Below are 53,398 nucleotides of genomic sequence, written 5' to 3' on the forward strand. Positions count from 1 at the left end.
ATCGAGGCCGGCCGGGACACGATGATCCTGGGCCTGTGCGAATCGCCGATCACCTTCAATGCGATCATCGACTGGTCGACCGCACTCAACGAAGGCACGATGCAGCTGCGCGAGATCCTCGATCTCGACGCGATGCTGTCCAAGGGTCCCTCCGCCGAGCAGGTCGAGGGTGCCGAGGACGACAATGGCGAGATCAGCGAAAGCGCCGCCGGCCCGTCGTTCAAGGACGAGGAAGAGCCCGAGGAGCCGTCGGCCGACGAGGACGAGGACGGTGGCGAAGGCCGTCCGCGCGCCACCGAGGAGGATGACGAGGACAACACGCTCAGCCTCGCCCAGATGGAGGAGACGCTCAAGCCGCAGGCGCTCGAGAAGTTCGCCAACATCACCGCGATCTACAAGAAGTTCGCCAAGGTGCAGCAGAACCGGCTGGAGGCGATGGCCGCCGGCGGCGAACTATCCGCGGCGGACGAGCGCAAGTACCAGAAGCTGCGCGAGGACCTGACCGCCGAGGTGGAAAGCGTCCAGTTCCACCAGGCGAAGATCGAATATCTCGTCGACCAGCTCTATGCCTACAACCGTCGCCTGACCGCGCTCGGCGGCCAGATGCTGCGTCTTGCCGAGCGGCACAAGGTCAGCCGCAAGGACTTCCTTGACCGCTACATGGGTCACGAGCTCGACGAGCAGTGGCTGGCGGGCGTCCGCGGCCTCGACAAGAAATGGGGCAATTTCGCTGCCAACGAGGCCGATGCGGTCGACCGCATCCGCACCGAGATCAGCGACATCGCCCAGCAGACGGGCATGGCGCTCAGCGAATTCCGCCGCATCGTCAACATGGTGCAGAAGGCGGAGCGCGAGGCACGCATTGCCAAGAAGGAAATGGTCGAGGCCAATCTGCGTCTCGTCATCTCCATCGCCAAAAAGTACACGAACCGCGGCCTGCAGTTCCTGGACCTGATCCAGGAGGGCAACATCGGCCTGATGAAGGCGGTCGACAAGTTCGAGTATCGCCGCGGCTACAAGTTCTCGACCTACGCCACCTGGTGGATCCGGCAGGCGATCACCCGCTCGATCGCCGACCAGGCGCGGACCATCCGCATCCCGGTCCATATGATCGAGACGATCAACAAGCTGGTTCGCACCAGCCGCCAGTTCCTCCACGAGCAGGGCCGCGAGCCGACGCCCGAGGAGATGGCGGAGCGCCTGAGCATGCCGCTCGAGAAGGTGCGCAAGGTGATGAAGATCGCCAAGGAGCCGATCTCGCTCGAAACGCCGATCGGCGACGAGGAGGATTCGCATCTCGGCGACTTCATCGAGGACAAGAATGCGGTGATCCCGGTCGATGCCGCGATCCAAGCGAACCTCAAGGAAACGGTCACCCGTGTCCTCGCCTCGCTGACCCCGCGCGAGGAGCGCGTGCTGCGCATGCGCTTCGGCATCGGCATGAATACCGATCACACGCTGGAAGAGGTCGGTCAGCAGTTCAGCGTGACGCGCGAACGCATCCGCCAGATCGAGGCGAAGGCGCTGCGCAAGCTCAAGCACCCGAGCCGCAGCCGCAAGATGCGCTCCTTCCTCGACCAATAAGCCAGAAGGGCCGCCGGCAACGATCCGGCGGCCCTTTTGCTTACCAGCTGAAACGCAACGTACCGACGATCGTGCGGGACGCGCCGAAATAGCAGCTGTTGTTGAAGAAGCAGCTCGCGATGTGCCGCGTGTCGAACAGATTGGCGACGTTGAGGCTGAGGTTCAGCCCGGTCAGCGTCGGATCGGCCCGGCCGAGGTCGTAGCCGACGAGCAGATCGGCGAGCACATAGCCCGGCGACGCGAACCGCCTGGTGACCGTGACGCCGTTCACCACCGTCTGCGCCGTCCCGTCCGACTGCCCGACATACCGGACGCCGCCACCCAGATTGAACCCGCCGAGCGGCCCGGCCGCCGCCTTGGCCAGATCATAGGCGACGAAGCTCGACGCGCTCCACGTCGGAATGCCGAGCGGCTTGGTACCGGTCACGCCGGCCAATTGGTCGCCGGAGCCGACGACCGGGGTGCCGCGGGTGGTCAGCGCGTGGGTATAAGTGCCGGCGACCGTCGCCGTGAGACCCGGCGCTATCTCGCCGCGGCCATCCAGTTCGACACCGCGGATCGCCACCTCGCCCGCCTGGATCGAAAAGCCAGTATTGACCGGATCGCCGACCGGCACGTTGCGCCGCCGCAGGTCGAAGGCGGACAGGGTGAACAGCGCGTCCAGAACCCGTGGCTGGAACTTCAGTCCCGCTTCATATTGCCGGCCGGTCACCGGCACGAACGGCCGGCCGTCGAAGCCGCTGCCGCTCTGCGGCTCGAAGCTTTCCGAATAACTGGCGAAGGGCGACAGGCCGAGCTTGGTCTCGTACAGCGCTCCCAGTCGCGTGGTGAACGCGATCTGCGCCAGCCGCGTCACCGCCGCCGCACTGCCTTCGGGCAGATTGCGGTTGCGGGTCAGCTGATCGTACCAGTCCCACCGCCCGCTCGCGATCAGATTGAGCCCGCCGATCGCGATCTGATCCTGCGCATAGACACCGACTTGGTCGATCTTGCGCCGATTGCGGGTCTGGGTGAGCGGGAAGCTCGGCACCGGCCCGTAATAGACGGGATCGTAGAGGTTGAGGTTGGCGATGCTCGTCACGGGATTGGTGGTGACGCCGGTGTTAAACTGCTGGCTGTTGGTGCCGCGATTGTTCTGCCAGTCGACCCCCGCGAGCAAGGTATGCGTCAAAGGACCGGTCGCGAAGCGGGCGGCGATGCGGTTGTCGAGGGTGAGCGTACGGAACGCCTCATCCGCGCCACCGCCGCCGCGGATGATCGTCGAGAAATCGGTCTGGCGGTTTGCCCCTGTGCCGGTGGTAGCGAAGGCGGACAGGTAGATCTGGCGATAATGCAGGTCGACATCGAGGTAGCGGGCGTTGGTAGTCCAGGTCAGTCCGGGCGCGAGCGTCCGGCGGAACAGCAGGGTCGCCGACCGTTGCTGACGGTCGAACGCCTCATAGCCCGGCTCCGAGACGTTGAGATCGGTGGCGAACTGCCCGCGTGGGTTGGGGAGCGCCGAGCCGTAGGCGGGTACGCCGCTATAGGAAGCGGCCTCCGGATCGCGCTGATAGTTCAGGATCAGCGTCACGCTGGTCGCGTCGTCCGGCGCGAAGGTCAGCATCGGCCGAGCATAATAGCGCCGGTTGTGGGTCAGGGCGATGAATCCGTCCGAGCGTTCTGCGCCTGCGATGACGCGGAACTGCCACCGGCCATCCCGATCGATTGGCTGGTTCACGTCGATCGCGCTTCGCAACAGGTCGTAATTGCCCGCCGCCAGCTCGATCCGCCCGCCGGATGCCGCATAGGGCAGCTTGCTGGTCAGGTTGACGAGTCCGCCCGGCGTCGCATTGCCATACAGCACCGACGCCGGCCCCTTGATGACCTCGACGCTCTCGACCAGATGGAAGTCGACCTGCGGACTGGCATAGACGCCGCCGAGCAGTCGCATCCCGTCCATGAAGATGCCGGGGGTGAAACCGCGCAGATAGAGCTGATCGTAGCGCGTCGCGACATTGCCACGCTGATTGGGCGAGACGCCAGCGACATAGCCGAGCGCCTGGTTGATCGACAGCGCATTGCGCCGCGTCAGGTCTTCATTGTCGATCGCGACGACATTCTGCGGCAGCGCGATCAGCGGCGTGTCGGTCTTCGCTCCCGTTTCGCCGTGACGCTTGTCGCGCTGTCCATTGACGACGATATCCTCACCGCGGTGCTGCCCCTCACCCCCTTCGTCGCGGGGGATCGCACGGGTGGCGCTATCTTCTGGCGCATGTAGCGGCACCGCCCACGCCGCCGGTGCCAGGCCGATGAGCGACGCTCCGATCAATCCGACAATCTTCGTCCGCGCCCGCATTTTTATCCATTCCGCTATTGCTAGTGACTCGCAGAAACCGCTAGGGAGGTACGGCCGACGCGGCAAGTGGAAAAATGACAGAATGTTCATGAATGGTGATATCGCCCGATCGACGTCTCGCCGCTCCGGCGGCCGAGCCCGGTTGGCGATGGCCATGCGCTGCGTTACCGCGTTGATCGGCGGCTATGCCGCAGCGTCCGCGGCGGCGACGCTGCTCGCGCGCTTGCTCCCCGGCGATCGTGCCGAAGCCACCGCCTGGGGCATGATCGTCTCGTTCCTGCTGTATGCGATCATCGGCCTATGGAGTTTCCACGAACCCCGCCTGGGTCGCGTTCTTCTATGCCTATGGGGTGGCGCGCTGGCGGGCGTGGCGGCGCTATGGTTGCTGGGCACCCGGCCGTGACCCTCAGCCTGCGGCAGAATATGGCGTGGATTCACGGCTGGCTGGGGCTCATCGCGGGCTGGATCCTGTTCGCCATGTTCCTGACCGGCACCGCGAGCTATTTCCGGCCGGAGATCACCCGCTGGATGCAGCCGGAGCTGAGCGGCCGGCCGGTGCCTGCCGCCGACGCCGCCTCTTCTGCCATACGCTATCTGCAGCAGACCGGGGCGGACGACCAGCAATGGTATATCTACCTTCCCGGCCCGCGCGAGGTGGCGACGCGCGTCTTCGCCCTGCCAAAGCCCGGCCTTGCCGGCGGACGGAAAGGCGCCGACGAACTGACGCTCGATCCCGCCACCGGCCAGCCGGTCCATGCGCGCGCGACGCGCGGCGGCGAACATTTCTACCGCTTCCACTTCCAGCTCCAGCTGCCCCATCCCTGGGGCCGCTGGCTGGCGGGGCTGTGCGCGATGTTCATGCTCGGCGCAATCATCTCCGGAGTGATCACCCATAAGCGCATCTTCGCCGACTTCTTTACGTTGCGGTGGAACAAGGGGCAGCGCAGCTGGCTCGACGCGCACAATGTGTCTGCGGTCCTCGCCCTGCCCTATCACGCGGTGGTCACCTACACCGGGCTGATCACGCTGGTGGCGATGTACATGCCGTGGCCGATCCTGGCCAATTACAAGAAGCCCGCGGACTTTGCCGCGGTAGCTTATGGCACCCCACCCGAGGTCGCAGCCAGCGGGCGAGCGGCGCCGCTGATCGCCATCGCTCCGCTGGTTGCCGAGGCGGAGCGACGCTGGGGTGCGGCCGCCGACGTTGTCATCATCCGCAACCCCAATGATGCCGCCGCCACCGTCACGCTCAGCCGTTCGCGGGAGGCGTCGATCAACGCTCGCGGCGCGTCGCTGACCTTTTCCGGCACGACCGGCCGATTGATCGCACAATCCGGTGCTGCCGGCCCGGCGATCGCCACGGCGGGCGTGATGATGGGGCTGCACATGGCGCAATTCGCTGGCACGGCGTTGCGCTGGACCCTGTTTCTGCTCGGACTGACCGGGGCGGCGATGGTCGGCACCGGGCTGTTGCTGTGGACGGCTGCACGGCGGAGGCCAGGCGCGGCACCCTTCTTCGGTCTGCGCTTGGTCGAGCGGCTCAATATCGCGACGATCGCAGGGCTGCCGACGGCGATGGCGGCCTATCTGCTCGCCAACCGGCTGCTGCCGCCAGAGTTGCCCGGTCGCGCCGATCTCGAGGTGAAGGCGATGTTCTGGACCTGGGGATTGCTCGCGCTGGTCCAGCTTGCCAGGCCGGCGCGCCGCGCCTGGACCGAAGGACTGGCACTGGCGGCGGTCGCCTTTGCCGCCATCCCCGTCGCCAATATGCTGACCACGCGGCGCGGCTTGCCGGGCTCCTTGCTAGACGGCGACATGCTGTTTGCCGCCTTCGATCTGGCGATGCTGGTCATCGCGACTCTGCTCGCCTTCGGCAGTTGGCGGGCCGCGCAGCCGCCACGGGTGAAGACCCGCCGTACCGCCTCACCGGAGATGATCCATGCTTGAGACCGCCACGCTTTCCGCGTTCGCCTGGCTGCTGATGGCAGGCGCCGCCTTCCGCCATCGGCGCGACGCCGACGTGCGCAATGCCCGCGAAGCGCGATTGTTGCGCATCGTTGCCGGGGCGATTCTAAGCGTAGCATTATTGCGCTGCGGCACCGGCCTGACGGGCGAACGGTTCGTAAGGATGTTGGCGGGCGCCTCGCTCGGCGGGGTTGCCGTCGTGCTGACGCTGTCCGTCGCCGCAGCCCCAGCCCTGGCCCCCGCGCGCCTGCTGCTGCGGATCGTCCGCCTCCCGGCGCGGCGGCGTTTGGATGCCAGCGCGCCGTTCGTCGCGGCAGCGCGCTGATCAGGCTGCCCCATCCCGCCGGATCGTGGACGGCGGCAGGACATGACAAAAGGGCGCGGCGGGAAGTCCCGCCGCGCCCTTGTCGTTTCGCCCGATTGGACGGCCGGCGGATTATTCCGCGGCGGCGGTGCCCTTGGCCGGACGCGTGTCGCGACGCTCGGCGATACGCGCCGACTTGCCGGTGCGGCCACGCAGATAATAGAGCTTCGCACGACGCACCGCGCCCTTGCGCACGACGTCGATCGAATCGATGTTCGGCGAGTAGAGCGGGAAGACGCGCTCGACGCCCTCGCCGAAGCTCATCTTGCGAACGGTGAACGAGGAGCCCATGCCCTTGTTCGAACGGGCGATGCACACGCCCTCGTAGTTCTGGACACGGGTGCGGTCGCCTTCGACGACCTTCACGCCGACCTTGAGCGTGTCGCCGGGACGGAAATCGGGGATCGCGCGCTTTTCGGTCAGCTTGGCGATCTGCTCGGCTTCGAGCTGCTGAATCAGGTTCATGTCACGTCATCCTTCATGCGCCGCGCGCCAGAGGGAGGTCGGACCCGAGCGCCCTCATGGCGCTCCCATAAGTCCGGCCTCCGTAGCCGTGTGTCGGTCTCGGCCATCGACTTGCGCCAGGCCGCGATCCTCGCATGATCCCCCGATCGCAGCACTTCGGGGATCGTGCGCCCTTCCCATTCATAGGGGCGGGTATATTGCGGATATTCGAGCAGCCCCGTTTCGAAGCTCTCGTCGTCCCCGCTGGAAGCCGCGCCCATTACGCCGGGAAGCAGTCGGATGCAAGCGTCGAGCAGCACCAGCGCGCCCATCTCGCCGCCCGACAGCACATAGTCGCCGATCGACACTTGCTCGATCGGCCGGGCATCGAACAGACGCTCGTCAAAACCCTCGAACCGGCCGCACAGCAGGACGACACCGGGGCCGGCGGCAAGATCCCGCACCCGGGCCTGGGTCAGCGGCCGGCCGCGCGGCGTCATCGCCAGGATCGGGCGATCGTCCGCCACGCTGTCGACCGCCGCCGACAGGACGTCAGCGCGCAGCACCATGCCCGCGCCGCCACCGGACGGCGTGTCGTCGACCGAGCGGTGCTTGTCGGTGGCAAAGTCGCGGATCTGCACCGCCTCGCACGACCAGCCGCCCTCGCGCAGCGCGCGCCCGGCGAGCGACACGCCGAGCGGACCGGGAAACATCTCCGGATAGAGCGTAAGGATGGTGGCGGTGAAGGACGTCGTCATGGGGATTGCGTCCAATCCTCGACCCGCAGGTCCGGTATATCCGCGAAATGCCGCGCATTGTTCGTCACCACCGTCAGACGATGCGACAGCGCATGCGCGGCGATCAACCGATCGAAGCCCCCCCGTCGAAACGGCAGGGTGGCATAGGCGAGTGCCGCTCTATAGTCGAAGTCGAGGACTGGGACCTCCGACACGAACGACCGCAATCGATCGACCGACAACGGCTTACCCTTCCGCGACCCCAGCACCACCTCTGCCAACGCGATCGCCGAGGTCACGACCTCGCCTTCGTCACAGGCTGCGAGGCGGTGCAACAGCGGCTCGCTCGTACCCGACATTGCGGCGATGATGATATTGGAATCGAGGAGATAGCGCATCAGCGATCGTCATCATTGCCAGTAAAGAGACGGTCCTCCTCCGGGATCAGTTGGAGCTCGGGAATCAATCCCCAGAATTTCGCCACGTCGAGCTTGCGCTTCGGCGTATCCGGCAGATCGAACGACACATGAGCGTCATCCTCGATCTCAAGCTCGATCTCGCTGCCGGGCAGCAAGCCGAGGCTAGCCGGCAGACGCATCGCCATCGAGTTGCCCGATTTGAAGATCTTGACCGTCATGCGCTTGCGCTCTCGCGGCTTCAGCCACGGGAGCGGACCGGTTGTACGATCCAAAGTGGCACCGCGCTCCTCGTCCGACCACTCCGGTGAAGCCATTTCACGCCTCCGTAGATACAGTCGCGTATATACTTCCCAAGCCCAAATCGCAAGGAACTTGCGCCGGCGCAGCGCGTCCGGGAAGCCAATGGACGATTGCATCATCATCGGCGCCGGGCCAGCTGGTCTCACCGCGGCCATCTATCTCGCCCGCTTCCACCTCTCCATTCGGCTCTTCGACAGCGGGTCGAGCCGGGCGGCGATGATCCCGTGTACGCACAATCACGCCGGGTATCCGGAGGGGATCGCGGGCAAGGAATTGCTGCGCCTGATGCTGGCGCAGGCCGAACATTACGGCGCGGTGCGCGAGCCGGTGAAGGTGACCGCGATCGAGCCGGACGGCGACGATTTCATCGTCCGCACCGATCATGGCAGCCACCGGGCCCACACCGTGCTGCTCGCCACCGGCGTGGTCAATCACCGGCCGGCCGGGCTGCTGCCCGAGGTGCACGATCCGGCGCTGGAGCGCGGCCTGTTGCGCTATTGCCCGATCTGCGACGGCTTTGAGGTGACCGACAAACGCGTTGGCGTGATCGGCACGGGCGATCACGGCATGCGCGAGGCGCTGTTCCTGCGTGGCTATACGCGCGACGTGACGCTGGTCGCGCCCGAAGCTGGCCATCAACTCGACGACAGCTGCCAGCGGGCGCTCGACGAGGCAGGCATCGCCCGGATCGACGGACCCTGCGGCGGCTGGGCGATCGAGGGCGATCGCCTGGCGCTGGATACCGCGGAGGGCCGGATGGAGTTCGACAGCGTCTATCCGGCGCTGGGCTCCCGCATCCGCTCGCACCTCGCGGTTGCCGCCGGCGCACGGGCGAGTGACGAGGGGTGCCTGGAGGTCGACGACCACCAGCGGACCAGCGTGCCGGGGCTGTTCGCGGCGGGCGATGTGGTGAAGGGGCTCGACCAGATCAGCCATGCGATGGGCGAAGCGGGCGTGGCGGCGACGACGATCCGCAACGCCTTGAACGCGCGCCATCCCATCCGCCGCTAGCCGCCGGAACGTCTCAAAAGTCTCACCCGTTCGGAGTTCCGCGGGCGATGTGGCGGATATGGTCCGCGACACGAGAACGCCCCCCGTCGCATACGGTCGGAAAGTCTCGAAGGTCTCACTGACGCGTACGCATCGCACGCCCCATCACAGCGCCACTGGGTCGTGCAGCACTACAATGAGAAAGACGGGGTGCACACCGATGGCAGCCCCCTCACCCGCATGATGACGAATCGACGAGTTGTAGGACAGCGTTATTCGACGAAGGCGGGATCGACGATCAGCCGCTGGCCATCCCAGGACGGCACCGCTTCGGCGCGCATCGGCACCATGAAGCGCTTGCCGGTCGGCCGCTCGATCTCGATCACGTCGCCGGCGCCGAAATTCTCCACCAGCGCGACGCGGCCCAAGGCGGTGCCGTCCGGCAATTCGGCGGGCAGCCCGATCAAATCGGCATGATAATATTCGCCCTCCGCCAATGCGGGTAAGGCGCTGCGCGGCACGGTCAGTTCCGTCCCGCGCAGTGCCTCCGCCGCATTGCGGTCGCCGACCTCGGCAAAGCGGGCGATCGTGCCGTTCGGGCCGGCCTGCGCCGACTTGAGCGTCAGTGCACCGCCATTGAACTGGCGATAGCCGGACAGATCCTCGGCGAAGACCTTGAGACGCACCTGGCCATGAATGCCATGCGCGCCGATCACGACCGCCAGCGTCACCACCGGCTCGCCGCCGGCCACGTCAGCCGTTGGGGCTGCCGTCGTCGCCGGCGGGGGCGGCGTCGTCGCCTTCGGCCGGTTCGGTTGCCGAGACTCCTTCGTTGGTGGCGTCGTCGTCGTCATCGGCTGCCGTGCGGGGATCGGGGAAGGGATCGTTGGCCATGATGCGTCTCTCCTGTGAGGGGATTGCAACGCATCATGGCCGAACGGGATGCTTACTGCTCAGCCGTCGCCTCGGCGACCTGCTCGCCCTCGGCGGTCGGTTCGGCCGTAGCGCTCTCGACGGCGGACGCCATCGCTGCTTCGGCCTCAGCCTCCTGCTGCGCCTTCAGCTTCTCGGCACGCTCCTCGGCGCGCTCGGTCGCCTTCTCGCCCGGCTTGCCCTTGGTCGGGTTGTTGCGCGCGGTACGCTCGCGGACGCCGGCGGCGTCGAGGAAGCGGGCGACGCGATCGGTCGGCTGCGCGCCGTTCGACAGCCAGTGCTTGGCGCGCTCGGCGTCGAGGACGATGCGCTTCTCGTCGTCCTTCTTGAGCAGCGGGTTGTAGTTGCCGATCTTCTCGATGAACTTGCCGTCACGGGGCGAGCGCGCGTCGGCCACGACGATGCGGTAATAGGGACGCTTCTTCGAGCCACCACGCGACAGACGGATGCTGAGTGCCATTGTAATCTTCTTCCTTGCTAAATCAGTTAGTTATTTCTTGTTCTTAAGAAAATTCTCGAAGCCGGGCGGCAGCTTGGGCATGCCGTCGCCCCCCGGGCCGCCGAGGCCGGGAAGCCCCCCGCCCGCCTTGTTCATCATCTCGCCGAGGTCGGCGCCGCCGATCGCATTGCCGAGACCGCCGAGGCCGCCCGCCGGGCCGCCCTTGCCGAGCATCGCCATCATGCCCTTCAGCCCGCCCATCTTCTTGATCTTCTTCATGGCGGTCGACATTTCGAGGTGCATCTTCAGGAGCTTGTTGACCTCCTGCACCGTGGTGCCGGAACCCTTGGCGATGCGGATCTTGCGCTTGGCGTTGATCAGCGCCGGATTGGCGCGCTCCTTGAGCGTCATCGAGCCGATCATCGCGTCCATGTGAATCAGCACCTTGTCGCCGCCGGCCTGCGCCACGGCGTTCTGCGCCTTCTTCATGCCGGGCATCATGCCGGCGAGCGCGCCGAGGCCGCCCATGCGGCGCATCTGCTGCAGCTGACCACGCAGGTCGTTCATGTCGAACTGGCCCTTCAGGAGCCGCTTCGACATCCGCTCGGCGTCTTCCTGCTGGATCGACTCCGCGGCGCGCTCGACCAGGCTGACGACGTCGCCCATGCCGAGAATGCGGCCGGCGACACGCGACGCGTGGAACGCCTCCAGCGCATCCATCTTCTCGCCGGTGCCGGCGAATTTGATCGGCTTGCCGGTGACCGCGCGCATCGACAGCGCCGCGCCGCCGCGGGCGTCGCCGTCCATGCGGGTGAGCACGACGCCGGTCAGCGGCACCTGTTCGGAGAAGTTCGTCGCGACGTTGACCGCGTCCTGGCCGGTCAGCGAGTCGACGACGAGCAGGATCTCGTCCGGCGTGGCGATCTCCGCCACCGCCTTCATCTCGTCCATCAGCGCCTGGTCGACGTGCAGGCGACCGGCGGTGTCGAGCATCAGGACGTCATAGCCCTGCAGCTTGGCCGCCTGCATCGCGCGGCGGGCGATGTCGACCGGCTGCTGGCCGGCGACGATCGGCAGCGTCGCCACCTCGATCTGGGTGCCGAGCGTCGCCAGCTGCTCCTGCGCGGCCGGGCGATTGACGTCGAGCGACGCCATCAGCACCTTCTTGCGATCGCGCCCCATCGCGCCCGCACTCAAGCGCTTGGCGATCTTGGCGGTCGTCGTCGTCTTGCCCGAACCCTGCAGGCCGACCATCATCACCACCGCCGGCGGCGTCACCGCCAGCTGCAGTTCGGCGCCCTGCGGATCGTCGCCGCCGAGCATCTCGACCAGCGCGTCATTGACGATCTTGACGACCTGCTGCCCCGGCGTGATCGAGCGCAGCACGTTCTGGCCGACCGCTTCCTCGGTGACCTTGTCGACGAAGCTGCGCGCCACCGGCAGCGCGACGTCCGCCTCGAGCAGCGCGACGCGCACCTCGCGCATCGCGGCCCGCACGTCGGCCTCGGTCAGCGCGCCACGGCCACGCAGACGGTCAAAGACGCCGCCAAGCCGGTCGCTGAGACTGTCGAACATCGCCGCGAAACCTTCTACTGTATCACGCAACGCAAAAGACGCCGGCGGACGAAACCTCGTCGGCCGGCGTGCGCTCATGGCGCTTGCCTTTCACGCTCCGCAACCGGAACGAAGGGGCCGCTTAGGGGAAAACGGCGAGGAAGGCAAGTCTCCGGGTGGGCTGCCGGTGCGTGCTGCCGTGCCAGCTCCGCTCTCGCAACTCCTCGTCATCCCCGCGGAGGCGGGGATCCAGAAACGCGACGTTGTGGATAGAGCCGCACGGCCAACCAGTCTGGATTCCCGCCTGCGCGGGAATGACGGTCGGGGTCGGGGGGCGCCGCCCATACCTTCCTTCGTCATCCCGGCGGAAGCAGGGACCCATGGTCGCGTCCGGCCCGAGGGACTCGAAAGCTTGCCACCGTCCCGTCTCCATAAGTCCCGGCTTCCGCCGGGATGACGCATGGGGAGATGGCGCAGCGCAGGCGATCACCGGCACCGCATGGACTTACCTCCCCCGCCCCACTAGATCGCGGCGCATGAACGCTCCCGCGCCAGAGGTCATCTCCCTCGGCTGCCGCCTCAATATCGCCGAAAGCGAAACGATCCGCGCGCTCGTCGCCGGGCGCGACACGGTCGTGATCAACAGCTGCGCGGTGACCGGCGCGGCGGTCAAGGCGACGCGGGCGGCGATCCGACGCGCCCGGCGCGCGCGGCCGGCGGCCGAGCTGGTCGTCACCGGCTGCGCAGCGCAGATCGATCCCGCCGGCTTCGCCGCCATGACGGAGGTCGACCGGGTGATCGGCAATGCCGACAAACTGTCGCCGGCTGCCTGGATGAGCGCGACGCCGGTCGTGGTCGGCGACATCATGCAGGTGCGCGAAACCGCGCCACACCTCGCCGCCAGCTTACCCGCCCATGCCCGTGCCTTCGTCGAGGTACAGAATGGCTGCGACCATCGCTGCACCTTCTGCGCCATCCCCTTCGGCCGCGGGCCGAGCCGCTCCGTCCCCGCCGGTGCGGTGGTGGCGCGGATCGCCGATCTAGTGGCGAACGGCCATCGCGAGATGGTGCTGACCGGCGTCGACCTGACCAGTTACGGCCACGATCTGCCCGGCAGTCCGACCCTTGGCATGCTGGTCGAGCGGATCCTGGTGCATGTGCCGGGGCTGGCGCGGCTGCGGCTGTCGTCGCTCGATTCGATCGAGATCGACGACCGTCTGGCCGAGATCGTCACCGGCGACGCCCGCGTCATGCCGCACCTCCACCTCTCCTTCCAAGCGGGCAACGACCTGATCCTCAAGCGGATGAAGCGCCGCCACAGCCGCGCCCAAGCGATCGACACGGTCGTCCGGCTGAAGACGCGGCGGCCGGAGCTGGCGATCGGTGCGGACCTGATCGCCGGCTTCCCCACGGAGGACGAGGCGATGGCCGCCGACACGCTGGCGCTGATCGCCGACGCGGACATCGTCCACGCCCATATCTTCCCCTTTTCACCACGCGCCGGCACGCCCGCCGCCCGGATGCCGCAGGTCGATGCCGCAGCGATCAAGGCTCGCGCGGAACGGCTGCGCGCGGCGGCGGCGCAGCGCAAGGCGGCGTGGCTGCGCACGCTGGTCGGCACGACTCAGGACGTGCTCGCCGAACACCCCGGCAATCGCGGCCATGCCGGGAATTTCGCCGACGTCACCTTCATCGGGCACGCAGAGGCCGGCACCATCGTTAAGGCCCGCATCGCTGCCGCCACCGACATCCACCTCACCGGACATATCGCATGAGCACCACCCCATCCTGGCACGAGCGTCTGCTCGGCGGCTTTCGCAAGACGTCGGACCGGCTGGTCGGCAACCTCGCCGGCTTGGGCGGCGCGCGGCTCGACGAGGCGACGCTGGACGATATCGAGGAGGCGCTGATCGCCTCCGACCTCGGCCCGGAGACCGCCGGTCGCATCCGCACCCGGCTGGCCGAGGGGACGTTCGAGCGCAACATGGAGGAATTGGGCATCCGCCTGGTGGTCGCCGAGGAAGTGGAGAAAGCGCTCGCCAGGGTCGCGACGCCGCTGGAGATCGAGGCATTCCCGCGCCCGCAGGTGATCCTGGTGATCGGCGTCAACGGATCGGGCAAGACGACGACGATCGCCAAGCTCGCCCATCTGCTGATGGAGCAGGACTATGGCGTGATGCTGGCGGCGGGCGACACGTTCCGCGCGGCGGCGATCGGCCAGCTCGCCACCTGGGCGGAGCGGGTCGGCGTGCCGATCGTCACCGGGCCGGAAGGCGGCGATGCGGCGGGCGTGGTGTGGGATGCGGTCAAGAAGGCGACGGAGACCGGTATCGACGTGCTGATCGTCGACACCGCCGGCCGGCTACAGAACAAGCGCGAGCTGATGGACGAGCTGGCCAAGATCCGCCGCGTGCTGGGCCGGATCAACCCGGCCAGCCCGCATGACGTGGTGCTCGTGCTCGACGCGACCACCGGCCAGAATGCACTCAGCCAGATCGAGGTGTTCAAGGAGGTGGCGGGGGTGACCGGCCTCGTCATGACCAAGCTCGACGGCACGGCGCGCGGCGGCGTGCTGGTGGCCGCGGCGGAGAAATACGGCCTGCCGATCCATGCGATCGGCGTCGGTGAGGGGATGACGGACCTCAGACCCTTCGATCCCCATGAGGTCAGCCGGATCATCGCCGGCGTCGATGCGGGAGTGCGCAAGTGATGACCTTGGGTTGCGTGACCAGGACGGGATTCCGGGCGACGGCGAAGGACGCTATTGCATGACGCAAAAGGGCTCCCCCGGCGTTCGCCTAGGCGTGGAGTACGGGCCTTTGCTCGTCTTCTTCGCCGCCAATTTCCTGTTTCCCTCCGCCCTGGCGATGCGGCTGGTCGGCGCGTCGACCGGCTTCCTGTCGGACCTGGACCGCGCCGGCGCGCTGGTGATCGCGCGGGTCGTCGTCGCCACGGTCGCCTTCGTGCTCGCGACGGTGGTGGCGATGGTCGTGTCGCGGGTGAAGCTCGGCAGGGTGTCGCCGATGCTGTGGATCTCCGGCGCCTTCGTGGTGATCTTCGGCGGGCTGACCGTCTGGTTCCACGACCCCAAGTTCATCCAGATGAAGCCGACCTTCGTCTATGCGATGTTCGCCGCGGTGCTCGGCTATGGCCTGCTCAGCGGGCGACCGTTGCTCGAGGGGCTGCTCGGCGCTGCCTATCCCGGCCTGACGGCGGAAGGGTGGCGCAAGCTGACCCGCAACTGGGCGCTGTTCTTCCTGTTCATGGCGGCGCTGAACGAGACGGTATGGCGTTCGACCAGCTGGGATTTCTGGGTCGGCTTCAAGCTGTGGGGGGCGATCCCGCTGACCTTGCTGTTCGCCTTCGCCAACGTGCCGATGCTGCTGCGCCACGGCCTGACCACCGAAGACGCGGCCACGGCCGTGCCGCCGCAGGAATGACCCGCGGCGGCTGGGCAGTCAGACCATCGTGACGCGGCCGTCGTCGATCAGGCGCTCGACCGGCTGATCGCTGATCGGCCCCGGCGACTGATCCTCGCGCTTGTGAGCGAACAGCCAGCGTGCGCTGAGCCCTGCCACCGCCGCCCCGGCAATCGGTGCAATCCAGAACAGCCACAGCTGCGACAGCGCCCAGCCGCCCATGAACAGCGCCGGTCCGGTGCTGCGCGCCGGATTGACCGAGGTGTTGTCGATCGGGATCGAGATCAGATGGATCAGCGTCAGCGCCAGACCGATCGACAGCGGCGCGAACGGGCCGGACGAGCGCTGGTCGGTGGCACCGAGGATGACGATCAAAAAGCCTGCGGTCAGCAGCGCCTCTGCCAGAAACGCCGTCGCCATGCTGTAGTGACCGGGCGAATGCGCGCCATAGCCGTTGGCGGCGAAGCCGCTGGCGACGAGGTCGAAGCCCGGCGCGCCGCCAGCGAGGACGGCGAGCGCGGCACTGGCGAGGATCGCGCCGACCAGCTGCGCCGCGACATAGCCGGGTAGATCGCGCGCCGCGAAGCGCCCGGCGACGGTCAGGCCGATGCTCACCGCCGGGTTGAAATGCCCGCCCGAGATGAAGCCGACGGCGAAAGCCATGGTGAAGACGGTCAGGCCGAAGGCGAGCGCGACGCCGGCCATGCCGATGCTACCCGGTACGCCCGCCCCCGCCGCGACCACGGCCGCACCGCAGCCGCCGAGCACCAGCCAGAAGGTGCCGATCGCTTCCGCCGCCAACCGCCGGGCGAGCGCGACCGGACGCGGCCGCTCCGCCTCCGCCGCGGCTGGAAGGCGACGATTGGTGGCTGGCTGAATGGGCTGATGAACCGTCATGCGTCTCCTCCTTCTGGCCGGCACGTCCATCAGCGGGCGCGAACCGGTGGGAATGATGGCACGGCAACGTGTCCGTATCGGCCCTGTTCCTGGTATCGTTGCACTAACGGCCTATGGTGGATGCGCTAGTCGGGACCGGGCGGAAAACGCGAAAGGCGCCACCGTCGCCGGCAGCGCCCTCCATTCAATTGGCTTGACGAGCGTCAGGCGGCGTCGAACCGCTTGCCCGCCTCGTCCCAGTTGACGATGTCCCACCAGGCCTTGAGGTAGCCGGGGCGATCGTTCTTGTAGGTCAGGTAATAGGCGTGTTCCCACACGTCATTGCCGAGGATCGGCGTGCCGCGGTCCTCGACCACATCCATCAGCGGATTGTCCTGGTTCGGCGTCGAGGTGACCTTGAGCTTACCGTCGGCGGTCTTGATCACCCAGGCCCAGCCCGAACCGAACTGGCCCGCGCCCTTGGTGTTGAAGTCCTCCTTCAGCTGGTCGAGCCCGCCATAGGCGTCGATCGCCTCCTTCAGCGCGCCCGATGGCTGGGTCGACCCCTTGGGCGCCATGATCTTCCAGAAGAAGTCGTGGTTCCAATAGCCGCCACCATTGTTGCGGACGAGCGGCGGCTGCGACGAGATGTTGGCGAGGATGTCCTCGATCGACTTGCCGGCGAGCGACGCGTCCTTCTCGACGCCCTCGTTGAGCTTGGCGGTATAGGCCGCGTGATGCTTGTCGTGGTGGAAGGTCATCGTCTCCTTAGAGATGACCGGTTCCAGCGCGTCATAGTCGTAGGGGAGCGGCGGCAGTTCGAATGCCATGGCTTTGGGCCTCCTGAGATGGAACGGGGTTCGCGCCCGTCAACGCAGCAGGCGGGGTAATGCTCCCGCGCCGTTACGCAAGCGTGATGATGTGTGCGGGTACTGCACCGATCCTTCGTCATCCCGGCGAAGGGGTAGCTCACCCCCCCGCGTTGATCAGGTCGTGCCGCCGCAGCGCATGACGCAACTGATCGTAGGTCAGCCCGAGCGAATCGGCGGTGGCGCGCTGGTTGAAGCGGTGCTCCGCCAGCGCCCGGGCGAGCAGCTCGCGCTCGAACCGCGCGACGCGCGACTTGAAATCCGATGGGCCGGCGTCGCAGGCGGCGACCGGGCTGTCCTCCGGCTCGGCACGAGGCGGTGCCGCGGACGGCGTCTCCCCGGACGGCGCCGGGGCGGCCGGGCGCGGGGCCCCGCCGTGCACCCCCTGCGGCCGATAGGGCGAGGCGAAGGGGTCGATCTCGATCGAATCAACCGGCCCCTCCCCCGCCCAACGGTAGACGGCGCGCTCGACGACGTTGCGCAATTCGCGCACATTGCCCGGCCAGCGATGCGTCATCAGCGCGTCGAGCGCCCGCGGCCCGAAGCCGGGCCAGCGGTCCCAGCCGATCTCCGAGGCCATGCGCCGGCCGAAATGGTCGGCGAGCACCGGTATGTCCCCCGAACGGGCGCGCAGCGGCGGCAGCGTCACCACCTCGAAGCTCAAACGGTCGAGCAGATCGGCACGAAATTCATGCCGATCGACCTTGTCGGGCAGATGCTCGTTGGTCGCCGCGACGATGCGGACGTCGACGCGCAGCGGCCGGCTCGATCCGATGCGCGTCACCTCACCATATTCCACCGCGCGCAGCAGCCGATCCTGCGCCGCCATCGACAAGGTGCCGAGCTCGTCGAGGAACAGGGTGCCGCCATCCGCTTCCTCGAAGCGGCCGGCGCGCGCCTTGGTCGCGCCGGTGAAGGCGCCGGATTCGTGCCCGAACAATTCCGCCTCGATCAGCGTCTCGGGCAGCGCCGCGCAATTCATGATCACCAGCGGCTGATCCCAGCGCGGGCTGAGCCGATGCAGGCGCTCGGCGACCAACTCCTTGCCCGTGCCCCGTTCGCCGATCACCAGCACTGGGCGGTCGAGCGCCGCGGCGCGGCTGGCGCGCTCGAGCGCGTCGAGAAAGGCGCCGGATTGGCCGATGACCTGGGTAGTGCGCTGCATTGCCAACTCTTGGCGCAAAATCCCAATGGTCCGCAAGCGTTCATATGTGGTTCATGCGGATACCACACCAGAAAACCGCGCAAATCAGCCGTTTTCGGAATTGGCACGCCTCCTGCAATGCCTTGGGCAAGCCGCCAAGCAGGCGGCACCAAGGTTCAGAATTCAGGAGGTTTCCATGTTCAAGTCCGACATCGGCCGCACCATCGCCGCCATCGCCTGCACCATCGTCTTCAGCGCCACCTGCGTGGCGGGTGCGGTGGGTCCGGCGGCGACGCATCACGCGGCCACCGTGTCCGCCGCCCGCCAGACGGCGTAAGGCGGCGACCCGGGGCGGGCTCGTTTCCCTCGCCCGCCCCGGTCCCATTTTCCAGGAGCATCAGTACCGATGGGCATTTTCTCCCGCACCCGCGACATCGTCGCCGCCAACTTCGCCGACCTGCTGGAAAAGGCAGAAGACCCGGCGAAGATGATCCGGATGATCATCCTCGAGATGGAGGAGACGCTGGTCGAGGTCCGCGCGTCCGCGGCCCGCACCATCGCCGATCAGAAGGAAATGCGGCGCCACATCCTCAAGCTGGAGCAGCTGCAGGCGAACTGGACCGAGAAGGCCGAACTGGCGCTTTCGAAGGACCGCGAGGATCTGGCCAAGGCGGCGCTGGTCGAGAAGCAGAAGGCGGTCGACATGGCCGACCAGCTGAAGGCCGAGGTGCAGGTGCTCGACGATGCGCTGCGCGCGTCGGAAGAGGACATCGCCAAGCTGCAGAAGAAGCTGACCGAGGCGCGGACCAAGCAGGCCAACGTTCAGACGCGGCTGGAAAGCGCCAACAACCGCTTCCGCCTGCGCGAGATGTACGCCGGTCCCAAGACCAACGAAGCGTTCAGCCGCTTCGACGTCCTGGAACGCCGCGTCGACGATGCCGAGGGTCGCGCCGAGGCGCTTGGCCTGGGTGTCACGAAGACGCTCGAAGAGGAAATCGCCGAACTGCGCCAGAGCGACAAGGTCGATGCCGAACTGGCGGCGCTGAAGGCGCGGCTGAGCAACCGCAGCGGACAGGAGGGCTGAGATGGGGTCTGAAATCATCGTCATTCCGGCGATCTTCATCGGCTTACCCTGGGTCATCTTCCACTACATCACGAAGTGGAAGCAGGCGCCGAAGATCACCGACGAGGACGAGCGGCTGCTCGACGAAATGTATAACCTGGCCCGTCGCCTCGAAGACCGGCTCAACACCGTGGAGCGGATCGTCGCCGCCGACAATCCGGACTGGAAGCCGGGACTGAACGCGCCGCAGCCACCGCTGTCGCAATCGTCCTACGCCGCGTCCAACTACCAGCTCGATCGGAGGAACTGAGATGTCCGGCAGCCGCACCAAATTCTACCTCGATCCGCAGAACGGCAAGTGGAAGGGCGTGTGTTCGGGGATCGCCGATTATATCGGCACCGACCCGATGTGGGTCCGCCTGGGCGTCGCCGGCATGACGCTGATCGCCCAGCAATGGTGGATCGTCGTCGCCTATTTCGTGATCGCCTGGGTCGCCGACAACAAGCCGATCGACCTGTATCAGGACGAGCACGACGAGAAGTTCTGGCAGGGCGTGCGCAGCAATCCCAAGCGGTCGACCGCCGAGGTGCGCAGCAAGTTCCGCGACATCGATCGCCGGCTCGCCGACATCGAGTTGCACTATACCAGCCGCAACAGCCGGCTGGCCGAGGAAATCGACAGCCTGCGCTGAGCCGTCGCTCGCGGGGCGTCTGAAGGGGAGAGTTCACATGGACATGGGTTGGATGGTTCCGGTGGGTGTGGTCGGCGCGATTTCGGCGCGGCATGCCTTCACCACCTGGGTCAAGGCCAAGCACGGCTACCCGATCGACGAGGAAGGTCGCCGCAGCCGCCGCCGCGGGCGCTATGCCGAAGCGACCGGCGACATCGAGGCGGAGCGCAAGATCATGCTGCTCACCAACGAGAACGACAAGCTGACCGGCCAAGTCAGCCGCTTGGAGGAGCGGATCGCCGTCCTCGAACGCATCGCCACCGATCCTGCCGAGCGTACCGCTCGCGAGATCGAAGCGCTCCGCGACCGGTAAAGGACAGCCGTCATGGGTCCCGACCACGTCATCTGCATGATCATCGGATCGGTGATCACGCTCGCTATCCAATGGTACGGCCGCCGCAAGGTCCGCCAAGCCATCGCCGCCCCGGACATCGAGGCGCGCCGCGGCATCCAGCTGCTCGATGCCGAGAACACCCAGCGCGTCGGCCAGATCGACCGGTTGCAGGAACGGCTCGCCAATGTGGAGCGGATCGTCACCGACGGCGCGCACCGGCTCGACCGCGAAATCGAAAGGCTGCGCTGATGAACGGCTTCACCATCTTCATGCTCGCCTTCGTGATCGTCGGCCTGCCCGTGATCCTCGGCATCGGTTCGGAGATGTTCAAGCGCTGGCTGAAGCACAAGGAGACGATGGCCGGCGCGCTCAACGCCCAGACCGCGGAGAAAGCGGCGCAATATGCGGCGCATGTCGAGCGTCTGGAGGCGCGGGTGCGGGTGCTGGAGCGGATCGCCACCGATCGCGGCGCGGACCTGTCCGACAGGATCGACCAACTCCGCATCCAGGCGAATTGAGGAGCATTGGACCATGAACCCTGCCGAAGTGATCGTCGCAGTCGTGGCGCTGGTGGTGTTCGGCATCGTGATGGCGGTGCGGTCGATAGCCCGAAACAGCGTCGACGCCCCACGCCCCCCGATCGACGAAACCAGGCGCCTCTATGACGAGGTGCGCATCCTCAAGGAACGCGTCCAGGTGCTGGAACGCGTCATCACCGACAATCGCAGCAGCATCGACCTCGATCGCGAGATCGACCGGCTGCGCGACCGCTGAAGGAGGCGGACATGACCAATCCCGATATCGTGTATCTGACCGTATCGCTGTCCGGCCTCGCCGGTCTGGGCATGGTGACCACCGCAGGCCTGTCCGGCTGGCGCAGCTGGCTGGCGTTCAAGCACCAGCAGCTCGACCAGGCGCACGAACAGGCGCCCCCCGTGCCGTCGGCCGGCTCGCGGATCGAGATCGCCGACCTCAAGGAGCGGATCAAGAAGCTGGAAGCGATCGCGGCCGGGGTCGACCTGTAACCGCGATTCTCCCCGCACCTGAAGGTTCCAGCCGGCTGGCTGATGCGGGGGCCGGCACTACGACAGGGATGCGGGAAGGCGCCAGCATGATCGTTTGCCCTGCCCGTCCCGCCCCTGTACCGCACCGCCCATGACCAGCATCGCCGACGTCCGCGACGAATATGACTTCCTCGATCCCGACGACCGCTACCGGCTGCTGATCGACCTCGGCCGCGCCTTGGAGCCGATGCCGGACGCGCTGAAGACTGAGGCGACGCTGGTGCGGGGCTGTTCCGCCTCCGTCTGGGTCTATCCCACCGTCCGCGACGACGGCACGCTGCATTTCCTCGCCGATTCCAATGCCGCGATCACCAAGGGGATCATCGCACTGGTGCTGCTGACCGTGCAGGACCGCGCGCCCGCGCAGATCGTGGCGACCGACATCGCGGCGGAGCTGGCGCCGTTCGATCTCAGGAACCAGCTGAGCTCGAACCGGACGCAGGGCATCCCGAACATGATCGCGCTGATCCGCGAGACCGCGACCCGTTACGCCTGACCAGCGCCGCGCCCCGCTAGGGCGATCGACACTCGGCATGGCAGGCCATGCTTCGTCATCCCCGCGGAGGCGGGGATCCAGAACCCTGACGTCACGGCTCTACAGCGGCCTCCGCGCGTCTGGATTCGCGCCTCCGCGGGAATGACGGCAGGTCGGTTCCAAAGTTTGCGATGCTGAATGGCGTTTGGTTTTAGGGCGCGATCCGCAGCGCCAATGCGGTCACGTCCGAGCCTTTGGGCACGACCAGCCAACGATCCGGCGCCCGCGCGTCGATCACCGCCACCGCATCGCGCGGGCACAGCCCCAGACAGCGCGTCTCGACGACGCCGAGCGGCGCCTTGCGCCCCTTCTTCAGGCCGAGCACCTTGCGCAGCAGCTTGGCCAGCGGCGTGCGGCCCTTGCGCCCGAACCCGCCGTCGACCTTCCTGGTGCATTTGCCGCAGACCAGCACCGCGCCGTCCCAATGGGCGGCGATCTCCTTCATCGGGGGCGCCACGTCCGCCCATCCTCCGCCGCCTTGAGCACCTCATAGGCGGCCTGTACCGCCTGGAAGCGGACCGCGGCATCGGCGTCGCCGGGGCGCACGTCGGGATGATTTTCCTTGGCGAGCCGTCGCCAGGCACCCTTGACCGCCTCGAAATCCGCGTCGCTCTCCAACCCCAGCGCGTCGAGCGCATGCATCTCGTCGCGCGAGCGACTGCCGTCGCCAGGGCCACCCCAGGCATAATGGTTGGCATGGGCATAGCCGGAGGCGGTGCGGCTTTCCGACGCCTCGCGCGCCGCCGCCTCCTCTGCCGACAGGCCCTCGAAGTAATTCCAGCCGCGATTGTATTCGGCGGCATGGTCGATGCAGAAATACCAGCGATCGGGGCTGTTGGGCGATTTGGGCGCGGGACAGTCGCCCGGCTTGTCGCAGCCGTGCCGGTCGCACAGGCGAACCGTCGTCGCCTCCCGGCCGGAGCCATAGCCCCGCCAGCGTGGAAAACCCCAGTCGTTCGATCGTGTCGTGCTGCGCGCCATCTCATCTGCGACATAGGCGATCGGAGACGGCGCGCAAGCGGGACTGGCGTCTACAGGCTGAAGCGGACGCCCTTGGTCAGCGCCCCGCAGCCGAGGCTGCCGTCAGGCCGGTAGGTCTTGGAGAAACGCGCGGTGCGGATCGTATCGACGCCCGCCTTGGTGAAGACGAACGGCGGATAGGAGATGATCGCCCGCTCGTTGAGGACGCGACCGTCCGGATCGACGTCGAACTGGGTCCGCGTCCAGCCGCTCATGCCCCAGCGCTGCGCCTCCCGGGGATAGGTGCCGCCGGCATGGGCGAACTGGGGCGGCTTGTCGATCAGCGCGCATTGATTGGCGGCAAGGCCCGAAGCGGCGAAGGTGGTTCGCGCCGCTTCCAGATCGCCGCGCTCCTGCGCCAGCGATGCAAGGCGGATCAGCGCCCCGACCTTGAGCGGATCGGCCGCCGCCAGCGCCTTGTCCTGCGCCACCTGTTGCAGGATCACGTCGCGACGGTCGCGGTCGCTCTCGCGGTCGGCGAGCAGCAGCCGGAGCGCCGCGCGGGCCTGCGGATCGCTGGCATAGGGCGCCTCGCCCAGCATCGGTTCGACGATCCGGCGGAAATTGCCGCGGCGGTAGAGGTCGGCCGCGGTCGCGGTCCGCGCCTCTAGGTCGAGGTCGAGCCGCGCCGTCGCCGGGGCGCCGTTGGCGACGGCGATCGCCAGCGCCCGTCGCGCCGCCGGTCCGCGCTCGTCGCGCGGCACGACGGGATTACGGATCAGCGCGAACAGCGCCGGCAGCGTCGCCAGACTGTCGCCCCCGCTCGCCGCATCCTTCAGCGTCTGCCGCTGTGCCACGATCGCCGTCGCCGGCGAATCGGGCCGGTCGGCGAAGCTCAGCCCCTTGCCGCGTCCCCAGGCGATCAACTCGGCCTCGAGCTGGTCGTTGATCGAGGGACGTGGAAAGGCGAGGTTGCAGCGCATCTCGACCCGCGCATTGTAGCGCAGAAAGGTCGGCATCGATTTGACCTGGTCGGGGATCCACGACCATTGCCGCACCGCCTGGGCGAAGGCGAGCGCGACCTTGCCGCCGCCGGCGGCGTAGATCGGCCGCACGCCGCGTGCCGTGCCGTCGTCGGCGATCGAGAATTCGACCACCGCCATGTCGTTGGGCTTCAGCCCCTCCTCGCCGCCACAGTCTGGCGGGACCATCGCGACGCCGGGATCGATCAGGCCGATCGACTTCGCCCCGGCGCCGGTCAGCGCGACATAGCGCCGCGCCTCATCCTCGTTGCCGCCGAGCAGATAGGCGATGGCGGCATCCGAACGGACCGACACGTCGTGGAGGTCGATCATGTTCGAGTTGATCCCGCCGAACGCGCGCACGGCATCCCGGAACGTCGCCTGCGCCGCCGGTATGTCGCCGCGGTTCAGCGACAGTATCCCTTTCGCCTCGGCGATCGTGCCCAGCGCCGCGCGGTCCAGTTTCGCCGACGCGACAAGGCCGTCGAGGCGGGTCTGTGCCGCCGCCGCCGCCGCGGGATCGGTGAAGGTCGCGGTCTGCACCAGGCTCAAGGCGGCGACGATCTTGTCACGCGCGCTGTCGGCGGTGGCTCCCGCTTTCGCGAACCAGTCTGCCGCCGTCGCATAGTCCAGGCTGGTCATCGCGATCCGGCCCAGATTGAAGCTCGCCTGAAATCGGTCTGCCCGCAGCGAGGCATCGTCGGCGGGCAGGATGGCGAGCCCGGCCTGCGCGGCGGCAACCGCCTCGTCCTTGCGGTCGAGCGCGAGCAGCGCCGCACTCTTGCGGACCAGCACGATCGCACGGCTGCGCGGACGATCGCGAACCCGCTGCTCCAGCGCCTGCCAGGCGGCCAGCGCGGCGGCCGTGTCGGTGCCGGCATCGAGTGCTTCGGCGGCGTCGAAATCCTGCTGCACCGTGCGCGCGGCCTGCTGCGCCGTCGACTGCCCGGCCACCGCGATCAGCGCGGCCGCGGCCCACATCCTGTTCATGCCCGAATCTCCCCCTCTGGCGGGCCGATCGTGCCCCGCCGCAGAAGCGTTTGCCAGAGGGTCTGTAAGCCGGGTTCTGTCCCCCTCCCGTTGCCGGGAAGATAGGCGACCATTCCTCTCGGACGACGCTTGCGCGCCGTCTCCAGCAACCAACCCGGGCAGCGGGTGGGAACACACCCCGGCGCGCGTTGTCGTGCGCCATGCCGCCTCTATTCGGTCTTGCTCCCGGTGGGGTTTGCCGTGCCGCTGCCGTTACCGACCGCGCGGTGCGCTCTTGCCGCACCCTTTCACCCTTACCTGCCGTGAACGGCAGGCGGTCTGCTCTCTGTGGCACTGTCCCTGGGGTCGCCCCCGCCGGGCGTTACCCGGCACCGTCGTTCCGCGGAGCCCGGACTTTCCTCGGCGCGCATTGCTGCGCGACGCGGCCGCCCGACCCTCTGGCCCGCCCCCCTTACTCGTCCCCCTGCGGCTTGGGAAGCAGCAGCGCGAGCAGGATCATGCGGCATTCGGCATCGATCTCGCCATCGATCAGTTCGGGGCGGAACCGGCGCTGAAAGGCGATCGTCGCGGCAAGCGGATCGGTGACGTCATAGCCGAAGCGTTCGAGCGCGAGCAGGAAGCCGGCCTGCGTCCACATCGGGTCGAGCAGCTTCTGCGTCGGCCGGGGCAGCGCCAGCCGCAGTCGCGCCAGCCGCCCCCAGGGAAAGCGCTCGCCCGGATCGCGCTTGCGGGTCGGCGCGATGTCGGAATGACCGACGACGTTGCCGCGGGTGATCGCATAACGCTCCTTGATCTCCGCGACCAAGCGGATCACCGCGGCGACCTGCGGCTCCGGAAAGTCGCGATAGCCCCATTCATGGCCGGGATTGACGATCTCGATGCCGATGCTCGCCGAATTGACGTCGGTGCAGCCGCGCCAGTGCGACGCGCCGGCGTGCCAGGCGCGCTTGCTCTCGTCGACCAGGCGGAACACCGACCCGTCTTCCTCGACCAGATAATGCGCCGATACCTTCGCCGCCGGGTCGCGCAGCCGCGCCAGCGCCGAGGGCCCGTCGGGCATGCCGGTGTAATGGAGGACGATCATATCGATCGGCAGCCGTCGCTCGTCGAAGTTCGGCGAGGGCGTGTCGAATGGGGTCATGACGCCCGGTCTAGCCGAAGCCGACGCGCGGCGTAAGGGGCGTAAGAGGCGTCAGGCGGCAGAGGCGCGCGGCAGGCGCGCGGCGCGTTCGTAGAAGCCGCGCAGGCGACGGCTCGGCTCGAACGCGTCGGTCTGGCCGATCACCGTCTCGCCGGCGCCGAGCACCAGCACGCCACCCGGCCGCAGCGCGCGGGCGAAGCGGGTGAAGACGTCCGCCTTGGTCGGTGCGGACAGATAGAGCAGCACGTTGCGGCAGAGCAGCACGTCATAGGTGCCGACCGGCGGCGGATCGGTAACCAGATTGTGCCGCCGCACGGTGATCGCGCGGAGCAATTCTGGCTTCGCCGCCCAGTCGTTGCCGGCGGCATCGAACCAGCGCATCATCCGCCGGATCGGCAGCCCGCGCTGGATCTCGAACTGGGTGAACCGGCCGGTGCGGGTGCGGGTCACCGCCTGTTCCGACACGTCGGTGGCGACGATATCGGGCATCGGCTTGCCGTGATCGGCTTCACGTTCGGCGAACAGCATCGCCAGCGACAGCGGCTCCTGCCCCGACGAACAGCCGGCGCACCAGATGCGCGCACGGCGGCCCGTCGCCTCCACCGCGGCGACCGCCTCGACCACCTGGTCGAACACCGGCGCTTCGCGAAAGAAGGAGGTCTCGCCATTGACCAGCGCATCGACGATCTGGTCGGCAAGGGTCCCGTCATTGCCGTCGAGCAAGCGCGCGACGAGCTGGTCGAGCGTCGCCAGGCCGCGATCGCGCAGCAACGGCTTGAGCGCCGTGTCGATGCGCCACGAGCGATAGGCAGCGATCTGTTGCCCGGTGCGGGCCTCCAGCAGGCTGCTGACGACGTTGAGCACCGCCTGCGACACCGCGGGCGCCGGGGCGGACTGGCCCTTGCCGGGGACGGCGGGGGCGACGCTCACGGCCGCTGCCGCGCGGCGACCAGCCGGCCGATCGCATCGGGCGGCAGGATCGCATCGGCGCAGCCGCTCGCCGCCACCGCGCCGGGCATGCCCCAGACGACGGAGCTGGCCTGATCCTGTACCACCACGCATCCTCCTGCCCTGCTGACCGCGCGGGCGCCTTCCGCCCCGTCGCGTCCCATGCCGCTCAGCACCACCGCCAGCATCCGCGCACCGAACACCTCGGCGAGCGAGGCGAACATCGGATCGACCGACGGCATGCAGCCGCTCGCCACGGCATCACTCGACAGGCGGATCGCCGCGCTGCCGTCGGCCAGCGGCACGCAGCGCAGATGCGCGTCGCCCGGCGCGATGACGATACGGCCGGGCCGCAGCCGCAGCCGGTCGCTGGCGACGTCGCACGGTCGGCCGGCGAGCACCGCGAGCTGCGCAGCGAAATAGGGCATGAAGGACGCGGGCAGATGCTGCGTCACCAGGATCGGCAGGCGAAAGCAATTGGGGATGGCGCGCAGGACCTGGCTGAGCGCATGGATGCCGCCAGTCGAGGCGCCGATCGCGACGACGTCATATTCGTCGAAGCTCGGTTGCGGCGGGGTCGCCACCGGCGCCAGCGGTGCGGGGGACGGGATGGAGACGGCGGCCGGCGCTGCCGGCGCGCTGAGTCGCACGAGCTTGTCGATCAGCTGGTCGGCGAAAACGTTCATCCGCCCGCCCGCCACCGGCTTGACCAGCGTGTCGGCGGCGCCGAGCGCCAGCGCCTGGAGGGTGGTGGCAGCGCCTTCGGTCGCCTGCGACGAGACGACGAGGACGCGCGCGCCGCGGCCGGCGGCGATCAGATCGGGCAAGGCGGTCAGCCCGTCGACACCGGGCAGTTGCACGTCGAGCAGAACGAAATCGACCCGTGTGCGTGCCAGGACGTCATGGGCGCCGGCGACGGTGGCGACACTGCCGACCACGGCGAAGCGCGACGCCGCGCCGACGATGCGTTCCATCACCGCGCGGGCGACGGCCGAATCGTCGACGATCAGGATGCGCAGCGGCGCTGCGCCGTCCTCGCCTTCGACGAGCGGCATGACTGGGGAAATGGCCGGCGCCATAACGGTCGCGATCGGCGATCAGGCGATGCCGACGATCTGGAGCTTGGATTCGAGCGTGTCGCGGTCGAACGGCTTCATGACATATTCGTCGGCCCCCGCCTCGATCGCGGCGCGGATATAGGCCATGCCGTTTTCGGTGGTGCAGAAGACGACCTTGGGCCGCGTCGGGATGTCCGCCTCGCGCAGCGCGCGCAGGAAGTCCATCCCGCTCATCACCGGCATGTTCCAGTCGAGCAGGATGACGTCGGGGGCCGATGCCAGGCAGGCGTCCAGCGCCTCGCGCCCGTCGCAGGCTTCCGTCACGGTGAAGTCGAGCGTCTCGAGGATATGCCGGGCGACCTTGCGGATCACCTTGGAGTCGTCGACGACGAGACAGGTCTTCATGCGGTGGCCTTTTCGAGTACGAATCGCGTGCCGGCGTTATGGGCGGGCAAGCGTAAGTTTGGCGTTAAGACGCTGGCGTTCCGCGCCTCCGCCGGTCCGCGTGCGCTATGCGGCCAGCGCCTGATGGGGGATCAGGCACGACAGGTCGATCACCAGCATCGGTTCGCCGTCGCGCTCGACCAGGCCGGTGCCAGCCGCGGCCCAGCCGCGATCGAGCGTCAGGCCGCTGGAGAGCGGCTGCCGTTCGAAGCTGGCGACATCCTCCAGTGCGTCGACCAGAATCGCATAATGATGCCCGTCGACGCGGGTGATGACGGCACGGGTGGCACTTGCCGGCATCGGCGACAGACCGAGCGCGGTACCGGTGTCGATCACGGTGATGACACGACTGCGCAGCGCCACCAGCCCGCGTACCGAACCCGCCGCGCGCGGCACCGCGACGACCTCGGCCAGATCGACGACGGAGTCGACCTGCACGGTGTCGATCGCGACGCCACGGCCGGCGATCTGCGCGATGAGGAACAAATCCATCACTTTTCCCCCGCGGCACGTGCCAGTGCGGCGATCAACGCCGGTCGATCGTAACGGTAGATGCTGTCGCCCTCGCCGCTGCGGCTGCTGCGCAATCGGATCACCCGGCCGGGCACCGCGGACGGCGGGGCGGCCGCGTCCATCGTGACGACGATGTCGGCGCGCGCGCCGGCCGCGGCATCGGTGACGCAACTGTAGCCGGCCGCTTCGAGTGCGGGACGCAGAAACGTTTCCATCCAGCCGCCGCCCTCGCTGTACAGCCAGCAGGAGCGTTCGACCGGCGGCGCCGCCTCGAGGTCGGCGAAGAGCGACAGCGCGTCGACGATCTCGATCTGCTCGCCGCCGATGATCGCGACGCCGGCAATCGGCCCCGCCTCGACCGCGGGCGACGTGTCGCGTGGCAGCGTCACGATCTCGACCGGTTCGTGGATCGCATAGGCGATCTCGCTGTCGCCATCGGTCAGGCGCAGCACCGGCACCGTCTGCCGGGCGCCAGCCGGCGCGACAGAGTGCAAGGGCACCAAGGTGCCGCCGATCGCCAGCCGCAGTCGGCCGGCCGTGTGGCGGATCGCCTCCGCCGACACCGTTTCGACACGGTCGATCGCGGCGAGCGGCATCACCCGGCGTTGGCCGTCGAGGTCCTCGAACAGCAATGCCGCGATGCCCTGCTCTTGCTCCGCCTCCGCCACCTCTTCCTGCGCCGCAGCGCGCTGGAAGCGCAGCCCGGCGACCGCGGCCATCCCTGCGCCGTCGAGCAGCAGCATCGGCAGGCCGGAATCGGGCAGCGTCTGACCGGCATAGACGCCGGTCGCCATGACCGCCGGCGCGGCCGGCTTGACCACCAGTTCCTCGGTGTCGAGCACGGTGTCGATCGCCAGCGCATAATGGCCGTCTCGGGTCGCGACGATCGCCAGCTTGCCGCGGCCCTCGCTGCGATCGGGTAGGCCGAGCAACGCTCCCAGCGACACCATCGGCAACCGCCGGCCGCGTACCGTGGCCACCGCCGCCTCGCCGACCAGATCGATGCGCACGGCGTCGCCGGTGATGTTGAGGATCTCCTCGACCGACTGGCGCGCGATCGCGAAGCGCTGGTCGCCGGCGCCGACCACGACGGTCGACATGATCGACAGCGTCAGCGGCACGTAAATGACGATGGTCAGCCCCCGGCCGGGCTGGTTGATCAGCTCGATGCGGCCGCCGATATTTTCCAGATTGGCGCGCACCACGTCCATGCCGACGCCGCGGCCGGAGATCGACGTCACCGTGTCGCGGCTCGACAGGCCGGGATGGAAAACGAGGTCGAGCTTCGCCGTCGCGTCCATCGCGCCGATCTCGGCGGCGGTGTGGATCTGCTGCGCAATCGCCTTGGCGGCGATCCGGTCGACGTCCACGCCGCGACCGTCGTCGGCGATCTCGATCAGGATCTGGTTGCCGGACTGGCGCGCCGACACCGACAGCCGCCCCGCTTCCTTCTTGCCGAGCCGCAACCGATCGGCGGGCGCCTCCAGCCCATGGTCGACCGCATTGCGGATGATATGAACCAGAGGATCGCGCATCAGCTCGATCATCTCGCGATCGAGTTCCACCTCGGCCCCGTCGATGGTCAGCTGCACCTGCTTGCCGAGCTCGGCCGCGGTGTCGCGGACCATGCGCGGTAGCGCGGAGAACAGCGCCTCCACCTTCTGCATGCGGGTCCGGGTGACGGTATCGCGCATCTCCGCGACGGTCAGCGACAGGCGCTCCAGCGCCGCTTCGACCAGCGGATCGACCTGCTCGTCGCGCAGCCGCCGGGCGAGCTCGTTACGGGCGAGCACCATCTCCGACATGCCGCTCATCATTCGGTCGAGCAGGTCAACGTTGAGCCTGACGGAGCGATTGTTGTGGCGGGGTGCCGTCGTGTTCGACTGAAGCAGCGCGGCGGGGCGGGCATCTTCCGCCAATGCGGCGATCAGCAGATCCTCGGCCGAATCGTCGAGCGGCGCGCCCGAATCGATCGCCTCGACCAGTTCGCCGATCCGGTCGACCACCGCGAGCACGGCATTGACCAATGCGGTGTCGGGATTGCGCGTGCCGGAACGCACCGCGGCGAGCACGTCCTCGGCGGCATGGCTGAGCCGGGCGAGCCGCGGCAGATCAAGGAAACCGCAGCTTCCCTTTACCGTGTGCACGAAGCGGAAGATCGCATCCAGCCGCGCGCGATCGGTCGGATCGGCCTCCCACGCCACGATTTCGCCCGAGAGCGCTTCCAGCGTCTCGCGGGTTTCGGCGATGAATTCCTGCAGCAGGTCGTCCATGGGTCCCCGTCGGTTCGGCAAGGCTCATGGACGGCAACCGGTTAAAAGGCGGTTAGCCGTTGCCGCCGGTCAGCCGGCGTTGAACACCGCGCCGAGGATCATGACATCGTCCGCCGGCTGCGACACCTGCACCGCGCCGCCGGCCTCGGCGACGAGCGTGTGGACGAGATAGGCTGCCGCGGCACGCGGCGTCACGCCGCCCGCCTGCGCGCCCTCGGTCAACGTCGCGCGGACCTCGGCGTCGAGGACGATGCGCGGCCCTTCCATCTTCACCGCGATCTCCACCTGGCCGCCGTTTTCCTCGCCGGCAATGTCGAGCGTGCCGCCGCGAACCAGCGCCTCGTTGCCGATCAGGGCGAGATTGAGAAGCACCTTGATCGCGGTCTTCGACAGCGTCGGCGCCTCGACCAGCCAGTTGAGCGTGGCACGGCGGTTGTCGGACACCAGCGCCTCGATCGCGATCTTCGCCTCGCGTGCCTCGACCTGTTCGCCGAAGCCGCCCGCGGCGCCGAAGGCGAGGCGGAAGAACTTGAGCTTGTTGGCCGAGGTCCGCGCACTGTCGGTGAGCAATTGGAAGACCCGGGCGCGCATCTCCTCGTCGGGTTCGTCGCCGAGTAGTTCGAGCCCATTGTTGAGCGCGCCGACGGGGGAAAGCAGGTCGTGGCACAGCCGCGAACAGAGCAGGCTGGCGAAATCGACCGGGCTGACGGACATGCTGGTGCCTTTATTGGTGAGCGTGCGTGTGTGGCGGAGGCGGTGGGTCGGCGCAAGGGGTGGCCTCGACGCCGACCGGCCCAAGCGGCGCCGCGCTCCTGCGGCCGGCGCGGCGCTATGTTTTGACGCTGGCCGGGCCGGGCAGGATAGCGAGAAGCTCCGCCGCGAACCGCCCCTCCGCCGCACCGGCGTCCACCGCGCGCCATGCCTGCACCGCGCCGGCGGCGACGATCAGCCACAAGGCTCCGTCCGCCGCTGCATCCGCCGCGTCGCGCGCCGATGGCACGGCGCTGCCGCTGGGGTGGGAATGGTAATGACCGATCACCGCCGCCCCCCCTGCCCGCGCCGCCCGATGGGCGGCGATCAGCGCAGCCGGGTCGATCTCGAAATGGCGCGTCGGATCGGCGGCGACGTTGGCGCAGGGCTGGACCTGCTCGACATGGTCGCCATGGCCGAGCAACAGGCCGCAGACCTCGCGACCCGGCGTCGCCGCCGCATGCGTCAGGATCCGGTCGAGCAGGTCGCTTGCAATATCCGCCATCGTCCCCACATCCTAGGACAATGGACCGGGGGGTTTCCATCATTGAAGCGACGATTCAGCCGGCGGCGGATGGCTGGCGGCTCGATCGCGCGCTCGCCGATGCGGTGCCGACCCTGTCGCGCGAGCGGCTGAAGGTGCTGATCAACGCCGGTGCGGTGTCGCAGGGCGACGCGCTCGCCCGCGATCCGGCCAAGCGCGCCGCCGCGGGCGAGCGCTTCGCCGTCGCCGTGCCCAATCCGACGCCCGCCCATAACGAGGCGCAGGATATCCCGCTCGTCGTCGCCTATGAGGACGAGCATCTGATCGTCGTCGACAAGCCGGCGGGGCTGGTCGTCCACCCCGCGGCGGGCAATCTCGACGGGACGCTGGTCAACGCCTTGCTCCACCATTGCCACGGCAGCCTGTCGGGGATCGGCGGGGTCGCGCGGCCGGGGATCGTCCACCGCATCGACAAGGACACCAGCGGGCTGATGGTCGCCGCCAAGACCGACCGCGCGCACGAGGGGCTGGCGCGTCAGTTCCACGACCACAGCATCGACCGCCGCTATCGCGCGATCACCGGCGGCATCCCGCGGCCGCCAGTGGGGACGGTCGACGCGCCGCTCGCCCGCTCGCCGGCCAATCGCAAGAAGATTGCGATCCAGGCGCACGGCAAGCGCGCGGTGACGCATTACACGACGATCCAGCCGCTGCACGACGCGGCGCTGGTGGAATGCCGGCTGGAGACGGGCCGCACGCATCAGGTGCGCGTCCACATGGCCTCGATCGGGCACGCCTTGCTGGGTGATCCGGTCTATGGTAGAACAAAAGGTGCTCAGAAAGCGCTACTCGAAACCTTGGGTTTCCGCCGCCAGGCCTTGCACGCGGCCCACCTGGGGTTCATCCACCCGATCCGGGGCGAACCCCTGGCCTTCGAGAGCGCAATGCCTGCAGATATGCAGGAACTGTTCACCGAGCTTCACGTATAGGTTCGCGTCCTCCGTTGCCGCAGTGCGGGACGGGCGACCCCAGGAAAGGGAGATGACGATCATGGCAGCCCGCAGCAACGTCCCGGCGACGATTCCTGCCCTCGGCGGCGAGCAGAGCCTCAACCGCTACCTCGCCGAGATCAAGAAATTCCCCATCCTGGCGCCCGAGCAGGAATATATGCTCGCCAAGCGGTTCCAGGAGCATGGCGATCCGGAGGCGGCGGCGCAGCTCGTCACCAGCCATCTGCGCCTCGTCGCCAAGATCGCAATGGGCTATCGCGGCTATGGCCTGCCGACGTCGGAGCTGATCTCCGAAGGCAACATCGGCCTGATGCAGGGCGTCAAGAAGTTCGAGCCCGACCGCGGCTTCCGCCTCGCCACCTATGCGATGTGGTGGATCCGCGCCTCGATCCAGGAATATATCCTGCGCTCGTGGTCGCTTGTGAAGATGGGTACCACGGCGGCACAGAAGAAGCTGTTCTTCAACCTGCGGCGGATGAAGTCCAAGCTCGACGCGTTCGAGGACGGCGACCTGAAGCCGGAGGACGTCACCAAGATCGCCACCGACCTCGGCGTCAACGAGGACGAGGTGATCAGCATGAATCGCCGCATGGCGATGGGCGGCGACACGTCGCTCAACGTCTCCATGCGCGAGGACGGCGAGGGTCAGTGGCAGGATTGGCTGGCGGATGACGGCCCCTTGCAGGACCAGGTCGTCGCCGAGGCGCAGGAAGCAGACGTCCGCCACGACATGCTGGTGTCGGCGATGGACGATCTCAACGATCGCGAGAAGCACATCCTGACCGAGCGTCGCCTGACCGACGACCCCAAGACGCTCGAGGAACTGAGCCAGGTCTATGGCGTGTCGCGCGAGCGCGTCCGCCAGATCGAGGTCCGCGCCTTCGAGAAGCTGCAGAAGGCGATGATGCGCATCGCCGGCGAGAAGCGACTGCTGGCCGCGGCCTGACGCCGTGCGCACCGTCGTCATCGGCGGCGGTGCAGCCGGGATCGCGGCGGCGCGGCGGCTGCATGACGCAGGGGCCGAGGTGTTGCTGGTCGAGGCGAGCGGACAGCTCGGCGGCCGCGCACGCACCTGGTCACTGCGGCTGCCGGATTGGTCGCGGGGAGGTGAGGGCCGGAACGGTGCCGACACCACCATCCCCGTCGATGCCGGCTGCGGCTGGCTCCATTCCGCCGGCCGCAATCCGTGGACGCGGATCGCCGAACGCGACGGCTTCACCGTCGACCGCTCCTCGCCCAACTGGGGCAGGCAATGGCGCGATCTCGGCTTTCCGGCCGACGAGCAGCGCGCCTTCCGCACCGCCTGGGATCGTTGGGACGAGGCGGCGCACGACGCGCTCGACGGCCCCGACCGGCCGCTGTCCGCCTTCATCGCCGACGACGATCCCTGGCGACCGATGCTCGACGCCATCTCGGGCTATGCCAATGGTGCGCCGCTCGACGCGGTGTCGCTGCACGACTGGGCCGCCTATGAGGATGCCGCCACCGACGACAATTGGGCGCTGCCCGCCGGCTATGGCACATTGGTCGTCCACCATGCCGGGCCGGTCCCGGTCCGGCTGAACACGCCGGTGACCCGCATCAATCATCGCAACCGTATCATCCGGCTCGACACGCCGGCCGGGCCGATCGAGGCCGATCGCGTCATCCTGGCGCTGCCGACCACCGCCTATGCCGACATCGTCTTCGATCCGCCCTTGCCCGACAAGCAACAGGCAGCGGCCGACCTACCGCTCGGTCTCGCCGACAAGGTGTTCATCGCCGTCGACGGGCCCGAATGGCCGGCGCACGGCCATCTGACCGGCAATCCGCACCGCGCCTGCACCGCCAGCCACCGCCTTTCCCCCTTCGGCCGGCCGATCGTCGAAAGCTTCTTCGGCGGCAGCTGCGCGGGGGCTATGCGCACGCCGCAAGACGCCACCGCCTTCGCGCTGGACGAACTGGTGACGCTGCTCGGCAGCGACTGGCGGCACCGCCTGCGCCCGTTGGCCGCCACCCACTGGCGCACCGAACCCTTCATCCGCGGCAGCTACAGCCATGCCAAGGTCGGCCGGGCGGACGCACGAGCGCGCCTTGCCGCGCCGGTCGACGATCGCCTGTTCTTCGCCGGCGAAGCCTGTTCGCCGCATGATTTCTCCACCGCTCACGGCGCCTATGCAACCGGCATCGCGGCCGCCGACGCGGTGCGTGCCAGCGGCTGACCGCTTGCCGTCCGCCGCGCCAGGCGGCAGAGGTACGGCCGTCATGGGCCGCATCCTCCGCATCCTCGCCAAGGCCGCGCTGGTCTTCGTCCTCGTCTCGCTGCTGTTCGTCGGCGCCTATCGCTTCGTGCCGGTGCCCTTCACCTGGACGATGCTGGGCGACGTGATCGCCGGCCATGGCGTCACCAAGCGCTGGATGTCGCTGGACGCGATGGACCCGGACATGGCGCGCGCGGCGATCGCCGGCGAGGATGCACGCTTCTGCGAACACCACGGCTTCGACTGGAAGGGCATCGCCAGCGCCGCCTACAGCAACGCGCAGGGCAAGCGGCTGCGCGGCGGATCGACGATCAGCCAGCAGACCGCCAAGAACGTCTTCCTGTTCCAGGGCGGTGGCTATCTGCGCAAGGCGGCGGAGGCCTATTTCACCGTGCTGATCGAAGCGTTGTGGGGCAAGCGCCGGATCATGGAAGTCTATCTCAACGTCGCGGAGACGGGGATCGGCACCTATGGCGCCGACGCCGCCGCGATCCGCTATTTCAATCATGACGCGACGCATCTGTCGCCGACCGAGGCGGGCCGGATCGCCGCGGTGCTGCCGCTGCCCAAGAAGCGCGCGGCGATCGACCCGCACGGCTTCGTTCGCCGCCACGGCAATGCGCTGGCCCGCTATGTCGGCGTCGTGCGGCGCAGCGGACTCGACTCCTGCCTGCGGAAATAGGCCCGCCGTCCGACCGTCGTCACCCGCGCGATGCTCCACCGCCATGGCGATGGAACCCCGCGGTCACCCGTGAAGCACCACCGTCATCCCGCAGACCCCGACCGTCCTCCCAGCCGGCCTCCACCGTGATCCCCGCGAAGGCGGGGATCCAGACGCGCGGAGCAAGCGGCTCCATCGCCACGGCAGCCTCTCTGGATTCCCGCATTCGCAGGAATGACGACACAATGGCGCGGGCGTCAGGATCATGTCCCTCCCCTCCCGTGAGCAGGAGGGGAAACAACATCACTTGTTGGCGTCGATCGCGCCACCGGCCTTGTCGGCGGTCTTCTCGACGCTCTTCGCGGCCGAAGTGATCGCGTTGTTCTTGGCGCTCTCACTGCCCTGGTGGACGAACAGGAAATAGCCGCCGATCAGCACCGCGATCAGCAGGACGATCGCGATGGCGGTGCCACCGCCGCCGCGGCGCTCGATCACCGTGGTATGCGTGGTCGGGGTCTCGACGATCCGTTCTTCGGCCATAATGCGTGTCCTCTCCAATCAATCGATGAAGCGGCCAACGCCGAACGGTGCGAAACCGTTCCGTCCGCGCAACGGCTCTCGCCGCTGGTCAGAACGGCAATTTGAAGCCCGGCGGCAGCGGCAAACCGCTGGTCATCTTCGACATTTCCGCGCCGCTCGCCGCGTCGGCCTTGGCGCGGGCGTCGTTGAACGCCGCCGCCAGCAGATCCTCGAGCATCTGCTTTTCGGACACGTCGATCAGCGAATCGTCGATCGCGATGTTGATGATCCGGCCCTTGGCGCTCGCCTTGACCTTGACCAGGCCACCGCCGGCGACGCCCTCCACCTCGATCGTGTCGAGCTGGTCCTGCGCCTTCTGCAACTCGCTCTGCACGTTCTGCGCCATGGCGAGGATTTCGTCGAGATTCTTCATGCGATGCTCCGTTGTCCCGGCCAGCTTTCCAGTTCCGCCTCCGGAAAGGCGGCGAGTGCCGCCCTGACCAGCGGCGTTTCCATTATCGCCTGGCGCGTGGCTTCCTGTTCGGCCTTGTCCTTCTCGCGCAAGGTAGGCGCGCCGGGCGCATCCTCCAAGCCGATCTTCCACGTCTGGCCGGTCGTGCGCTTCAACGCGTCGGCGACGTCGCGCAACGTGTCCGCCGACATCGGCCGCGATCCGCTCAGCACCAGCTCGGGCGGCGCATAGCGGACGACGCGCGCGCCGTTGGTCAGCTGCGCGGCGACCGCATGATTGCCCTTGTCCGCGAGCATCTCGACCAGCCCGGCGAAATCCTCCGGCACGCCCGGCTTGTCGGGTACCGCCGCGACTGGCGCAGCGGCCGGTCCGGGCCCCGTCGGCGCGCTACCGCCGAGCGCGGGCGCGGCGACCTTGCCGCTGGCGATCTGCCGCGCCAGTTCGCCGGGATCGGGCAGGCTGGATGCGTGAATCGCGCGCAGCAGCGCCATCTCCGCCGCCTCGATCGGCAGCGCGGCCTTGGCGACCTCGTCATGGCCCTTCAGGAACAATTGCCACAGCCGGTGCAGCGCCGGGAAGGACAGGCTCGCCGCCCAGTCCGCGCGGGCGCGGCGCTCCTCGACCGGCTGCGCCGAATCCTCCGGCGTGCCGACCTTGGCCAGGGTGATGCCGTGCACCGATTCGAGCAGCGCGCGCAGCACCGCAACCGGATCGACGCCATAATCGTATTGGCGGCGCAGGCTGGCCAGCGCGCCCGGCCCGTCCCCGGCGAGGATCAGCGCCAGCAGGTCGCGCACCGCACCGCGATCGGACAGGCCGAGCATCTGCCGCACCGCGTCGGCGCCGACCGCCCCGCCCTCCAGTCCGGCATGGGCGATCGCCTGGTCGAGGATCGACAGGCCGTCGCGCGCCGACCCTTCCGCCGCGCGGGCGATCAGCATCAGCGCCTCGGCCTCCGCCTCGACGCCCTCCTGGCGGCAGACGAAGGCGAAATGCTCGGCCAGCTGTTCGGCGGAGATGCGCCGCAGGTCGAACCGCTGGCAGCGCGACAGCACGGTGATCGGCACCTTGTTCACCTCGGTCGTGGCGAACAGGAACTTCACATGGGCGGGCGGCTCCTCCAGCGTCTTCAACAGCGCGTTGAAGGCGTTCTTGGAGAGCATGTGGACCTCGTCCACGATATAGATCTTGTAGCGCGCCGACACCGCCGCATAGCGCGCCGCGTCGATGATCTCGCGGACGTCGTCGACGCCGGTATGGCTGGCGGCGTCCATCTCGATCACATCGATATGGCGCCCCTCCGCGATCGCCCGGCACGGCTCGCATTGCCCGCACGGATCGATCGTCGGGCCGCCCTGCCCGTCCGCGCCGATGCAGTTTAGCGCCTTGGCGATCAGCCGCGCGGTCGACGTCTTGCCGACCCCGCGCACGCCGGTCATCAGAAAGGCATGCGCCAGTCGGCCGCGCCGGATCGCATTTCCCAGCGTCGTCACCATCGCGTCCTGGCCGAGCAGCTCGCGGAACGTCTGCGGCCGGTATTTGCGCGCCAGCACGCGATAGGGGCTCGCCTGGCCCTGGGGCTGCGGCGGCTCGCCGAGATCGAAGGAGTCGGACATTGGAGGATAGATAGGGGGAACGGACCGGGAATGGTAGCGGGGCTGATCGCAGCATAGCGCATCGATCGCCGGCACCTGCGGGATCGCATCACCCTTTGGCGCGGCGCGCGCTTAGCTTTTCAGAGAAGAAGAAGCGCGATCCCGATCAACGGCGTCGCATCGAACGATGCCCTGTGGCGCGCTTCGTGTAGCGACCACGGCTGCTGGCGTGGTGGGAGCCGGAACGACCCGCGGCGAAATCGTTGCGGCTGCTTCCTTCCGGATCTGACCGGGTTGGCGACGACCACGTCCGCCCGACTCCCGCGCGCCATATGGCGGGGTCGGGCGGCGGGATCAAGGGCCTAGCGCGCCGGCATCAATAGCGGACGATGCGGCAGACGCGGGCGCGATGGTGGTGGCGCCACTGCGTCTCGCAGACGCGGCGCGAGCGTGCATGATGGCGCCAGCGCGGCCCGTCGTTATGCCAGCGCCGCTCGTCATGGCGCACGACGGTGCGCTCGGTGACGACGGTACGCTGCGCGGCGGCGGGGGTGGCGGCGAATGGGGTGATCCCCGCCACGGCGACGGCCGCGGCGGTCAGCCAATGGGTCAATGTCATCGGTCTTCTCCTATGCGGTGACGATCAACGATAGACACGGAAGCAGCGGCGCTCCGGCCCGTACCAGCCGCGCTCGATGCGGCAGACGACCCGCGACCGACCGTAATACGGCCGGCCATAGCCATAGCCGTAGCCGCGATCCCAGCCGCGGCCGCGATCTCCGCGATCCCAGCCGCGATCACCACGATCCCAGCCGTGGTGACGGCCATTGTCGTGCCAGCCGCGATCGTAGCGGTCGCCCCAGCGCTGTGCCTCGGCGGGGGTCGCGACGGCGGTCAATGTACCGACGGCCAGCGCACCGGCCCCGAGCATTGCGATCAGCTTCATGACGGATACTCCTCTCACTGACCCGGAAAACTCCGGATATGTGAAGAGGATGCACCTGCTGCGATGCACGCGTCCTGAACCCGCCGTTGTCGAAATGTCAGGATGACTGACAGTGGCGATCAGGCAGGAATGCGCACCGTCAGTCCGTCCAGCCCCGCCCCGAGCACGATCTGGCAGGCGAGCCGACTGGTCGCGCGTGCGTCGGGCGCAAGGTCGAGCAGATCCTCTTCCTCCGCGCTCGCCGGCGGCAGCCGCGCGAAGTCCGCCGGGTCGACGACGACGTGGCAGGTCGCGCAGGCCATGTCGCCGTTGCACGTCCCCTCCAACGGCGCGCCGGCCGCCTGCGCGACATCGAGCAGGCGCGCGCCGTCCGCCGCCGGCACCTCGCGGACGCTGCCGTCGGCGGCGACGAGGCGGATGCGGATCATGCCAGCCCCTGCCGTGCCGCGGCGGCGACGATCGCGTCGAGCCCGGCGAGCAGTTCGTCCGCCGTGGTATAGCGGCCGAAGCCGATCCGGATGCTCGAGCGCGCCTCACCGTCGCTCAGCCCGATGGCACGGAGCACGTGGCTCGGCCGCCCCGAACCGCTCGCGCAGGCGGAGCCGGCGGAAAAGGCGACGTCGCGGCATTCGCTCATCAACCGCGCCACATCCAGTCCATTGCGGCGCACGTTGAGATTGCCGCGATAGCGCTGCGTCACCGAACCGTTGATCGTCCAGCCGTCGAGCCGTTCCACCGCCCGCGCCCACAGCCGCGCGACGTGATCGGCGTCCTCCGCCGCGATCAGCGTCGCCGCCGCGCCGAAGCCGGCGCAGAGCGCGGGGGACAGCGTTCCCGACCGCCCCGCCCGCTCCTGCCCGCCGCCATGCAGCAGCGGCTCGAGGGACAGGCCGTCGCGCATCCACAAGGCGCCGATGCCTTTCGGGCCGTGCAGCTTGTGCGCCGACATCGCCATCAGGTCACAGTCGGCGGGCAAGGCGACCCGGCCGTAGCCCTGCACCGCGTCGCACAGCATCACCGCGCCCGCCGCCTGCGCCAGCGCCGCGATCGCCGCAACCGGCTGGATCACGCCGATCTCGTTGTTGACCAGCATCGCCGCGACCAGGCCGGTGCCGGGCCGGATCGCCGCCGCCGCCCGGTCGAGGTCGACCAGCCCGTCGCGCCCCACCGGCAGCACGACCACCGCCCGCCCCCGTCGCGCCTCGGCGGCGACGGTGTCGAGCACCGCGGCATGTTCGGTGGCCAGCGTCACGATCGGCCCCGTCGTGCCCTTGATCGCCCAGTTCAGCGCCTCGGTCGCGCCACTGGTGAAGCTCGGCGCCCCCCCGGCCGGCATCGCCGCGGCGATGCGGTCGCGCGCCACCTCCACCGCCGCCTTCGCCTGCCGCCCGGCACGATGCGCCGCATGCGGATTGGCGTGCTGCGTCTCCAGCCACGGCAGCATCGCCGCCAGCGCCTCGGGCGCGAGCGGTGTCGTCGCCTGATAATCGAGGTAGATCATGCCGCGAACCGCCGCGTCGCCTTGGCCATCGTCCGCCAGGCGGCGATGAAGGCGTCGACCTCCGCCGCGCCGGTCGTCCGCCCGAAGCTGACCCGGATCACCTCGCGCCCCGCCGCCTCGTCCCAGCCCATCGCGGCGAGGACGTGGCTTGGCTTCATGCTGCCGCTTGAACAGGCGCTGCCGGCGGAGACGGCGAAGCCCGCCGCGTCGAGCCGGATCAGCTGCACCGCCGCGGCGACGCCGGGCAGCCGGTACGATCCGATCGCCGGATGGCGCGGCGCGCCGTCGGCGACGATCTCGCCGCCGGAGCGGCGGATCGCATCGTCCAGCCGGGCGCGCAGGCTCGCATGATCCGGCTCCGGCTGCGTCAACGCCGCCGCATAGGCGAGCACGCCGGGCAGATTCTCGGTCCCCGGCCGATAGCCGCGCTCCTGCCCGCCGCTCGGCACCAGCATGGCAAGGTCGCGCACCAGCAGCGCGCCGACGCCCGGCGGCCCGCCGCGCTTGTGCGCCGACAGCGCGATCAGATCGGCGTGGTCGGCGAGTTCGGCCGACGCCGGCATCTGCGCGGCGTCGACCAGCAGCCAGCCGCCCGCCGCGTGCACGACGCGGGCGATGGCGGCGAGCGGCTGGCGCACCCCCGTCTCGCTGTTCGCCCATTGCACGCAGACCAGCGCGCGCCCCTCGTCCGCCGCCAGCATCGCGGCGAGCGCCTCGGCATCGACCAGCCCGCATGCGTCGACCGGCGCCACCGCCGCCTCGGCGCCGGCGCGCATCACCGCATCATGCTCGACCGCGGTGATGATCCGCCGCAGCGCGGTCGTCCGGCGCAGCGCCAGCCCCAGCGATTCGCTCGCCCCGCTGGTCAGCAGCACCTCGCCGCGCCAGCCATGCGCCGCGCCGATCGCGCCGCGCGCCTCCTCCAGCGCCGCGCGGGCGGCGCGCCCCTCGGCATGCGGCGACGACGGATTTGCCCACAGCGCCAGCCCGCGTGCGAAGGCGTCGCGCGCCGCCGCGGTCATCGGGGTGGTCGCGGCATGATCCAGATAGATACGGTCGGCGGACGGGCTCAAGGGCGGTTCCAATTGCGTGACGGGCGTCGCCGCCTATATAGCGCGCCATTCCCGTCGCTCCACCGAGCGTGTTTTCCCGATACGGCGCGAGGCCCCCACCCCATGCCCGAAGTGATCTTTCCCGGCCCCGAGGGGCGTCTCGAAGGGCGTTTCGCCCCCGTTGGCCGCCCGCGCGCGCCCGTCGCGATGATCCTCCACCCGCATCCCAATGCGGGCGGCACGATGAACAACCGCATCGTCCAGGAACTGTACAAGACGTTCCAGCGCCGCGGCTTCGCCACGCTGCGCTTCAACTTCCGCGGCGTCGGCAAGAGCCAGGGCGTGTTCGACAACGGCGTCGGCGAACTGTCCGACGCGGCGAGCGCGCTCGACTGGGTGCAGAGCTTCCATCCGGAGGCGTCGACCACCTGGATCGCCGGCTTTGGCTTCGGCGCCTGGATCGGCATGCAGCTGCTGATGCGCCGGCCGGAGATCCGCGGCTTCATCTCGATCGCGCCGCCGGCGAACATGTTCGACTTCAGCTTTCTCGCCCCCTGTCCGTCGTCGGGCATCATCATCCAGGGCGAGAATGACGAGGTGGCGACGCCCGGCGCGACGCAGAAGCTCGTCGACAAGCTGCGTACGCAGAAGCACATCACCATCCACCACGACGTGATCCCCAAGGCGAACCACTTCTTCGAGCATGAGATGCCCGAGCTGATGGGGTCGGTGGACCGCTATCTCGACATGCGCCTCGATCCGAATTCGCCGATCCGGTGACGAATGCGACAGCGGGATAGCGGCGCTATCCCGCTGCGACGATAGCAATGCGCCACCGCCACTATGGCAGAGGCGGATCGGCGGAGTGACGGCGCGTGCCGGCGCCGTCAGTCGCCGGTCACCTGCCCGTCGACATCCGGCAGATTGGCCGCGATCCGCTCGTTCTGCGCCGCCTCGATCATCGCGATCACGTCTTGGAGGAGCCGGCGCGGCTGCGTCGCCTTGCCGTTCTCGTCGTCGAGATCCGCGTTGAAACGATCCTTGGCCTGTCCGGCGAGCGCGAGGAGCTCGGCATGCCGGGCGTCGCCCAGCTTGTCGCGCACATTGTCCAGACCGCGGACCAAGCAATCGAACACCCCGTCCGTCACGCTGATCCCGTGCTAGCCGGACGTCATATCGAAGCGTGGTGGCTCCAACAGCATCCAGTATATATAATTGACAACTTCGCTGAGATGCTCGCCGGGATAACCATCGTATTTGCCATCTGGTGAATCGTAATAGCTCATCGCATATGTCTTGGTCGCGTGATGACATAGGAATCACCGAGCACCCTGGGTCGAGTGATGGCGACATATTGCGGCTTGCTGTCAGACATGAAGAAGCGGTGCACCTGTAGATCCTGCGCCGTCTTTTTCCGGGTCGATATATCGATCATGATGTTGCCGATCATATAGCCCGGTACGGTACGAGTGTTTCGAGCAAGAGATCGCCGATCTGATGGGGTTGGTGGATCGCTATCTTGGCGTACGCCACGATCCGAATTGGGCGACCCGATGACGAGCCCGACAGCGGGAGAGCGGCGCTATCCCACTGTTATTCCATCGCAGCGGCCGTGATCGCTCGGCGCGCCGGCCCGCGACGGTCGCACCGGGGCGTCAGTCGCCGGTCACCTCCCCGTCCACATCGGGCAAATTGGCGGCGATCCGTTCGGCCTGCACGGCCTCGATTTTCGTGATCATGTCGTGGATGATCCATCGTGCCTGCGTCGCCTTGCCGTTCTCGTCGTCGAGATCCGCGTTGAACAGATCCTTGGCCTGTCCGGCGAGCGCGACGAGTTCGGCATGCCGGGCGTCGCCGAGCTTGTCGCGCACATTGTCCAGACCGCGGACCAAGCAATCGAACACCCCGTCCGTCACGCTGATCCCCTGCCAGCCGGACACTTGATCAAAGCGAGGCCGCGCCAGGATGATCCCATAAAGGTCATCGACCACCTCACTGAGGTGCTCTCCGGGAAAACCATCGTATTTGCCATCTGGTGAATCGTAGTAGCTCATCGAAGCCCCTCTGGTCGAGTGCTGATATAAGACCCACCAAGCTGCGTAGGTCTGATAATCGCGACATAGTGTGGCTTGCTGTCAGACATGAAGAAGCGTTGCACCTGTGAATCCCGCGCCGTCTTTCTCCGGGTTGATATGTCGGTCATGATGTTGCCGACCATATAGTCCGGTACGGTACGAGTCCCATCGCGCGAATTGGGTGCATACCTATTGATCTTCACATTGCCGGGCAGAGCGGATTTGATGCCGAGTTGACGAAATACCTGACGCATTTGACCGCGAGTTTCCCGATCGACATAATTGCCCAAGTCCACCTGCGACGATGCGGTCGACTTCAGCGTGCCGTGCCTCTGATGCGCAAGCCCATGCTCATAAGCGATGTTTACCTTCCGTTGGATGCGATCGATGGTTTCAACCTGCAGCGGTTGGAAATTTCCAGTTTTGGCGGCGAGGTCTCGCGCCCGTACGAGCTTAAGGTTAGACAGGTGATCCCTCAGCCGGTCGAGCCGGGCCATTTTGGATGCCAACGACGGCATCGGGTCCAGCGTGTCGTCCCGGTAGTGAGGCTCGATCTTGCGAATGTCCTCCAACGTTTTCCGAGTCATGCCGTCATAGAGCGCGTCCTGCAGCGCCACGCTCCCCTCCGTGAATCCAAATCCATGATCGGCCGCAGCGACGATACTGCCGCCTGGTGCCCCCGATAGACCCGGAAACACTTGCTCCAACGTCATCGGGTCCTGGAAGGCGCGGCTGTTGCCGCCCCGCCCCGCCCGACTTTCCTCTTCGCCCGGACTGACCCCCAGCGCCTCCTGGCGCCGGAATTGCTCCTTCAGCCTGGCGAGCTGATCGAGGCCACCCATGTCGCGCGGCGACGCGGCGCCGCCCGGCCCAGACGTGAACCGCCCGTCGCGGGGATCGTGATATGGGTTGAACTTCCGCTCGGTGCCGTCACTCGAGCGCCAGACCGGCAGGCGCCCGGTCCTCAGCCAGTGGGAAAATGCCTGTCGATGCTGCTGTGCCGAAGTCTCCATCCTGCCGCCCCATCTCTGTGAGGCGAGAACATATCAGCAACATTTTCCTACATTGCAAAGCAAAATCGACAACGCCTTGCGGTGGAAAGACAAAAGTTCGGCTTCCAACGCAAACGCATTAGTGTTTTACGATTTTTCCTACGGATCATGCTCAGTCGTAACGAACCCACATCAGCGCAGGACTTCATCAACCGGTGCAATTCTGCAAATACGTACAACGGCTTATCGGATTTAATCGGTATTCGTGACCGATTCGGCCGATCTACTCTGTCCTACAAGCCTGCCCCACGCTATGGTCGCGCCGGCACCGCCATCGCTCTTTCTCAGTCGTGAATGCACGGCCGCATGCGCTCGGTGCGACCTTTGAGACTTTCTAGACGTTCCAGCGCCGCTCGGCGGCATCGATCCCTGCCGGGCGACGGCCCGTTCGTGCGACCTTTGAGACTTTCCAGCCGGGCCGCCCGACCACGCGCCTCGAACATCCTGCGTCGGCCGCCGATCACGGCCGCACCGCCGCCGCGGTCGCGCCGCTTTCTACATCTGCCAGATCAATACGTTGCCCAGCAGCACCGCCGCCATAACGAGCAGCAGCAGCGCCTTCTTGCGATCCCGACCCCGCGCCCACAGCGCGCCGCCGCCGATCAGACAGGCGAAACAGCCGAGCATGGCGATCGCTGGCGCGGCGTGAGCGATGGTGGCAAGCGGGCCGGTCATGCCACTAGCCCCCGCACCGGCGCGGGATCGACCGGTGCCGCCGCCGGCGCCGCGATCGCCCGGGCATAGGCGTCGATGTCGACATTGCCGCCCGACAGGATGACGAGCAGCCCCGACACCGGTGCCACCTTGCCGGAGAGCAGGGCGGCCAGCGCGACCGCGCCGCCCGGCTCGACGACCAGCCGCAGATGCTCCGCCGCCCAGCGCTGCGCCGTCCGCACCTCCGCCTCGCTGACCGCCAGGCCGCGCGCGTCGCGCCGCGACAGCACGTCGAAGGTCAGCGGCGAAACGCGTTGCGTCTGCAGCGAGTCGCAGGCGGTCGGCGGCGGGTTGGGGCCGACCGGTTCGATCCAGCTCGCCTCCAGGCTGCGGCGCATGTCGTCCCAGCCCTCCGGTTCGACGACGGTGATCGCCGCTTCGGGCAGCGCCAGCGCGATCCCGGCCGCCAGCCCGCCGCCGCCACAGGGAACGACGACCTCCGCCGGCGCGCCGAGCCCCGCCGCCGTCATCTGTGCCGCCGCCTCGATGCCGGCGCTGCCCTGACCTTCGATGATCCACGGGTCGTCGAAGCTCGGCACCAAGGTGGCGCCGCGCGCCTCCGCCAGCTGTGCCGCGATCCGCTCGCGCGATTCGGTCGCCCGGTCGTAGCGGACCACCTCGGCGCCCAGCGCCAGCGTGCCGTTGAGCTTCGCCGCGGGCGCATCGGCGGGCATGACGATCGTCGCCGGCATGCCGAGTCGCTTCGCTGCCCAGGCGATCCCTTGCGCATGATTGCCGCTGGAGAAGGCGACGACGCCCCGACGGCGCGATTCCTCGTTCAAGGCGGTCAACCGATGCCAGGCGCCGCGGATTTTGAACGCGCCGATCGGCTGCAGCGACTCCGCCTTGAAGGTGACGCGCATCCCCTTGATTTCGAACGTAAATAACGGTGTCGGCGGAAGAATCCGGGCGACCTTTTCAGCGGCATCGCGCACCCCTGCCCGTGTCGGTTGTCGCAAAATCGTCACTTTTCGTCCTTTCGCGCCCCAACCTACTTTACACGGGCAAACATCGTCCCTAACTCGCGCCTCCGCTGCCCCATGGGACTTCCAACCGCAAGGCAGCTTTTGTCGTCGTCATGCCGCAAGGCAATTGGAGGTCCCTTGAGTTGCACCAGCATCATCGCGCGCTGGGGCTAGCGCCCCTCTCGACCGCCGGCTCCCCCGTTTTCGGAGGCGGCATCGACATCGCCAAGGCTAAGCCGGTCGAACCGGTGACGCTGATCCGTCCGCATGCCGCGGCACGGGCCGCCCGCTTCTTTTCGGAGAAGTTTCCGGGCAAGGCCATGTATGCGGTCAAGGCGAACCCGGATCCGGCTTTGATCCGGACGCTGTACGCCAACGGCATCACCACCTTCGACGTCGCGTCGATCGCCGAGGTACGCCTCGTCGCGCGCACCGTCCCCGGCGCCGGCCTGTGCTTCATGCACCCGGTCAAGGCCGAGGAAGCGATCCGCGAGGCGTATTTCGACCATGGCGTCCGCACCTTCAGCCTCGACTCGATCGAGGAGCTGGAGAAGATCGTCCGCGCCACCACCGGCGACGCCGGCGAGGTCGCGACCGACCTGACGCTGTGCGTGCGGCTGCGCGTGTCGTCGGAGCATTCCGCGCTGTCGCTCGGCGCCAAGTTCGGCGTCGGCCCGGACGAGGCGAAGGAGCTGCTGATCCGCACCCGCCAGGTGGCGGACGCGCTCGGCATCTGCTTCCACGTCGGCAGCCAGGCGATGACGCCGGAAGCCTATGCCAATGCGATGGAGCGCGTCCGCGCCGCGATCGTGCTGGCGGCGGTCACCGTCGACGTGATCGACGTCGGTGGCGGCTTCCCGTCGGTCTATCCGGGCATGACCCCGCCGCCGCTGGAACGCTATTTCGAGACGATCCACCGCGCCTTCGAAAGCCTGCCAATCAGCTATTCGGCGGAATTGTGGGCGGAGCCGGGCCGGGCCTTGTCGGCCGAGTATAGTTCGGTCGTGGTGCGCGTCGAGCGTCGCCGCGGCAACGAGCTGTACATCAACGACGGCGCCTACGGTTCGCTGTTCGATGCCGCGCATATCGGCTGGACCTATCCGGTGGCGCTGCTGCGCGAGCCGCAGTCGACGGTGCGCGATCATCCGTTCAGCTTCTGGGGCCCGACCTGCGACGACCTCGACCGGATGGAGGGGCCGTTCCCGCTTCCCGCCGACGTCGGCACCGGCGACTTCATCGAGGTCGGTATGCTCGGCGCCTATGGCGCGGCGATGCGCACCGCCTTCAACGGCTTCGGCACCGGCGAGACGGTCACCGTTTCGGACGAGCCGATGCACTCGATGTACACGGGCGAGCAGCCGGCGGTTCAGCCGAACGTCGTCAAGCTGTAACGACGTCCCTCTAGTTCAACCTCTTCCCCTTCCCGCCTGACGGCGGGAGGGGGCCGTTTGGGTTTCCGCGTCCCCATCAACGACGGCGGGTCTTGGAACAGGCAAAGGCCAGTCATGACCGATTCTCTCACCAAAACCGCCAGCGCCAACGCGCCGATCAACGACACCCGCAAGGCCGAACTGCTGTCGAAGCAGGTCAAGCATATCGACATCAAGAGCTTCGACGCCCGCCCGATCGTCGACGCGATGAGCGAGATGAGCTTCACCAGCCGCGACCTCGGCCGCGCGACGAAGATCTACAACGAGATGCTGGCCGACAAGGATTGCACCGTCTGCCTAGTCATCGCCGGCTCGACCTCGGCTGGCGGCTGCATGGACCTGTATGCGGAGCTGATCCGCAACAACATGGTCGATGTCGTCGTCGCCACCGGTGCGACCATCGTCGACATGGATTTCTTCGAGGGCCTCGGCCACAAGCATTATCAGGCGCTCGAGATCCCCGACGACGACACGCTGCGCTCGCTGTACATCGACCGCATCTACGACACCTATATCGACGAGGAGCAGCTGCAGGACTGCGACTTCACGATCAACAAGATCGCGAACGAGCTGGAGCCGCGCGCCTATTCGAGCCGCGAGTTCATCCGCGCGATGGGGAAGTATCTGGCGGAGCACGGCAAGAAGGAGAACAGCCTGGTCAAGCTCGCCTATGAGCATGACGTGCCGATCTTCTGCCCGGCGTTCGTCGACTCCTCGGCCGGCTTCGGCCTGGTCAAGCATCAGGTGGACAATGCCAAGGCGGGCAAGCCCTATCTGATGATCGACGCGGTCGCCGACTTCCGCGAGCTGACCGAGATCAAGATCCAGGCCGGCACCACCGGCCTGCTGATGATCGGCGGCGGCGTGCCGAAGAACTTCATCCAGGACACCGTCGTCTGCGCCGAGATCCTCGGCCACGAAGATGTCGAGGTCCACAAATATGCGGTGCAGATCACCGTCGCCGACGTCCGCGACGGCGCCTGCTCCTCGTCGACGCTGCAGGAAGCGGCGAGCTGGGGCAAGGTCAACACCGGCATCGAGCAGATGGTATTCGCCGAGGCGGGCAGCGTGATGCCGCTGCTCGCGTCGGACGCTTATCATCGCGGCCACTGGAAGGACCGCCCCGTCCGCAAGTGGGGCGCGATCTTCGACAAGTAATTCAACCGGGGCGGAAGGCGACTTCCGCCCCTCTTCGTATCGCCGCGCCGTGCCGGGATAGCGTGCCGCCCCTCGACCGGTGGCGCTGCCGGACCGCCTTTACCTCGTTGTGCTATCGGTCCACACTCGGCACGCGTCAGGGGGGGCCCAATGTCATGATACCGCTGTTGATGGGTGCGCTGCTGCAGATCCCACCTGCCGCTCCGTCGCCGGCCGCGACCGATGTCGCCCGCATGGCCACGCTCTACGACGAAATCTGCCTCCATACCTTCCCGGATGATGCCGCCCTCGACAGGCTGATGGCGGCTAAAAAGGCGACGCCCTTGTCGACGTCGGACGTGCGGATGATCCTGCGCGACGACCCCGGTCGCGGCTGGCTGCTGCGCGATGGCGGGGAGACGTTCACCGTGACGCTGGAACTGCCGCCCTTCCACGCCTGCTCGTTGCGCGCCGCGCACCCGTCCGCCGGCCCGACCGACCTCGCGGCCTACCAGCGTGTCGCCGCATCGTACGTCGCCCGCACCGGGGGCTTTAGCGCGCAACCGCCGATCGAGCTGGAACAGGGCGGCATCCACATCCATGGCGAGATACAGACGCGTGCGCTGCCCAACGGCGACAGCGACAATCTGATCGTCGTCGACCAGCGGATCGCCGACCCCAGTCAGCTCGCCGCCGGCACCACCGCCACCCCGCTCCGCTTCGTCCACCAAATCGCACCGCGACGTTGACCCGTCGCGTTGGAAGGCCCGTGATGCACAGTCCCATCCTGCAACCCATGGTCGCGCTGATCGCCTGGACGCTGGTGATGCTCGTCTGGACCATTGCTACGCGGCTGCCGGCCATGCGCGCGGCGGGGATCGACCTCAACACGTTGGTGGGGACCAAGGCCGCCGACGCCGACCGGGCGCTTCCGTCGCAGGCGCAATGGAAGGCGCACAATTACAACCACCTCACCGAACAGCCGACGTTATTCTATGCGGTCTGCACGGTGATTGCGCTGACCGGGACCGGTGCAGGCGTCAACGCCTGGATCGCCTGGGCCTATGTGGCGCTGCGCGTGGTCCACAGCCTCGTGCAGGCGACCGTCAATCGCGTCGCATGGCGCCTGCGCCTGTTCCTGGCGTCGACACTGATGTTGATTGCCCTGACCCTGCATGCCGCACTGGCGGTTTTCTGATCAGAGCGCGCTAGTCAGGTCGACGAATGCCTGCGCCCGCCCGCGCAGCGTCGCCGTCGAGCCCGCCAAGGTCTGCGACAAGCGTTCCAGCGCCGCGGCATCCTCCTCGACCGCTGCCGCCTGCGCGCTGATCGTTTGCGTCCGCTCGCCGATGTCGCCGCCCGCCTCAACCGAATCGCAGACGTTGACGGCGATCACCCGCGTCGCTTCGGCCTGATGATCGAGCGCCAGCTCGATCTGCTGCGCGGTCGACGCAATCGCCTCCATCGCCTGTTCGAGCTGGCGGTGACCCGCGATCACTTCGCCGAGCAGGGCCTGCATGCCGTCGACCCGTCCGCCGACATCGCGTGCGGTCACGGTCGTTTGGTTGGCAAGGGATTTCACCTCGCTGGCGACGACCGCGAACCCTTGCCCAAGGGTACCCGCCCGCGACGCCTCGATCCCGGCGTTGAGCGCCAGCAAATTGGTCTGTCGGGCGATGCTCTGGATCAATTGGAGCATGTCATCGATCGCGACGGCGGAGGCGCCGAGCGCACTGACGCGTTCGCCGGCATGCATCATCGCCGCACGCGCATGGCGGCGGATCGTCGTCGCGGAGGCGGTGTTGCCGGCGATATTGTCGAGGGTTTCGGACAGCGCGCGCCCGCGTTCGGCGATTTCCTCCAACGCGTGAACCGTCTGCGTCGCCGCCGTCGCGACGGACGCGGCATCCTGCCGGGAAGCGCCGGCGCGCGCCACCAATGTCGACGCCACCGCGCCGATGTCGCCTGCAATCCGCGACAGTTCGGCGGTCAGCGCCGTCACTTCGGCGGTAAAGGCCCGGCCCGCCTCATCCAGCCGCGCCGCGCGGGCACTCCGCTCTGCCGTGAGGATGCGATCCCGCTCCGCCGCCAAGCGGGCGAACCCTGCCGCATCGACGACCGCATGGAAGCGGCCGGCGCGGGTCAATATCAGAGCTTCGCTGCCCGAGCGCGCGTAGGTGGTGAGCAAGGCGTCCGGCGGAAGATCCGCCTCGGCCTTGGCACAGGGTCGGATCAGCGCGTCCAGCGAGCCGCCGAAGCTGGGATTTTGCATCAGCGCATGACCGAATGGATTAAACAGAATGCCGCGCACGTCGAGTTCGCGCACCACGCCGACCGGGCGTTCCTCCGCATCGACAATGGCGAGCAGGCGCAAATCAGGGTAGGTGCGGAATAGCGCGATGGCGTCCGCCAGGGATGCCGTTCGCTTTAGCGAGCAGGTGTCCGCCGCCCCGTCGCGCAACAGCGTCGACACCGAACCATCGCGGATCAGGTTCACGTCCAGAAGCATGGCGCGTCTACTAGGATCGTACAGTAAACGGCGAGTTAGGGTTTGGTGACAGCCATGTGACACCAAGCGTTTCCCGACGTGACGCTATCCGAACAGGCGGCGGCCGCTGCGCTCCAGCATCAGCAGCTGCCACAGGGTACGGCCGTGATCCGCCCGGCCGCTCGCATGATCCGCAGCGAGCCGCCGCACCTCGCCCATCTCGAACCAGCCAGTTTCGGTCAGGAAGCGGGACGTCGCCAGCCCCTCGGCCTCTGCCCGCAACGGCCCGCGGAACCAGGCAGCAATCGGAGTGACGAAGCCCATCTTAGGTCGATACAGGATGTCGTGCGGCAGATACGGTTCCAGACTGCGCTTCATCAACCATTTGCCCTGCCCCCGATGCAGACGCATCGCCGCCGGCAGAGTTGCGGCGAAGGAAACGAGCCGGTGGTCGAGCAACGGCTCGCGCGCCTCCAGACTGACGGCCATGCTGGTCCGGTCGACCTTGGTCAGTATGTCGCCCGGCAGCCAAATCTTGATGTCGGCATATTGGGCGCGATCCAGCGCGTCGCGCGCCGGGGCGTCGCGCATCGCGGCGACGTAGCGGTCTTCGGCACGGTGGCCCCCGAGCGCACGGCGGGCCTCCACCGTGAACAGCCGGTCGCGGCGTTCGGGCGGGGTGATGCCGACCGCACGCGCATAGGCTTCGCCGCCGTCCATTGCGAGCGCGAGCAGCGTCGTCTTGGCGCGGAGCGGGCGCGGCGCCCAGTCGGCCTTGGGGAAATAGCGGCCGAGCGTCCCGAAACCGCGCTGCCGCCACATCGTCGGCAGCAGGCCGCGCACCCGCTCTTCCGCCACC

66 protein-coding genes and 2 other RNA genes (2 of these 68 cut by a window edge) are annotated in these 53,398 nt (G+C 67.9%); 27 read left to right on the forward strand and 41 right to left on the reverse strand.

Going from position 1 to position 53,398, the window contains the following annotated elements; translation table 11 throughout:
* On the forward strand, positions 1-1,584 hold the 3' portion of the coding sequence (gene rpoD / locus ACU5AX_RS03785; RefSeq protein WP_198352680.1) for an RNA polymerase sigma factor RpoD. 447 nt of this gene lie to the left of the window's left edge; the window shows 1,584 of its 2,031 coding nt (coding positions 448-2,031); its start codon lies beyond the left edge, outside the window; it ends in the stop codon at positions 1,582-1,584.
* A gap of 40 nt (positions 1,585-1,624) precedes the next feature.
* Here rpoD and ACU5AX_RS03790 read toward each other — a convergent pair whose 3' ends face one another.
* On the reverse strand, positions 1,625-3,892 hold the full coding sequence (locus ACU5AX_RS03790; RefSeq protein WP_446689720.1) for a TonB-dependent siderophore receptor: 2,268 nt from the start codon (positions 3,890-3,892) through the stop codon (positions 1,625-1,627).
* A 175-nt stretch (positions 3,893-4,067) separates the two neighbouring features.
* Here ACU5AX_RS03790 and ACU5AX_RS03795 point away from each other — a divergent pair, with 175 nt between their 5' ends.
* From ACU5AX_RS03795 to ACU5AX_RS03805, 3 genes are read left to right on the forward strand one after another with little or no spacing between them, the layout of a single operon-like run.
* Complete coding sequence (locus tag ACU5AX_RS03795; RefSeq protein WP_446689721.1) at positions 4,068-4,322, forward strand: iron transporter; 255 nt, start codon at positions 4,068-4,070, stop codon at positions 4,320-4,322.
* Positions 4,319-5,866 carry a PepSY-associated TM helix domain-containing protein gene (locus tag ACU5AX_RS03800; protein WP_446689722.1) on the forward strand — a complete coding sequence of 516 codons (1,548 nt, stop codon included), beginning with the start codon at positions 4,319-4,321 and terminating at the stop codon, positions 5,864-5,866. Before ACU5AX_RS03795 ends, ACU5AX_RS03800 begins: the two co-directional genes overlap by 4 nt.
* Positions 5,859-6,209, forward strand: a complete 351-nt coding sequence (locus ACU5AX_RS03805) for a hypothetical protein (protein WP_446689723.1) — start codon at positions 5,859-5,861, stop codon at positions 6,207-6,209. The genes ACU5AX_RS03800 and ACU5AX_RS03805 overlap by 8 nt, the downstream gene beginning before the upstream one ends.
* 111 nt (positions 6,210-6,320) lie before the next feature.
* On the opposite strand, the gene rplS is transcribed toward ACU5AX_RS03805, so the two are convergent.
* From rplS to ACU5AX_RS03825, 4 genes are read right to left on the reverse strand one after another with little or no spacing between them, the layout of a single operon-like run.
* Positions 6,321-6,713: a 50S ribosomal protein L19 gene (rplS, locus tag ACU5AX_RS03810; protein WP_198352675.1), complete on the reverse strand. Its 393-nt coding sequence runs from the start codon at positions 6,711-6,713 to the stop codon at positions 6,321-6,323.
* A complete protein-coding gene (gene trmD, locus ACU5AX_RS03815) occupies positions 6,710-7,450 on the reverse strand; it encodes a tRNA (guanosine(37)-N1)-methyltransferase TrmD (protein WP_446689724.1) in 741 nt (246 codons plus the stop codon). The genes rplS and trmD overlap by 4 nt, the downstream gene beginning before the upstream one ends.
* Positions 7,447-7,827 (reverse strand): type II toxin-antitoxin system VapC family toxin, encoded by a 381-nt coding sequence (locus ACU5AX_RS03820; protein WP_446689725.1) that lies wholly within the window; start codon positions 7,825-7,827, stop codon positions 7,447-7,449. Before ACU5AX_RS03820 ends, trmD begins: the two co-directional genes overlap by 4 nt.
* Positions 7,827-8,066 carry an AbrB/MazE/SpoVT family DNA-binding domain-containing protein gene (locus tag ACU5AX_RS03825; protein ID WP_446689726.1) on the reverse strand — a complete coding sequence of 80 codons (240 nt, stop codon included), beginning with the start codon at positions 8,064-8,066 and terminating at the stop codon, positions 7,827-7,829. The genes ACU5AX_RS03820 and ACU5AX_RS03825 overlap by 1 nt, the downstream gene beginning before the upstream one ends.
* Positions 8,067-8,250: 184 nt before the next feature.
* On the opposite strand from ACU5AX_RS03825, the gene ACU5AX_RS03830 reads away from it, so the two are divergent.
* Complete coding sequence (locus ACU5AX_RS03830; RefSeq protein ID WP_446689727.1) at positions 8,251-9,159, forward strand: NAD(P)/FAD-dependent oxidoreductase; 909 nt, start codon at positions 8,251-8,253, stop codon at positions 9,157-9,159.
* A 251-nt stretch (positions 9,160-9,410) separates the two neighbouring features.
* Here ACU5AX_RS03830 and rimM read toward each other — a convergent pair whose 3' ends face one another.
* From rimM to ffh, 4 genes are read right to left on the reverse strand one after another with little or no spacing between them, the layout of a single operon-like run.
* A complete protein-coding gene (rimM, locus tag ACU5AX_RS03835) occupies positions 9,411-9,890 on the reverse strand; it encodes a ribosome maturation factor RimM (protein WP_446689728.1) in 480 nt (159 codons plus the stop codon).
* Between the two features lies 1 nt (position 9,891).
* Positions 9,892-10,032, reverse strand: coding sequence for a hypothetical protein (locus ACU5AX_RS03840; RefSeq protein WP_446689729.1), 141 nt, complete (start codon positions 10,030-10,032; stop codon positions 9,892-9,894).
* 52 nt (positions 10,033-10,084) lie between these two features.
* Positions 10,085-10,531, reverse strand: coding sequence for a 30S ribosomal protein S16 (gene rpsP, locus ACU5AX_RS03845; RefSeq protein WP_198352669.1), 447 nt, complete (start codon positions 10,529-10,531; stop codon positions 10,085-10,087).
* Between the two features lie 30 nt (positions 10,532-10,561).
* A complete protein-coding gene (gene ffh, locus ACU5AX_RS03850; protein WP_446689730.1) occupies positions 10,562-12,085 on the reverse strand; it encodes a signal recognition particle protein in 1,524 nt (507 codons plus the stop codon).
* Positions 12,086-12,600: 515 nt separating this feature from the next.
* Between ffh and mtaB the strand changes: the two genes are divergently transcribed.
* From mtaB to ACU5AX_RS03865, 3 genes are read left to right on the forward strand one after another with little or no spacing between them, the layout of a single operon-like run.
* Positions 12,601-13,839 carry a tRNA (N(6)-L-threonylcarbamoyladenosine(37)-C(2))-methylthiotransferase MtaB gene (mtaB, locus tag ACU5AX_RS03855; protein WP_446689731.1) on the forward strand — a complete coding sequence of 413 codons (1,239 nt, stop codon included), beginning with the start codon at positions 12,601-12,603 and terminating at the stop codon, positions 13,837-13,839.
* On the forward strand, positions 13,836-14,774 hold the full coding sequence (gene ftsY, locus ACU5AX_RS03860) for a signal recognition particle-docking protein FtsY (protein ID WP_446689732.1): 939 nt from the start codon (positions 13,836-13,838) through the stop codon (positions 14,772-14,774). The genes mtaB and ftsY overlap by 4 nt, the downstream gene beginning before the upstream one ends.
* Before the next feature lie 58 nt (positions 14,775-14,832).
* Positions 14,833-15,504, forward strand: a complete 672-nt coding sequence (locus ACU5AX_RS03865) for a septation protein A (RefSeq protein ID WP_446689733.1) — start codon at positions 14,833-14,835, stop codon at positions 15,502-15,504.
* An 18-nt stretch (positions 15,505-15,522) separates the two neighbouring features.
* On the opposite strand, the gene aqpZ is transcribed toward ACU5AX_RS03865, so the two are convergent.
* From aqpZ to pspF, 3 genes are all read right to left on the reverse strand, one after another.
* Positions 15,523-16,380: an aquaporin Z gene (gene aqpZ, locus ACU5AX_RS03870; protein WP_446689734.1), complete on the reverse strand. Its 858-nt coding sequence runs from the start codon at positions 16,378-16,380 to the stop codon at positions 15,523-15,525.
* A gap of 203 nt (positions 16,381-16,583) precedes the next feature.
* Positions 16,584-17,189, reverse strand: coding sequence for a superoxide dismutase (locus ACU5AX_RS03875; RefSeq protein WP_446689735.1), 606 nt, complete (start codon positions 17,187-17,189; stop codon positions 16,584-16,586).
* A gap of 139 nt (positions 17,190-17,328) precedes the next feature.
* Positions 17,329-18,393, reverse strand: coding sequence for a phage shock protein operon transcriptional activator (gene pspF, locus ACU5AX_RS03880; protein WP_446689736.1), 1,065 nt, complete (start codon positions 18,391-18,393; stop codon positions 17,329-17,331).
* On the opposite strand from pspF, the gene ACU5AX_RS03885 reads away from it, so the two are divergent.
* The 10 genes from ACU5AX_RS03885 (at position 18,371) to ACU5AX_RS03930 (ending at position 22,060) form a co-directional block, all read left to right on the forward strand.
* A complete protein-coding gene (locus ACU5AX_RS03885; protein ID WP_446689737.1) occupies positions 18,371-18,709 on the forward strand; it encodes a hypothetical protein in 339 nt (112 codons plus the stop codon). The two genes, pspF and ACU5AX_RS03885, sit on opposite strands and share 23 nt — an antisense overlap.
* Positions 18,710-18,778: 69 nt before the next feature.
* Positions 18,779-19,456 (forward strand): phage shock protein PspA, encoded by a 678-nt coding sequence (pspA, locus tag ACU5AX_RS03890; RefSeq protein WP_198352661.1) that lies wholly within the window; start codon positions 18,779-18,781, stop codon positions 19,454-19,456.
* A 1-nt stretch (position 19,457) separates the two neighbouring features.
* Entirely contained in the window at positions 19,458-19,745 is a 288-nt protein-coding gene (gene pspB, locus ACU5AX_RS03895; protein ID WP_198352660.1) for an envelope stress response membrane protein PspB, read from the forward strand.
* Position 19,746: 1 nt separating this feature from the next.
* Positions 19,747-20,127: an envelope stress response membrane protein PspC gene (gene pspC / locus ACU5AX_RS03900; RefSeq protein WP_198352659.1), complete on the forward strand. Its 381-nt coding sequence runs from the start codon at positions 19,747-19,749 to the stop codon at positions 20,125-20,127.
* A gap of 43 nt (positions 20,128-20,170) precedes the next feature.
* Positions 20,171-20,479, forward strand: a complete 309-nt coding sequence (locus ACU5AX_RS03905) for a hypothetical protein (RefSeq protein ID WP_446690464.1) — start codon at positions 20,171-20,173, stop codon at positions 20,477-20,479.
* Positions 20,480-20,491: 12 nt separating this feature from the next.
* Entirely contained in the window at positions 20,492-20,749 is a 258-nt protein-coding gene (locus ACU5AX_RS03910; protein ID WP_446689738.1) for a hypothetical protein, read from the forward strand.
* Positions 20,749-21,018, forward strand: coding sequence for a hypothetical protein (locus ACU5AX_RS03915; RefSeq protein WP_446689739.1), 270 nt, complete (start codon positions 20,749-20,751; stop codon positions 21,016-21,018). The genes ACU5AX_RS03910 and ACU5AX_RS03915 overlap by 1 nt, the downstream gene beginning before the upstream one ends.
* Positions 21,019-21,031: 13 nt before the next feature.
* Positions 21,032-21,274, forward strand: a complete 243-nt coding sequence (locus ACU5AX_RS03920) for a hypothetical protein (RefSeq protein ID WP_446689740.1) — start codon at positions 21,032-21,034, stop codon at positions 21,272-21,274.
* 11 nt (positions 21,275-21,285) lie between these two features.
* Complete coding sequence (locus ACU5AX_RS03925; protein ID WP_198352655.1) at positions 21,286-21,525, forward strand: hypothetical protein; 240 nt, start codon at positions 21,286-21,288, stop codon at positions 21,523-21,525.
* 130 nt (positions 21,526-21,655) lie between these two features.
* The gene (locus ACU5AX_RS03930) at positions 21,656-22,060 is read left to right on the forward strand and encodes a SufE family protein (protein ID WP_446689741.1); all 405 of its coding nucleotides are present in this window, start codon (positions 21,656-21,658) and stop codon (positions 22,058-22,060) included.
* Positions 22,061-22,250: 190 nt separating this feature from the next.
* Here the strand turns inward: ACU5AX_RS03930 and ACU5AX_RS03935 are convergent, their stop codons facing one another.
* The 12 genes from ACU5AX_RS03935 to ACU5AX_RS03990 form a co-directional block, all read right to left on the reverse strand.
* A complete protein-coding gene (locus ACU5AX_RS03935; protein WP_446689742.1) occupies positions 22,251-22,556 on the reverse strand; it encodes a (2Fe-2S) ferredoxin domain-containing protein in 306 nt (101 codons plus the stop codon).
* Positions 22,541-23,080 (reverse strand): J domain-containing protein, encoded by a 540-nt coding sequence (locus ACU5AX_RS03940; protein WP_446689743.1) that lies wholly within the window; start codon positions 23,078-23,080, stop codon positions 22,541-22,543. Before ACU5AX_RS03940 ends, ACU5AX_RS03935 begins: the two co-directional genes overlap by 16 nt.
* 50 nt (positions 23,081-23,130) lie before the next feature.
* Positions 23,131-25,071 carry an energy transducer TonB gene (locus tag ACU5AX_RS03945; RefSeq protein ID WP_446689744.1) on the reverse strand — a complete coding sequence of 647 codons (1,941 nt, stop codon included), beginning with the start codon at positions 25,069-25,071 and terminating at the stop codon, positions 23,131-23,133.
* 49 nt (positions 25,072-25,120) lie between these two features.
* Positions 25,121-25,512: RNase P RNA component class A (gene rnpB, locus ACU5AX_RS03950), an RNA gene on the reverse strand.
* 10 nt (positions 25,513-25,522) lie between these two features.
* The gene (locus ACU5AX_RS03955; protein ID WP_446689745.1) at positions 25,523-26,212 is read right to left on the reverse strand and encodes an N-acetylmuramoyl-L-alanine amidase; all 690 of its coding nucleotides are present in this window, start codon (positions 26,210-26,212) and stop codon (positions 25,523-25,525) included.
* A 51-nt stretch (positions 26,213-26,263) separates the two neighbouring features.
* Positions 26,264-27,142, reverse strand: coding sequence for a CheR family methyltransferase (locus ACU5AX_RS03960; RefSeq protein WP_446689746.1), 879 nt, complete (start codon positions 27,140-27,142; stop codon positions 26,264-26,266).
* Positions 27,139-28,215, reverse strand: a complete 1,077-nt coding sequence (gene cheB / locus ACU5AX_RS03965) for a chemotaxis-specific protein-glutamate methyltransferase CheB (protein ID WP_446689747.1) — start codon at positions 28,213-28,215, stop codon at positions 27,139-27,141. The genes ACU5AX_RS03960 and cheB overlap by 4 nt, the downstream gene beginning before the upstream one ends.
* Before the next feature lie 42 nt (positions 28,216-28,257).
* On the reverse strand, positions 28,258-28,623 hold the full coding sequence (locus tag ACU5AX_RS03970; RefSeq protein WP_198352649.1) for a response regulator: 366 nt from the start codon (positions 28,621-28,623) through the stop codon (positions 28,258-28,260).
* A gap of 105 nt (positions 28,624-28,728) precedes the next feature.
* Entirely contained in the window at positions 28,729-29,154 is a 426-nt protein-coding gene (locus ACU5AX_RS03975) for a chemotaxis protein CheW (protein WP_198352648.1), read from the reverse strand.
* Complete coding sequence (locus ACU5AX_RS03980) at positions 29,154-31,448, reverse strand: chemotaxis protein CheA (protein ID WP_446689748.1); 2,295 nt, start codon at positions 31,446-31,448, stop codon at positions 29,154-29,156. The genes ACU5AX_RS03975 and ACU5AX_RS03980 overlap by 1 nt, the downstream gene beginning before the upstream one ends.
* A gap of 69 nt (positions 31,449-31,517) precedes the next feature.
* A complete protein-coding gene (locus ACU5AX_RS03985) occupies positions 31,518-32,162 on the reverse strand; it encodes a histidine phosphotransferase family protein (RefSeq protein ID WP_446689749.1) in 645 nt (214 codons plus the stop codon).
* 115 nt (positions 32,163-32,277) lie between these two features.
* Positions 32,278-32,703 carry a M67 family metallopeptidase gene (locus ACU5AX_RS03990; protein WP_446689750.1) on the reverse strand — a complete coding sequence of 142 codons (426 nt, stop codon included), beginning with the start codon at positions 32,701-32,703 and terminating at the stop codon, positions 32,278-32,280.
* A gap of 20 nt (positions 32,704-32,723) precedes the next feature.
* Here ACU5AX_RS03990 and ACU5AX_RS03995 point away from each other — a divergent pair, with 20 nt between their 5' ends.
* The 4 genes from ACU5AX_RS03995 (at position 32,724) to mtgA (ending at position 36,614) form a co-directional block, all read left to right on the forward strand.
* A complete protein-coding gene (locus ACU5AX_RS03995) occupies positions 32,724-33,671 on the forward strand; it encodes an RluA family pseudouridine synthase (protein ID WP_198352644.1) in 948 nt (315 codons plus the stop codon).
* Positions 33,672-33,732: 61 nt separating this feature from the next.
* Positions 33,733-34,638: an RNA polymerase sigma factor RpoH gene (gene rpoH, locus ACU5AX_RS04000; protein ID WP_198353375.1), complete on the forward strand. Its 906-nt coding sequence runs from the start codon at positions 33,733-33,735 to the stop codon at positions 34,636-34,638.
* A gap of 4 nt (positions 34,639-34,642) precedes the next feature.
* Positions 34,643-35,893: a flavin monoamine oxidase family protein gene (locus ACU5AX_RS04005; RefSeq protein WP_446689751.1), complete on the forward strand. Its 1,251-nt coding sequence runs from the start codon at positions 34,643-34,645 to the stop codon at positions 35,891-35,893.
* Between the two features lie 43 nt (positions 35,894-35,936).
* Positions 35,937-36,614 (forward strand): monofunctional biosynthetic peptidoglycan transglycosylase, encoded by a 678-nt coding sequence (gene mtgA / locus ACU5AX_RS04010; protein ID WP_446689752.1) that lies wholly within the window; start codon positions 35,937-35,939, stop codon positions 36,612-36,614.
* Positions 36,615-36,896: 282 nt separating this feature from the next.
* Here mtgA and ACU5AX_RS04015 read toward each other — a convergent pair whose 3' ends face one another.
* The 9 genes from ACU5AX_RS04015 to ACU5AX_RS04055 all read right to left on the reverse strand — a co-directional run bounded on the left by ACU5AX_RS04015 (position 36,897) and on the right by ACU5AX_RS04055 (position 42,699).
* Positions 36,897-37,133, reverse strand: a complete 237-nt coding sequence (locus ACU5AX_RS04015; RefSeq protein ID WP_198352641.1) for a hypothetical protein — start codon at positions 37,131-37,133, stop codon at positions 36,897-36,899.
* An 88-nt stretch (positions 37,134-37,221) separates the two neighbouring features.
* The gene (locus tag ACU5AX_RS04020; protein ID WP_198352640.1) at positions 37,222-37,545 is read right to left on the reverse strand and encodes a YbaB/EbfC family nucleoid-associated protein; all 324 of its coding nucleotides are present in this window, start codon (positions 37,543-37,545) and stop codon (positions 37,222-37,224) included.
* A complete protein-coding gene (locus ACU5AX_RS04025) occupies positions 37,542-39,200 on the reverse strand; it encodes a DNA polymerase III subunit gamma/tau (protein ID WP_446689753.1) in 1,659 nt (552 codons plus the stop codon). The genes ACU5AX_RS04020 and ACU5AX_RS04025 overlap by 4 nt, the downstream gene beginning before the upstream one ends.
* 207 nt (positions 39,201-39,407) lie before the next feature.
* An RNA gene (gene ffs, locus ACU5AX_RS04030) (signal recognition particle sRNA small type) lies at positions 39,408-39,505 on the reverse strand.
* Positions 39,506-39,555: 50 nt separating this feature from the next.
* Entirely contained in the window at positions 39,556-39,798 is a 243-nt protein-coding gene (locus ACU5AX_RS04035) for a hypothetical protein (RefSeq protein WP_446689754.1), read from the reverse strand.
* A gap of 24 nt (positions 39,799-39,822) precedes the next feature.
* A complete protein-coding gene (locus ACU5AX_RS04040) occupies positions 39,823-40,125 on the reverse strand; it encodes a hypothetical protein (protein ID WP_198352638.1) in 303 nt (100 codons plus the stop codon).
* 119 nt (positions 40,126-40,244) lie between these two features.
* Positions 40,245-40,553: a 2Fe-2S iron-sulfur cluster-binding protein gene (locus ACU5AX_RS04045; RefSeq protein WP_446689755.1), complete on the reverse strand. Its 309-nt coding sequence runs from the start codon at positions 40,551-40,553 to the stop codon at positions 40,245-40,247.
* The gene (locus ACU5AX_RS04050; protein ID WP_446689756.1) at positions 40,550-41,626 is read right to left on the reverse strand and encodes a cysteine desulfurase family protein; all 1,077 of its coding nucleotides are present in this window, start codon (positions 41,624-41,626) and stop codon (positions 40,550-40,552) included. Before ACU5AX_RS04050 ends, ACU5AX_RS04045 begins: the two co-directional genes overlap by 4 nt.
* Positions 41,623-42,699: a cysteine desulfurase family protein gene (locus ACU5AX_RS04055; protein ID WP_446689757.1), complete on the reverse strand. Its 1,077-nt coding sequence runs from the start codon at positions 42,697-42,699 to the stop codon at positions 41,623-41,625. Before ACU5AX_RS04055 ends, ACU5AX_RS04050 begins: the two co-directional genes overlap by 4 nt.
* A 102-nt stretch (positions 42,700-42,801) precedes the next feature.
* Between ACU5AX_RS04055 and ACU5AX_RS04060 the strand changes: the two genes are divergently transcribed.
* Positions 42,802-43,458: an alpha/beta hydrolase gene (locus ACU5AX_RS04060; protein ID WP_198352635.1), complete on the forward strand. Its 657-nt coding sequence runs from the start codon at positions 42,802-42,804 to the stop codon at positions 43,456-43,458.
* 107 nt (positions 43,459-43,565) lie between these two features.
* Here ACU5AX_RS04060 and ACU5AX_RS04065 read toward each other — a convergent pair whose 3' ends face one another.
* From ACU5AX_RS04065 to ACU5AX_RS04090, 6 genes are all read right to left on the reverse strand, one after another.
* Positions 43,566-43,826 (reverse strand): hypothetical protein, encoded by a 261-nt coding sequence (locus tag ACU5AX_RS04065; RefSeq protein WP_446689758.1) that lies wholly within the window; start codon positions 43,824-43,826, stop codon positions 43,566-43,568.
* 134 nt (positions 43,827-43,960) lie between these two features.
* Positions 43,961-44,128 carry a hypothetical protein gene (locus tag ACU5AX_RS04070; protein WP_446689760.1) on the reverse strand — a complete coding sequence of 56 codons (168 nt, stop codon included), beginning with the start codon at positions 44,126-44,128 and terminating at the stop codon, positions 43,961-43,963.
* Between the two features lie 205 nt (positions 44,129-44,333).
* Positions 44,334-44,732, reverse strand: coding sequence for a hypothetical protein (locus ACU5AX_RS04075; RefSeq protein WP_446689761.1), 399 nt, complete (start codon positions 44,730-44,732; stop codon positions 44,334-44,336).
* The gene (locus tag ACU5AX_RS04080; protein WP_446689762.1) at positions 44,729-45,766 is read right to left on the reverse strand and encodes a hypothetical protein; all 1,038 of its coding nucleotides are present in this window, start codon (positions 45,764-45,766) and stop codon (positions 44,729-44,731) included. Before ACU5AX_RS04080 ends, ACU5AX_RS04075 begins: the two co-directional genes overlap by 4 nt.
* Positions 45,767-46,300: 534 nt before the next feature.
* Entirely contained in the window at positions 46,301-46,480 is a 180-nt protein-coding gene (locus tag ACU5AX_RS04085; protein ID WP_198352633.1) for a hypothetical protein, read from the reverse strand.
* The gene (locus ACU5AX_RS04090) at positions 46,477-47,454 is read right to left on the reverse strand and encodes a threonine ammonia-lyase (protein WP_446690465.1); all 978 of its coding nucleotides are present in this window, start codon (positions 47,452-47,454) and stop codon (positions 46,477-46,479) included. The genes ACU5AX_RS04085 and ACU5AX_RS04090 overlap by 4 nt, the downstream gene beginning before the upstream one ends.
* Before the next feature lie 173 nt (positions 47,455-47,627).
* Here ACU5AX_RS04090 and ACU5AX_RS04095 point away from each other — a divergent pair, with 173 nt between their 5' ends.
* The 4 genes from ACU5AX_RS04095 (at position 47,628) to ACU5AX_RS04110 (ending at position 51,249) form a co-directional block, all read left to right on the forward strand.
* Positions 47,628-48,875, forward strand: coding sequence for a type III PLP-dependent enzyme (locus ACU5AX_RS04095; protein WP_446689763.1), 1,248 nt, complete (start codon positions 47,628-47,630; stop codon positions 48,873-48,875).
* 114 nt (positions 48,876-48,989) lie between these two features.
* Positions 48,990-50,072, forward strand: a complete 1,083-nt coding sequence (locus ACU5AX_RS04100) for a 1,9-bis(guanidino)-5-aza-nonane synthase (protein WP_198352630.1) — start codon at positions 48,990-48,992, stop codon at positions 50,070-50,072.
* A gap of 170 nt (positions 50,073-50,242) precedes the next feature.
* Positions 50,243-50,800: an NMCC_0638 family (lipo)protein gene (locus ACU5AX_RS04105; RefSeq protein ID WP_446689764.1), complete on the forward strand. Its 558-nt coding sequence runs from the start codon at positions 50,243-50,245 to the stop codon at positions 50,798-50,800.
* A 23-nt stretch (positions 50,801-50,823) separates the two neighbouring features.
* Positions 50,824-51,249, forward strand: coding sequence for an MAPEG family protein (locus ACU5AX_RS04110; protein WP_446689765.1), 426 nt, complete (start codon positions 50,824-50,826; stop codon positions 51,247-51,249).
* On the opposite strand, the gene ACU5AX_RS04115 is transcribed toward ACU5AX_RS04110, so the two are convergent.
* Positions 51,250-52,560, reverse strand: a complete 1,311-nt coding sequence (locus ACU5AX_RS04115; protein ID WP_446689766.1) for a methyl-accepting chemotaxis protein — start codon at positions 52,558-52,560, stop codon at positions 51,250-51,252.
* An 84-nt stretch (positions 52,561-52,644) separates the two neighbouring features.
* On the reverse strand, positions 52,645-53,398 hold the final stretch of the coding sequence (locus ACU5AX_RS04120) for an XrtA/PEP-CTERM system amidotransferase (protein WP_446689767.1). 1,133 nt of this gene lie beyond the right edge of the window; 754 of the gene's 1,887 nt are visible here — the last part of the coding sequence; its start codon lies beyond the right edge, outside the window; its stop codon occupies positions 52,645-52,647.

This window comes from Sphingomonas benefaciens, assembly GCF_052907485.1.

Bases quoted from the DNA above. Each gene is read 5' to 3' on its own strand.
- ACU5AX_RS03795 (WP_446689721.1), top strand. From the start codon at position 4,068: ATGGCCATGCGCTGCGTTACCGCGTTGATCGGCGGCTATGCCGCAGCG.
- ACU5AX_RS03805 (WP_446689723.1), top strand. From the start codon at position 5,859: ATGCTTGAGACCGCCACGCTTTCCGCGTTCGCCTGGCTGCTGATGGCA.
- rplS (WP_198352675.1), bottom strand. From the start codon at position 6,713: ATGAACCTGATTCAGCAGCTCGAAGCCGAGCAGATCGCCAAGCTGACC.
- trmD (WP_446689724.1), bottom strand. From the start codon at position 7,450: ATGACGACGTCCTTCACCGCCACCATCCTTACGCTCTATCCGGAGATG.
- ACU5AX_RS03820 (WP_446689725.1), bottom strand. From the start codon at position 7,827: ATGCGCTATCTCCTCGATTCCAATATCATCATCGCCGCAATGTCGGGT.
- ACU5AX_RS03825 (WP_446689726.1), bottom strand. From the start codon at position 8,066: ATGACGGTCAAGATCTTCAAATCGGGCAACTCGATGGCGATGCGTCTG.
- ACU5AX_RS03830 (WP_446689727.1), top strand. From the start codon at position 8,251: ATGGACGATTGCATCATCATCGGCGCCGGGCCAGCTGGTCTCACCGCG.
- ACU5AX_RS03840 (WP_446689729.1), bottom strand. From the start codon at position 10,032: ATGGCCAACGATCCCTTCCCCGATCCCCGCACGGCAGCCGATGACGAC.
- rpsP (WP_198352669.1), bottom strand. From the start codon at position 10,531: ATGGCACTCAGCATCCGTCTGTCGCGTGGTGGCTCGAAGAAGCGTCCC.
- ffh (WP_446689730.1), bottom strand. From the start codon at position 12,085: ATGTTCGACAGTCTCAGCGACCGGCTTGGCGGCGTCTTTGACCGTCTG.
- mtaB (WP_446689731.1), top strand. From the start codon at position 12,601: ATGAACGCTCCCGCGCCAGAGGTCATCTCCCTCGGCTGCCGCCTCAAT.
- ftsY (WP_446689732.1), top strand. From the start codon at position 13,836: ATGAGCACCACCCCATCCTGGCACGAGCGTCTGCTCGGCGGCTTTCGC.
- ACU5AX_RS03865 (WP_446689733.1), top strand. From the start codon at position 14,833: ATGACGCAAAAGGGCTCCCCCGGCGTTCGCCTAGGCGTGGAGTACGGG.
- aqpZ (WP_446689734.1), bottom strand. From the start codon at position 16,380: ATGACGGTTCATCAGCCCATTCAGCCAGCCACCAATCGTCGCCTTCCA.
- ACU5AX_RS03875 (WP_446689735.1), bottom strand. From the start codon at position 17,189: ATGGCATTCGAACTGCCGCCGCTCCCCTACGACTATGACGCGCTGGAA.
- ACU5AX_RS03885 (WP_446689737.1), top strand. From the start codon at position 18,371: ATGACCTGGGTAGTGCGCTGCATTGCCAACTCTTGGCGCAAAATCCCA.
- pspF (WP_446689736.1), bottom strand. From the start codon at position 18,393: ATGCAGCGCACTACCCAGGTCATCGGCCAATCCGGCGCCTTTCTCGAC.
- pspA (WP_198352661.1), top strand. From the start codon at position 18,779: ATGGGCATTTTCTCCCGCACCCGCGACATCGTCGCCGCCAACTTCGCC.
- pspB (WP_198352660.1), top strand. From the start codon at position 19,458: ATGGGGTCTGAAATCATCGTCATTCCGGCGATCTTCATCGGCTTACCC.
- pspC (WP_198352659.1), top strand. From the start codon at position 19,747: ATGTCCGGCAGCCGCACCAAATTCTACCTCGATCCGCAGAACGGCAAG.
- ACU5AX_RS03905 (WP_446690464.1), top strand. From the start codon at position 20,171: ATGGGTTGGATGGTTCCGGTGGGTGTGGTCGGCGCGATTTCGGCGCGG.
- ACU5AX_RS03910 (WP_446689738.1), top strand. From the start codon at position 20,492: ATGGGTCCCGACCACGTCATCTGCATGATCATCGGATCGGTGATCACG.
- ACU5AX_RS03915 (WP_446689739.1), top strand. From the start codon at position 20,749: ATGAACGGCTTCACCATCTTCATGCTCGCCTTCGTGATCGTCGGCCTG.
- ACU5AX_RS03920 (WP_446689740.1), top strand. From the start codon at position 21,032: ATGAACCCTGCCGAAGTGATCGTCGCAGTCGTGGCGCTGGTGGTGTTC.
- ACU5AX_RS03925 (WP_198352655.1), top strand. From the start codon at position 21,286: ATGACCAATCCCGATATCGTGTATCTGACCGTATCGCTGTCCGGCCTC.
- ACU5AX_RS03930 (WP_446689741.1), top strand. From the start codon at position 21,656: ATGACCAGCATCGCCGACGTCCGCGACGAATATGACTTCCTCGATCCC.
- ACU5AX_RS03940 (WP_446689743.1), bottom strand. From the start codon at position 23,080: ATGGCGCGCAGCACGACACGATCGAACGACTGGGGTTTTCCACGCTGG.
- ACU5AX_RS03945 (WP_446689744.1), bottom strand. From the start codon at position 25,071: ATGAACAGGATGTGGGCCGCGGCCGCGCTGATCGCGGTGGCCGGGCAG.
- ACU5AX_RS03955 (WP_446689745.1), bottom strand. From the start codon at position 26,212: ATGACCCCATTCGACACGCCCTCGCCGAACTTCGACGAGCGACGGCTG.
- cheB (WP_446689747.1), bottom strand. From the start codon at position 28,215: ATGCCGCTCGTCGAAGGCGAGGACGGCGCAGCGCCGCTGCGCATCCTG.
- ACU5AX_RS03970 (WP_198352649.1), bottom strand. From the start codon at position 28,623: ATGAAGACCTGTCTCGTCGTCGACGACTCCAAGGTGATCCGCAAGGTC.
- ACU5AX_RS03975 (WP_198352648.1), bottom strand. From the start codon at position 29,154: ATGGATTTGTTCCTCATCGCGCAGATCGCCGGCCGTGGCGTCGCGATC.
- ACU5AX_RS03980 (WP_446689748.1), bottom strand. From the start codon at position 31,448: ATGGACGACCTGCTGCAGGAATTCATCGCCGAAACCCGCGAGACGCTG.
- ACU5AX_RS03985 (WP_446689749.1), bottom strand. From the start codon at position 32,162: ATGTCCGTCAGCCCGGTCGATTTCGCCAGCCTGCTCTGTTCGCGGCTG.
- ACU5AX_RS03990 (WP_446689750.1), bottom strand. From the start codon at position 32,703: ATGGCGGATATTGCAAGCGACCTGCTCGACCGGATCCTGACGCATGCG.
- ACU5AX_RS03995 (WP_198352644.1), top strand. From the start codon at position 32,724: ATGGACCGGGGGGTTTCCATCATTGAAGCGACGATTCAGCCGGCGGCG.
- rpoH (WP_198353375.1), top strand. From the start codon at position 33,733: ATGGCAGCCCGCAGCAACGTCCCGGCGACGATTCCTGCCCTCGGCGGC.
- mtgA (WP_446689752.1), top strand. From the start codon at position 35,937: ATGGGCCGCATCCTCCGCATCCTCGCCAAGGCCGCGCTGGTCTTCGTC.
- ACU5AX_RS04015 (WP_198352641.1), bottom strand. From the start codon at position 37,133: ATGGCCGAAGAACGGATCGTCGAGACCCCGACCACGCATACCACGGTG.
- ACU5AX_RS04020 (WP_198352640.1), bottom strand. From the start codon at position 37,545: ATGAAGAATCTCGACGAAATCCTCGCCATGGCGCAGAACGTGCAGAGC.
- ACU5AX_RS04025 (WP_446689753.1), bottom strand. From the start codon at position 39,200: ATGTCCGACTCCTTCGATCTCGGCGAGCCGCCGCAGCCCCAGGGCCAG.
- ACU5AX_RS04035 (WP_446689754.1), bottom strand. From the start codon at position 39,798: ATGACATTGACCCATTGGCTGACCGCCGCGGCCGTCGCCGTGGCGGGG.
- ACU5AX_RS04040 (WP_198352638.1), bottom strand. From the start codon at position 40,125: ATGAAGCTGATCGCAATGCTCGGGGCCGGTGCGCTGGCCGTCGGTACA.
- ACU5AX_RS04045 (WP_446689755.1), bottom strand. From the start codon at position 40,553: ATGATCCGCATCCGCCTCGTCGCCGCCGACGGCAGCGTCCGCGAGGTG.
- ACU5AX_RS04050 (WP_446689756.1), bottom strand. From the start codon at position 41,626: ATGATCTACCTCGATTATCAGGCGACGACACCGCTCGCGCCCGAGGCG.
- ACU5AX_RS04060 (WP_198352635.1), top strand. From the start codon at position 42,802: ATGCCCGAAGTGATCTTTCCCGGCCCCGAGGGGCGTCTCGAAGGGCGT.
- ACU5AX_RS04070 (WP_446689760.1), bottom strand. From the start codon at position 44,128: ATGATCGGCAACATCATGATCGATATATCGACCCGGAAAAAGACGGCG.
- ACU5AX_RS04075 (WP_446689761.1), bottom strand. From the start codon at position 44,732: ATGAGCTACTACGATTCACCAGATGGCAAATACGATGGTTTTCCCGGA.
- ACU5AX_RS04080 (WP_446689762.1), bottom strand. From the start codon at position 45,766: ATGGAGACTTCGGCACAGCAGCATCGACAGGCATTTTCCCACTGGCTG.
- ACU5AX_RS04085 (WP_198352633.1), bottom strand. From the start codon at position 46,480: ATGACCGGCCCGCTTGCCACCATCGCTCACGCCGCGCCAGCGATCGCC.
- ACU5AX_RS04100 (WP_198352630.1), top strand. From the start codon at position 48,990: ATGACCGATTCTCTCACCAAAACCGCCAGCGCCAACGCGCCGATCAAC.
- ACU5AX_RS04105 (WP_446689764.1), top strand. From the start codon at position 50,243: ATGGGTGCGCTGCTGCAGATCCCACCTGCCGCTCCGTCGCCGGCCGCG.
- ACU5AX_RS04110 (WP_446689765.1), top strand. From the start codon at position 50,824: ATGCACAGTCCCATCCTGCAACCCATGGTCGCGCTGATCGCCTGGACG.
- ACU5AX_RS04115 (WP_446689766.1), bottom strand. From the start codon at position 52,560: ATGCTTCTGGACGTGAACCTGATCCGCGATGGTTCGGTGTCGACGCTG.